Annotated in this window: 62 protein-coding genes and 11 pseudogenes (2 of these 73 cut by a window edge); 37 read left to right on the top strand and 36 right to left on the bottom strand. The window is 66.0% G+C overall.

The genetic code is table 11. From position 1 onward, the window contains the following. Positions 1–543, top strand: partial view of a dihydroxyacetone kinase subunit DhaK gene (locus K6K41_RS11200; RefSeq protein ID WP_261405104.1) — the final stretch only. Its footprint begins 1077 nt before the window's first position; only the last 543 of its 1620 coding nucleotides appear in the window; its start codon lies beyond the left edge, outside the window; the stop codon is at positions 541–543. A gap of 393 nt (positions 544–936) precedes the next feature. After that, the gene (locus K6K41_RS11195; protein WP_261405103.1) at positions 937–1809 is read left to right on the top strand and encodes a DUF3800 domain-containing protein; all 873 of its coding nucleotides are present in this window, start codon (positions 937–939) and stop codon (positions 1807–1809) included. Positions 1810–1841: 32 nt separating this feature from the next. Here K6K41_RS11195 and K6K41_RS11190 read toward each other — a convergent pair whose 3' ends face one another. The 8 genes from K6K41_RS11190 to K6K41_RS11155 all read right to left on the bottom strand — a co-directional run bounded on the left by K6K41_RS11190 (position 1842) and on the right by K6K41_RS11155 (position 7881). Next, positions 1842–3197, bottom strand: a complete 1356-nt coding sequence (locus K6K41_RS11190; protein WP_261405102.1) for a restriction endonuclease PLD domain-containing protein — start codon at positions 3195–3197, stop codon at positions 1842–1844. A gap of 664 nt (positions 3198–3861) precedes the next feature. After that, positions 3862–5145: a HesA/MoeB/ThiF family protein gene (locus K6K41_RS11185; protein ID WP_261405101.1), complete on the bottom strand. Its 1284-nt coding sequence runs from the start codon at positions 5143–5145 to the stop codon at positions 3862–3864. After that, positions 5051–5698, bottom strand: coding sequence for an E2/UBC family protein (locus K6K41_RS11180; RefSeq protein ID WP_261405100.1), 648 nt, complete (start codon positions 5696–5698; stop codon positions 5051–5053). The genes K6K41_RS11185 and K6K41_RS11180 overlap by 95 nt, the downstream gene beginning before the upstream one ends. Further along, positions 5691–6101: a hypothetical protein gene (locus K6K41_RS11175; RefSeq protein WP_261405099.1), complete on the bottom strand. Its 411-nt coding sequence runs from the start codon at positions 6099–6101 to the stop codon at positions 5691–5693. Before K6K41_RS11175 ends, K6K41_RS11180 begins: the two co-directional genes overlap by 8 nt. A 37-nt stretch (positions 6102–6138) precedes the next feature. Continuing rightward, a complete protein-coding gene (locus K6K41_RS11170) occupies positions 6139–6735 on the bottom strand; it encodes a cyclic GMP-AMP synthase DncV-like nucleotidyltransferase (protein WP_261405098.1) in 597 nt (198 codons plus the stop codon). After that, positions 6735–7040: a hypothetical protein gene (locus tag K6K41_RS11165; RefSeq protein ID WP_261405097.1), complete on the bottom strand. Its 306-nt coding sequence runs from the start codon at positions 7038–7040 to the stop codon at positions 6735–6737. The genes K6K41_RS11170 and K6K41_RS11165 overlap by 1 nt, the downstream gene beginning before the upstream one ends. Next, entirely contained in the window at positions 7025–7504 is a 480-nt protein-coding gene (locus K6K41_RS11160) for a patatin-like phospholipase domain-containing protein (protein ID WP_261405096.1), read from the bottom strand. The genes K6K41_RS11165 and K6K41_RS11160 overlap by 16 nt, the downstream gene beginning before the upstream one ends. Further along, entirely contained in the window at positions 7489–7881 is a 393-nt protein-coding gene (locus K6K41_RS11155; protein WP_261405095.1) for a patatin-like phospholipase family protein, read from the bottom strand. The genes K6K41_RS11160 and K6K41_RS11155 overlap by 16 nt, the downstream gene beginning before the upstream one ends. 137 nt (positions 7882–8018) lie before the next feature. Between K6K41_RS11155 and K6K41_RS11150 the strand changes: the two genes are divergently transcribed. The 8 genes and pseudogenes from K6K41_RS11150 (at position 8019) to K6K41_RS11115 (ending at position 16094) form a co-directional block, all read left to right on the top strand. Next, positions 8019–8936: a WYL domain-containing protein gene (locus K6K41_RS11150; protein ID WP_261405094.1), complete on the top strand. Its 918-nt coding sequence runs from the start codon at positions 8019–8021 to the stop codon at positions 8934–8936. A gap of 127 nt (positions 8937–9063) precedes the next feature. Beyond that, positions 9064–9666, top strand: a complete 603-nt coding sequence (locus K6K41_RS11145) for a hypothetical protein (protein WP_261405093.1) — start codon at positions 9064–9066, stop codon at positions 9664–9666. A gap of 490 nt (positions 9667–10156) precedes the next feature. Then, a complete protein-coding gene (locus tag K6K41_RS11140) occupies positions 10157–11773 on the top strand; it encodes a sensor histidine kinase (RefSeq protein ID WP_315855180.1) in 1617 nt (538 codons plus the stop codon). 83 nt (positions 11774–11856) lie between these two features. Next, entirely contained in the window at positions 11857–12165 is a 309-nt protein-coding gene (locus K6K41_RS11135; RefSeq protein WP_315855219.1) for a response regulator, read from the top strand. Positions 12166–12238: 73 nt separating this feature from the next. After that, on the top strand, positions 12239–13093 hold the full coding sequence (locus K6K41_RS11130; RefSeq protein ID WP_261405091.1) for a transglutaminase-like domain-containing protein: 855 nt from the start codon (positions 12239–12241) through the stop codon (positions 13091–13093). A gap of 49 nt (positions 13094–13142) precedes the next feature. Beyond that, positions 13143–14007 (top strand): annotated as a pseudogene (locus K6K41_RS11125) (transglutaminase family protein). A gap of 89 nt (positions 14008–14096) precedes the next feature. Next, positions 14097–14881: pseudogene (locus tag K6K41_RS11120) on the top strand (alpha/beta fold hydrolase). Between the two features lie 16 nt (positions 14882–14897). Further along, positions 14898–16094 carry a PAS domain-containing sensor histidine kinase gene (locus K6K41_RS11115; RefSeq protein WP_261405090.1) on the top strand — a complete coding sequence of 399 codons (1197 nt, stop codon included), beginning with the start codon at positions 14898–14900 and terminating at the stop codon, positions 16092–16094. Positions 16095–16209: 115 nt separating this feature from the next. On the opposite strand, the gene K6K41_RS11110 is transcribed toward K6K41_RS11115, so the two are convergent. Together K6K41_RS11110 and K6K41_RS11105 are read right to left on the bottom strand one after the other, a co-directional pair. Continuing rightward, positions 16210–17130: a PhnA-like protein gene (locus K6K41_RS11110; protein ID WP_378147044.1), complete on the bottom strand. Its 921-nt coding sequence runs from the start codon at positions 17128–17130 to the stop codon at positions 16210–16212. A 207-nt stretch (positions 17131–17337) separates the two neighbouring features. After that, positions 17338–17409: pseudogene (locus tag K6K41_RS11105) on the bottom strand (CsbD family protein); the annotation flags it as partial. Between the two features lie 242 nt (positions 17410–17651). Between K6K41_RS11105 and K6K41_RS11100 the strand changes: the two are divergent. After that, positions 17652–17876 carry a hypothetical protein gene (locus K6K41_RS11100; RefSeq protein WP_261405089.1) on the top strand — a complete coding sequence of 75 codons (225 nt, stop codon included), beginning with the start codon at positions 17652–17654 and terminating at the stop codon, positions 17874–17876. Positions 17877–17939: 63 nt separating this feature from the next. On the opposite strand, the gene K6K41_RS11095 is transcribed toward K6K41_RS11100, so the two are convergent. The 7 genes and pseudogenes from K6K41_RS11095 to K6K41_RS11060 form a co-directional block, all read right to left on the bottom strand. Then, positions 17940–18341, bottom strand: a complete 402-nt coding sequence (locus K6K41_RS11095; protein WP_261405088.1) for a PRC-barrel domain-containing protein — start codon at positions 18339–18341, stop codon at positions 17940–17942. A gap of 133 nt (positions 18342–18474) precedes the next feature. Then, a pseudogene (locus K6K41_RS11090) lies at positions 18475–19983 on the bottom strand (helix-turn-helix transcriptional regulator). A 182-nt stretch (positions 19984–20165) separates the two neighbouring features. Beyond that, a complete protein-coding gene (locus K6K41_RS11085) occupies positions 20166–20810 on the bottom strand; it encodes a uracil-DNA glycosylase family protein (RefSeq protein WP_261405087.1) in 645 nt (214 codons plus the stop codon). Continuing rightward, a pseudogene (locus K6K41_RS11075) lies at positions 20807–21691 on the bottom strand (LysR family transcriptional regulator). The gene K6K41_RS11085 and the pseudogene K6K41_RS11075 overlap by 4 nt, the downstream one beginning before the upstream one ends. Before the next feature lie 19 nt (positions 21692–21710). After that, complete coding sequence (locus K6K41_RS11070; RefSeq protein WP_315855179.1) at positions 21711–22244, bottom strand: anti-sigma factor family protein; 534 nt, start codon at positions 22242–22244, stop codon at positions 21711–21713. A gap of 243 nt (positions 22245–22487) precedes the next feature. Next, the gene (locus K6K41_RS11065; RefSeq protein ID WP_261405085.1) at positions 22488–22928 is read right to left on the bottom strand and encodes an RNA polymerase sigma factor; all 441 of its coding nucleotides are present in this window, start codon (positions 22926–22928) and stop codon (positions 22488–22490) included. Positions 22929–23141: 213 nt separating this feature from the next. Further along, positions 23142–23417 carry a nuclear transport factor 2-like protein gene (locus K6K41_RS11060; RefSeq protein WP_261405084.1) on the bottom strand — a complete coding sequence of 92 codons (276 nt, stop codon included), beginning with the start codon at positions 23415–23417 and terminating at the stop codon, positions 23142–23144. A gap of 173 nt (positions 23418–23590) precedes the next feature. Between K6K41_RS11060 and K6K41_RS11055 the strand changes: the two genes are divergently transcribed. From K6K41_RS11055 to dps, 8 genes are all read left to right on the top strand, one after another. Next, on the top strand, positions 23591–24013 hold the full coding sequence (locus tag K6K41_RS11055) for a DUF305 domain-containing protein (protein WP_261405083.1): 423 nt from the start codon (positions 23591–23593) through the stop codon (positions 24011–24013). Further along, positions 24010–24210, top strand: a complete 201-nt coding sequence (locus tag K6K41_RS11050; RefSeq protein ID WP_261405082.1) for a hypothetical protein — start codon at positions 24010–24012, stop codon at positions 24208–24210. Before K6K41_RS11055 ends, K6K41_RS11050 begins: the two co-directional genes overlap by 4 nt. Continuing rightward, positions 24204–24953 (top strand): YncE family protein, encoded by a 750-nt coding sequence (locus tag K6K41_RS11045; RefSeq protein WP_261405081.1) that lies wholly within the window; start codon positions 24204–24206, stop codon positions 24951–24953. The genes K6K41_RS11050 and K6K41_RS11045 overlap by 7 nt, the downstream gene beginning before the upstream one ends. A gap of 165 nt (positions 24954–25118) precedes the next feature. Then, the gene (locus K6K41_RS11040) at positions 25119–25406 is read left to right on the top strand and encodes a hypothetical protein (RefSeq protein WP_261405080.1); all 288 of its coding nucleotides are present in this window, start codon (positions 25119–25121) and stop codon (positions 25404–25406) included. Positions 25407–25545: 139 nt separating this feature from the next. Continuing rightward, the gene (locus tag K6K41_RS11035; RefSeq protein WP_261405079.1) at positions 25546–25791 is read left to right on the top strand and encodes a hypothetical protein; all 246 of its coding nucleotides are present in this window, start codon (positions 25546–25548) and stop codon (positions 25789–25791) included. Further along, on the top strand, positions 25785–26039 hold the full coding sequence (locus K6K41_RS11030; protein ID WP_261405078.1) for a hypothetical protein: 255 nt from the start codon (positions 25785–25787) through the stop codon (positions 26037–26039). Before K6K41_RS11035 ends, K6K41_RS11030 begins: the two co-directional genes overlap by 7 nt. Before the next feature lie 24 nt (positions 26040–26063). Further along, entirely contained in the window at positions 26064–27215 is a 1152-nt protein-coding gene (locus K6K41_RS11025; protein ID WP_261405077.1) for a TDT family transporter, read from the top strand. Between the two features lie 112 nt (positions 27216–27327). After that, positions 27328–27882 (top strand): DNA starvation/stationary phase protection protein Dps, encoded by a 555-nt coding sequence (dps, locus tag K6K41_RS11020; protein ID WP_261405076.1) that lies wholly within the window; start codon positions 27328–27330, stop codon positions 27880–27882. Between the two features lie 24 nt (positions 27883–27906). On the opposite strand, the gene K6K41_RS11015 is transcribed toward dps, so the two are convergent. The 5 genes from K6K41_RS11015 to K6K41_RS10995 all read right to left on the bottom strand — a co-directional run bounded on the left by K6K41_RS11015 (position 27907) and on the right by K6K41_RS10995 (position 31057). Beyond that, positions 27907–28044: a hypothetical protein gene (locus tag K6K41_RS11015; RefSeq protein WP_261405075.1), complete on the bottom strand. Its 138-nt coding sequence runs from the start codon at positions 28042–28044 to the stop codon at positions 27907–27909. 74 nt (positions 28045–28118) lie between these two features. After that, positions 28119–28421 carry a SorB family sulfite dehydrogenase c-type cytochrome subunit gene (sorB, locus tag K6K41_RS11010; protein ID WP_261405074.1) on the bottom strand — a complete coding sequence of 101 codons (303 nt, stop codon included), beginning with the start codon at positions 28419–28421 and terminating at the stop codon, positions 28119–28121. A gap of 11 nt (positions 28422–28432) precedes the next feature. Beyond that, positions 28433–29647: a SorA family sulfite dehydrogenase catalytic subunit gene (gene sorA, locus K6K41_RS11005; protein WP_261405073.1), complete on the bottom strand. Its 1215-nt coding sequence runs from the start codon at positions 29645–29647 to the stop codon at positions 28433–28435. A gap of 73 nt (positions 29648–29720) precedes the next feature. Continuing rightward, the gene (locus tag K6K41_RS11000; RefSeq protein WP_261405072.1) at positions 29721–30497 is read right to left on the bottom strand and encodes an anti-sigma factor; all 777 of its coding nucleotides are present in this window, start codon (positions 30495–30497) and stop codon (positions 29721–29723) included. Next, complete coding sequence (locus K6K41_RS10995) at positions 30494–31057, bottom strand: RNA polymerase sigma factor (RefSeq protein WP_261405071.1); 564 nt, start codon at positions 31055–31057, stop codon at positions 30494–30496. Before K6K41_RS10995 ends, K6K41_RS11000 begins: the two co-directional genes overlap by 4 nt. An 85-nt stretch (positions 31058–31142) precedes the next feature. On the opposite strand from K6K41_RS10995, the gene K6K41_RS10990 reads away from it, so the two are divergent. After that, on the top strand, positions 31143–32234 hold the full coding sequence (locus K6K41_RS10990) for a molybdopterin-dependent oxidoreductase (RefSeq protein WP_261405070.1): 1092 nt from the start codon (positions 31143–31145) through the stop codon (positions 32232–32234). 3 nt (positions 32235–32237) lie between these two features. Here the strand turns inward: K6K41_RS10990 and K6K41_RS10985 are convergent, their stop codons facing one another. From K6K41_RS10985 to K6K41_RS10970, 5 genes are all read right to left on the bottom strand, one after another. Continuing rightward, complete coding sequence (locus K6K41_RS10985; RefSeq protein WP_261405069.1) at positions 32238–32570, bottom strand: DUF202 domain-containing protein; 333 nt, start codon at positions 32568–32570, stop codon at positions 32238–32240. A 90-nt stretch (positions 32571–32660) separates the two neighbouring features. After that, positions 32661–32840 (bottom strand): hypothetical protein, encoded by a 180-nt coding sequence (locus K6K41_RS29425; protein ID WP_315855178.1) that lies wholly within the window; start codon positions 32838–32840, stop codon positions 32661–32663. Then, positions 32837–33052, bottom strand: coding sequence for a response regulator (locus K6K41_RS29420; protein WP_315855177.1), 216 nt, complete (start codon positions 33050–33052; stop codon positions 32837–32839). Before K6K41_RS29420 ends, K6K41_RS29425 begins: the two co-directional genes overlap by 4 nt. A gap of 85 nt (positions 33053–33137) precedes the next feature. Continuing rightward, positions 33138–33686, bottom strand: coding sequence for an HWE histidine kinase domain-containing protein (locus K6K41_RS10975; RefSeq protein ID WP_261405068.1), 549 nt, complete (start codon positions 33684–33686; stop codon positions 33138–33140). 189 nt (positions 33687–33875) lie between these two features. Next, positions 33876–34322, bottom strand: a complete 447-nt coding sequence (locus K6K41_RS10970) for a hypothetical protein (RefSeq protein ID WP_261405067.1) — start codon at positions 34320–34322, stop codon at positions 33876–33878. A gap of 236 nt (positions 34323–34558) precedes the next feature. Between K6K41_RS10970 and K6K41_RS10965 the strand changes: the two genes are divergently transcribed. The 4 genes from K6K41_RS10965 (at position 34559) to K6K41_RS10950 (ending at position 37946) form a co-directional block, all read left to right on the top strand. After that, complete coding sequence (locus K6K41_RS10965) at positions 34559–35374, top strand: alpha/beta fold hydrolase (RefSeq protein ID WP_261405066.1); 816 nt, start codon at positions 34559–34561, stop codon at positions 35372–35374. A gap of 148 nt (positions 35375–35522) precedes the next feature. Beyond that, a complete protein-coding gene (locus tag K6K41_RS10960; RefSeq protein ID WP_261405065.1) occupies positions 35523–36206 on the top strand; it encodes a metal ABC transporter permease in 684 nt (227 codons plus the stop codon). A gap of 82 nt (positions 36207–36288) precedes the next feature. Then, the gene (locus K6K41_RS10955) at positions 36289–37170 is read left to right on the top strand and encodes a cytochrome b/b6 domain-containing protein (RefSeq protein ID WP_261405064.1); all 882 of its coding nucleotides are present in this window, start codon (positions 36289–36291) and stop codon (positions 37168–37170) included. After that, positions 37167–37946 carry a molybdopterin-binding protein gene (locus tag K6K41_RS10950; protein ID WP_261405063.1) on the top strand — a complete coding sequence of 260 codons (780 nt, stop codon included), beginning with the start codon at positions 37167–37169 and terminating at the stop codon, positions 37944–37946. The genes K6K41_RS10955 and K6K41_RS10950 overlap by 4 nt, the downstream gene beginning before the upstream one ends. A gap of 99 nt (positions 37947–38045) precedes the next feature. Here the strand turns inward: K6K41_RS10950 and K6K41_RS10945 are convergent, their stop codons facing one another. The 5 genes and pseudogenes from K6K41_RS10945 to K6K41_RS10925 all read right to left on the bottom strand — a co-directional run bounded on the left by K6K41_RS10945 (position 38046) and on the right by K6K41_RS10925 (position 41030). Further along, positions 38046–38405 (bottom strand): hypothetical protein, encoded by a 360-nt coding sequence (locus K6K41_RS10945; RefSeq protein ID WP_261405062.1) that lies wholly within the window; start codon positions 38403–38405, stop codon positions 38046–38048. 497 nt (positions 38406–38902) lie between these two features. Further along, positions 38903–40038 (bottom strand): annotated as a pseudogene (locus K6K41_RS10940) (DUF2252 family protein). Positions 40039–40276: 238 nt separating this feature from the next. Next, positions 40277–40480, bottom strand: a complete 204-nt coding sequence (locus K6K41_RS10935; RefSeq protein ID WP_261405061.1) for a hypothetical protein — start codon at positions 40478–40480, stop codon at positions 40277–40279. Positions 40481–40601: 121 nt separating this feature from the next. Beyond that, a complete protein-coding gene (locus K6K41_RS10930; protein WP_261405060.1) occupies positions 40602–40808 on the bottom strand; it encodes a hotdog family protein in 207 nt (68 codons plus the stop codon). 36 nt (positions 40809–40844) lie between these two features. After that, the gene (locus K6K41_RS10925) at positions 40845–41030 is read right to left on the bottom strand and encodes a hotdog family protein (RefSeq protein WP_261405059.1); all 186 of its coding nucleotides are present in this window, start codon (positions 41028–41030) and stop codon (positions 40845–40847) included. 138 nt (positions 41031–41168) lie between these two features. On the opposite strand from K6K41_RS10925, the gene K6K41_RS10920 reads away from it, so the two are divergent. From K6K41_RS10920 to K6K41_RS10900, 5 genes and pseudogenes are all read left to right on the top strand, one after another. Continuing rightward, positions 41169–41804 carry a TetR/AcrR family transcriptional regulator gene (locus tag K6K41_RS10920; RefSeq protein ID WP_261405058.1) on the top strand — a complete coding sequence of 212 codons (636 nt, stop codon included), beginning with the start codon at positions 41169–41171 and terminating at the stop codon, positions 41802–41804. A gap of 59 nt (positions 41805–41863) precedes the next feature. After that, positions 41864–41989 (top strand): annotated as a pseudogene (locus K6K41_RS29415) (hypothetical protein); the annotation flags it as partial. Positions 41990–42051: 62 nt separating this feature from the next. Next, positions 42052–42456 carry an MATE family efflux transporter gene (locus tag K6K41_RS10910; RefSeq protein WP_261405057.1) on the top strand — a complete coding sequence of 135 codons (405 nt, stop codon included), beginning with the start codon at positions 42052–42054 and terminating at the stop codon, positions 42454–42456. Positions 42457–42643: 187 nt separating this feature from the next. Continuing rightward, positions 42644–42901 (top strand): annotated as a pseudogene (locus tag K6K41_RS30370) (MATE family efflux transporter); the annotation flags it as partial. Positions 42902–42965: 64 nt separating this feature from the next. Beyond that, positions 42966–43184 carry a hypothetical protein gene (locus K6K41_RS10900; protein ID WP_261405055.1) on the top strand — a complete coding sequence of 73 codons (219 nt, stop codon included), beginning with the start codon at positions 42966–42968 and terminating at the stop codon, positions 43182–43184. Between the two features lie 15 nt (positions 43185–43199). Here K6K41_RS10900 and fabF read toward each other — a convergent pair. Beyond that, positions 43200–44473, bottom strand: a pseudogene (gene fabF, locus K6K41_RS10895) (beta-ketoacyl-ACP synthase II). A gap of 301 nt (positions 44474–44774) precedes the next feature. Between fabF and K6K41_RS10890 the strand changes: the two are divergent. From K6K41_RS10890 to K6K41_RS10870, 5 genes and pseudogenes are all read left to right on the top strand, one after another. After that, the gene (locus K6K41_RS10890; RefSeq protein ID WP_261405054.1) at positions 44775–45803 is read left to right on the top strand and encodes an efflux RND transporter periplasmic adaptor subunit; all 1029 of its coding nucleotides are present in this window, start codon (positions 44775–44777) and stop codon (positions 45801–45803) included. Continuing rightward, positions 45800–48909 (top strand): annotated as a pseudogene (locus tag K6K41_RS10885) (efflux RND transporter permease subunit). Before K6K41_RS10890 ends, K6K41_RS10885 begins: the two are co-directional and overlap by 4 nt. A gap of 37 nt (positions 48910–48946) precedes the next feature. Beyond that, positions 48947–49786 carry an SDR family NAD(P)-dependent oxidoreductase gene (locus K6K41_RS10880; protein ID WP_261405053.1) on the top strand — a complete coding sequence of 280 codons (840 nt, stop codon included), beginning with the start codon at positions 48947–48949 and terminating at the stop codon, positions 49784–49786. Between the two features lie 40 nt (positions 49787–49826). Next, a complete protein-coding gene (locus K6K41_RS10875) occupies positions 49827–50924 on the top strand; it encodes an SMP-30/gluconolactonase/LRE family protein (protein WP_261405052.1) in 1098 nt (365 codons plus the stop codon). Between the two features lie 225 nt (positions 50925–51149). Continuing rightward, complete coding sequence (locus K6K41_RS10870) at positions 51150–51341, top strand: nuclear transport factor 2-like protein (RefSeq protein WP_261405051.1); 192 nt, start codon at positions 51150–51152, stop codon at positions 51339–51341. A gap of 15 nt (positions 51342–51356) precedes the next feature. On the opposite strand, the pseudogene K6K41_RS10865 reads toward K6K41_RS10870, so the two are convergent. From K6K41_RS10865 to K6K41_RS10855, 3 genes and pseudogenes are all read right to left on the bottom strand, one after another. After that, positions 51357–52415: pseudogene (locus K6K41_RS10865) on the bottom strand (SDR family oxidoreductase). Positions 52416–52482: 67 nt separating this feature from the next. Next, complete coding sequence (locus K6K41_RS10860; protein WP_261405050.1) at positions 52483–52887, bottom strand: DUF2177 family protein; 405 nt, start codon at positions 52885–52887, stop codon at positions 52483–52485. Beyond that, on the bottom strand, positions 52884–53096 hold the full coding sequence (locus tag K6K41_RS10855; RefSeq protein ID WP_261405049.1) for a hypothetical protein: 213 nt from the start codon (positions 53094–53096) through the stop codon (positions 52884–52886). The genes K6K41_RS10860 and K6K41_RS10855 overlap by 4 nt, the downstream gene beginning before the upstream one ends. Before the next feature lie 185 nt (positions 53097–53281). On the opposite strand from K6K41_RS10855, the gene K6K41_RS10850 reads away from it, so the two are divergent. The 3 genes in view from K6K41_RS10850 to K6K41_RS10840 are tightly spaced (at most 47 nt apart) and all read left to right on the top strand, a layout consistent with a single transcriptional unit that may run on beyond the window. Next, positions 53282–53473 carry a hypothetical protein gene (locus tag K6K41_RS10850; protein WP_261405048.1) on the top strand — a complete coding sequence of 64 codons (192 nt, stop codon included), beginning with the start codon at positions 53282–53284 and terminating at the stop codon, positions 53471–53473. A 47-nt stretch (positions 53474–53520) separates the two neighbouring features. Continuing rightward, on the top strand, positions 53521–53904 hold the full coding sequence (locus tag K6K41_RS10845) for a LexA family protein (protein ID WP_261405703.1): 384 nt from the start codon (positions 53521–53523) through the stop codon (positions 53902–53904). After that, positions 53901–54034, top strand: partial view of a Y-family DNA polymerase gene (locus K6K41_RS10840; protein WP_261405047.1) — the beginning only. Its footprint extends 1144 nt past the window's final position; only the first 134 of its 1278 coding nucleotides appear in the window; the start codon lies at positions 53901–53903; its stop codon lies off the right edge, out of view. Before K6K41_RS10845 ends, K6K41_RS10840 begins: the two co-directional genes overlap by 4 nt.

The following is a 54034-nucleotide window of genomic DNA, read 5'->3' as shown; positions in this document are numbered from 1 at the left end:
GCGCTTCTGAAGCGCTGCGGGCCGGAGCTCGACGCGCTCGACGCAAAGGTCGGCGACGGCGACGCGGGCTCGACCTTCGCCAACATCGCGACCGCGGTCGAGAACCGGCTCGACGCGCTGCCGCTCGCCGATCATCCGGCGCTGCTCGCCGAGATCGGCCATATCCTCTCGCGCGTCGGCGGCGGAAGCAGCGGCGTGCTGCTCGCGACCTTCTTCACCGCGGCCGCGGCCGCGCTCGGCGAGGACCCGGTGCCGGCGAAGGCGTTGAAGGCGGGCCTCAAGCGCATGCAGGACTACGGCGGCGCGAAGCGCGGCGACCGCACCATGATCGACGCCATGGAGCCGGCGATCGACATGCTCGTCGCGGGCGCCGGCCTCGCTGAGGCTGCCGAAGCTGCCCGCCGCGGGGCAGACGAGACCCGCTCGATGGCGACCGCGCGCGCTGGCCGATCGTCCTATGTTCCGTCAGGGGCGCTGAGCGGAGTTCCCGACCCCGGCGCAGAGGCTATTGCACGGATACTCGAAGCACTCGCTTCTGCATGACGAGAGCTTTTGACCCATTGCTGCCACTCGGAGCGTCCGGTTTCGGACGTGATCTGAGGCTGAAGCCAACGTAGAGATGGGCTGACGGTGAGTCCCTATGCCGTGCTGAAGTAGCGCGCCAGGCGACCGTCATCGTGGCGATGACGCGAACAGCTGGAAAATCGGGGCCACCCACCCACAGACTATGGTATGTCGACAGGGCTTGAACGGCTGCCGCAACCAACGGCTTCGCGGAAGGATCCCTCTTGATTTTTCGTGCCGCTAGCTGTAGATAAGCTCCATAAGCTGAGAGCGCTGATACGTCGGTGCGTTGAACGATTGCTTCACTCGGCTTACCAGTTTTTATTTTTTTATACGGGCCCGTTTGGGCCCTTTTTTTGTTTTGAGGGGCCTGTGTACCTGCTTTACCTAGATGAGTCTGGTCACGCTTATGATCCAAGCACGGATTTTTTCGTGCTGGCTGGCTTCAGCATTTTCGAGCGGCAAACTCACTGGCTTGAAGGCCAGATAGATCCAGTAGCCGAGCGCTTCAGCGCCACTAATCCGCGTGAAATTGAGTTCCACGGCAGTCCGATGCGTTCCGGAAAGGACGAATGGAAGGGCGTTCCTCCAGCGGATCGCGTTCAAGCTGTCGTTGATATTTTGTCTCTCCTATCCGATCGCCAGCTAAAACTCAAAGTTTACGCTTGCGTGATCGAAAAGAAGCTGCTCAAGCCTGAAGATATTTTGGCGACGACCTTCGAGGAAGTGGCTTGCTGCTTCGACGACTACCTCAAGTCGCTTTACTACAAGAAGGATCCCCAGCGCGGCTTGGTTATCCTCGACAAGAGCAACTACGAACAAACCATCCAAACACTATCTCACGTTTTCAAACACGTAGGCCACGCTTCAGGCAAGTTGCGGAATTTTGCCGAGGTCCCGCTCTTTCTTGACTCAAAAGCCTCTCGCCTGATCCAGATGGCGGACCTGATAGCCTATTGGATATTCCGGCATTTCGAGTCGGGCGACTCACGTGGGTTCAATATGATCAGCCCTTACTTCGCGCGCTTCGGCACCCGCACAGCACCAATGTATGGCTTGAAGCAGCACGTCACGGCAGAGACCACCGAACGCCTGGCTGCGCTCGCTCCGCATGCGCACCCGTTCCCTGGTCCGACCCCAAAGCCCGCTCTCGCAGCCGTTGGTTCCGCCACACCTCTAGTTGCGGCAGCGACTAAGCCGGAAGACGCGCTTGATCCTGCCGCAGGGCGACGGGCGCCGAGATGAATTCGCTCCGCGCATGTTCGACGCGCGATTTCCTACGGCAGCCAGCTGTTTTCGCCCCATCCCGCCTCGTCCAGGCTTTCCTCCAACTCTAAACGGACGTCGCCTGGCGCATGGGCTCCGAGGAAGCCCAACCGTTCGACGAACGACCTTATGATCCGGCTGGCACCGCCGGTTGTGACGCTCGCCCGGTAGGTCAGGTCTTCGAAGAACGAGGTCTCGAACTCCCTGACCGCGTGTGCGTCCTCCCATATATCGGGCATGTCGGCCAACGTAAGGGTGCGGGCGAGGCGCCTGCAGGCATCCTCGTCCGACAATGTCGTCGTCCTCGACCGTAGAAAACGCTCGAACAAGGCTTGGCGGTTCGGGACCGGCTGAACCTCGATTTGGTGCCTGTCGAGCAGGCCCTGCAAGGATGTCACGTGCGCAACGAAGGCGACACGAACCTTTTCCTGCCCCGGGCCGGTGTTCAACTCGTCGGCTATTCCCGTCAACTTCCTGAAACGATCCGCCTCATCGTTAGCAATGCGCAGCCTGAGCTCCCTGGCATACCTCCTCGGCATCCATAGCCCGAGCACGGTGTCGATACTCGACCGGCGGTACTGGGTACGCTTGGCGACAGCCTCCTCACCGTCCAAGGCTGCCAGGTCGTCGAAGCCTAGGGCGCTGCGAAGGCTGAAGCCGAACCCTTCCGTGCGAGGGCGGGCATGCTCGACCCCAGCCTCACCGGCGAGGACCGCTCCGATCTGCTCACGGTTTTCCGGCGTGAAGCGGAAGGCATCGAAGGTGAAGAGGCGGGGCGTGGGCGGCTTGTGGCAGAGCTTCCCGGCCAGGAAGAAATCCCGCAGCGTACGGATATCAACCGCGGGCTGAGGCTCCGCGACCGACCGCGCCTCCTCGAACACAGCATCCATGTACGCCATCAGCGCATCGTGCCGCCCCGTCAGTCGCAGCATCAACTCGTGGCGCTTGCTGCCCGGATTGGCTGACCCGACGTACCAGACCGGATGCGTGGTCCTCAGGATGCGAAACAGCTTCGTGTGAAAGTGGACCGGCGAGTTCATGACGACCTTGACTGTGACGTCCCTGAACCCGGAGCTCCGAAGCTTCCTTTCCACCTCACGCATGTCGGTCCACGTCCGCGGGATTAGGGCCGTGGCCTCCAGCCCGACGGCGATCCTAATCGTGCAGTCGCGCCTGGCATCGCGAGGCACCTTCCGGCAGACGTTCACCAGGGCGTCGACGGCGTAGTAGCCTCCAAGGATGGCGATCTCCGTGGCGCCCCTGGCATCGCCGTGGATGGCTTCAATCAGTTCCTCGAAATGGATCTCCCTGTCGGCCAGGCCGATCAGGTCCTCACGATGCACATAAATGGCGTCGTCGACGTTCATCGCCCCAGCGCCCCGCCCCGGTACACAGGCGCGCCCCACCGACCCAGACGAATGCTTTAGCTACGCCAAAGGGCCCGGCACGGTCCGCGCTAAAGCACGACAGCTACGCGGATTAATGTAGCGCACCCCCCCTGAGGTTGCGACTGCTCTGGGGAGGTCCGCTTCTTCGTAGACGCGGGCCCGCCTGGCGGCGGCCTTTTCGAAGCGCTGCTCGTAATCGACCGCCAGTCCGAGGACTGAAGGCCGAGCCGGCTTCGGAGTTGACGACTCCGCCCGTTAGGCTCGGCTCACCGCAAGTATAAGCAGGATCATTGAGTTCGACGTCACGTTCTGATGGCGATCAAGCGGGAGGGCTCGATACCAAGTAGCGGTGTCAGCCATTCGCTCGCGTCGACATGTTTGGTTCTAGCGCGTCTCTGCCGGCAGATCTCGTCCCGGGATGGCCCACAGCGGACTTTCGGTATGTCTGCTGGTTGCCCGCAAATGGACCCTGCCGCATCGTTCGCAGGCGGGACGCGTATGGGTCGAAGCGCAAGGTCGCCGCTGCGCGAAGTCGCTCAGGCGGGCACGGAGGTCGACGGCACGGATCTAATCCCCTTCGTCGACACCTAGGCGGCTGCTCGCTATCTAGCGCTTAGTCCGCACTCCCGAATTGAAGTGCCGATCAAGCAGCTTCATCGGAACGCTTGGCTCCGCAAGCTGCGCAAGCAGTAGACGTCCAGGCTCGATCGACCGTCCGAACCCCCTGGGCAACTGTGCCAAAAGCGGAGCGCCAGCCTTCAGTCAGGCGTCCGCCAAGCGCAGCCACACGGCGCGGCGAAGCCACAAATACGCGATTAAAAGATTGCGCAGGTGGATCGAGGAGGCAATCCATTGCCGCATCTGCGATCATCGCCGTCACATAGGCTAGCTCCACCGGCCCGTAGGGCTGATAGTGCGCGCCACACGCCGGTTCCTCCAAGCTTGCATCGCCTCCTTCCGGCCAATCGATCACGGTTAGATCCGGCACACCGGTTCGTCCAATATGGCATTGCAGACAACCGCCGTCCGCGCCGACCGCGACGGCATGGCCGGCGCAGGCATGGGCCTCGGTCCAGCCATAGAGAATTGGCCTCGGCCGTCCTTGCGCGACGTGCCACCGATTGAGAGCGCTTTCGGCAACCCAGTTGCCCGTCGCGGCGACGATGAGATCGGTCGCGGCGAGTAGATCCTCGTCTTGCGCGATAAGCTGGTGGAGGTCGCACGGGCGATGTTCCACCGTGAGATGCGGATAGTCGATCTGAAGCCGCTGCGCCAAAGCCTCTGCCTTATTACGGCCGACATCAGCCGCACCGAGCGGATGACGACTAACGTTCGGCCAGCCCAGCGTTTCTGGATCGACCATAACGATCCGCCCGACCCCCGCCTGGGCCAGCGCGCAAGCGACGGGCGCACCGACCGAACCACATCCGATGATGACGACGGTCGCGCCCAGCAGACAGCGCGTGCGAGGATCCTGGCCTCGCCCGTGCACCCAATCGGCGTCCGCGCGATGCACGTGAGTCCGCATGACCGGGAGCGCGCCAAAGAAGCGCCTAAGAAGGAGCGGCTGTGGCGTATGGTGCGGTCGGAATCCGACCGATAGAGGTTCGTCGGGCGCGCGCGGCCGGCCGTTGCGTCGCTTCGGGTTGGGTGCCTTCACGCCAATCAGCGCCGCGCCGCCGCGCCCGATCGCGCCCAATAGCGTCAACACCTCGTCGGGCTCGTGGCCTGCCACCTCTTCGAGGACGGCCTTGGCGTCTTTGCCAATCCGCTCGGCTAGCAGATGGAGATCGGCCGCGGTCTCCGGATAGTCGCAGGGCAAGGGCGGCGTCTCAAGCCAGAGGAAGGCCGCCGCCTCGGTCTTGACCGGAGTCTTGTCGCCGAAGCGATGGCGGATCCAGGCGACGAGCGACTCCTGATCCCCCAACTAACTCGAGGCCCTTGCCGCGCCAGACCTGCACTTGCCGCGATGGAGGCGCGGGCGCGACCAAGCTGAACAGGGCCTCACCCTTAGAATGCACCTTGTAGCCCCAATAAGTCACGAACTCCTCGCGGAAGTCGCGCTCAATGATGCTTCCCTCCAGCAGTTCCTCGATCAAGCTGATCGAGCGATGAAGGAGCCCCAGGGCGACCGCCGACGGATCGTCGGGATCCCACTCGGCCATGTTGGGTAGCAGGCAAAGGATACCGTCGCCCTCGACATGCGGCCAGGTCATCGCCACGGGGTGATCTACCAGCGCCGTTCGCACCGGCGTCGTCGGAAAGTGCGCGCCGGCCAGCAGATCGACGCGCCGGGTCACCCCGTCGGAGAACGCGACGCTGATCCGCCAGCCGGCCGCGATCCAGTCGCGGGTCGGATAGTCGGAGCCGATCGTTGTCGCATCAAGACGTTCGGGCGCCTGCCCCGCACGCTCGCGCAAGCCCGCTTCGAGACGAAGCGCTGCCTGTCGCCAACCGAGCGGGAGGGCCTCTTTAGGCATGGCGGCCGCCGCCGGCACTGCTGACCGCGCTCGCCGCCGCCGCAGTCGCGCCCAACAAGGCGGCCGAGCCGATGATCGCCGGGGCGGCCACGTGCGCGCGCTGCTCCTCCTCCAGGCGCTCGCTGAAGAAGGTGGTCGCGAACACCTTGTCCCAGCACTTGAGCGCCTTCTCGCGCGTGCAGTCGGCGGCAAACAGCGGCGCCAGCGTGTCGATCGCCTCGGTCAGCTTCTCGCGGAAGCGGCGCGCCTTGGCATCGTCGGAGCCGCTTGTGATGGTGTCCCCCGGCGTCACGGGGTGGGTGACGACGAGGTCCCAGTTCAACCGGTCCCGGATCGCGACCATGGTGTCGTACAGCGCCCGGTCCTCGCGGTCATTGACCCGAAACCTCTCGGTGGTCAGCACCGAGATTCCGAAGCCGCTGAGGATCGCGCCGCGCCAGCTATACCGACTGCGCGTACTTCTTAAGATCGCGGTTGATGCGGCGCAGCTGGATGCCGTCGGCACAGGCGGCGCGCTCGTCCTCGTACCACTCCGACACATCGCGGGCGTCCGAGCGCTTCCAGCCGCTGCTCGCCGCGAGTTCATAATGCACCTCCTCACCGAAGACGGTGTCGGTGACGACGCGCCGATAGACGGGCAGATCGACGTGATAGCCCTTCTCATAGAAGACACGGACGCAGCTAGAGCGCACCTCCGGCGCGCGCTTGAACTTCCCGTCGTCAACCGCGTCGCGCACCATCTGACGCGCCTGCAGCGACGTCATCTCGGCACCGCGATCGCTGACCAGATCATCCTTCTCGAAATAGACGCCGTCGTCGATGTCGTAGTCGTTGTCGACGTCGCGGCACATCGTCTTCATGGCGTAGCTGCCCTGCTTGACGAACTCAATCGGCTTAGGCTTGCCGGCCTTCTCCAGCCCCTTGCGCAGGCGCGTCCGGTTGGAGTCGCGCCGGTCGCGCATGGCGTCCTGTTCGCTCTTGGGCAGGGTCACGTCCTGATCGTGATATGCACGCACATCTTTGGAGCAGTCGAACATCACCTATCCTTTCTGGTTGTCGTGGGGGCGGGCCGCCAGACCGCCCCGGTCGCCGGCATCGGCGGCAAATCGTTCATGAGGCGGCGGATCATGCGGCCGTCGTCACTGTTGAGGTCGTCGCAGGCGCTCTTGGTCAGGTCGGCGTCGGTGTGGGCCTGACCGACCAGCCGATCCATCGCCTCGGGCCGCGTGTCGTCGAGGGCGAGATACGGCATCATGCTCGCCGGCACGGGCTTGTTGGGGAAGCGCACACGCCGGATCGATCTACCGCAACTGCTGATAGCGTTCGTCAGGAGCCGCGCCATATGGTCGAAGGCGAACTCCTGTGCCGAAATGCTGAGCGGCGCGACGTCTGCGCCCAACGACCAGTCGAGCATCGAGCGGTGCGCACTCTCGGCGTCGAGGTGATCGCCCTCGGGACGCGGGCAAGTGCCGAGGGAGTAGATCTCGATCGGCTGCTCGGCGGAGCCACCGTAAGCGCGTCTACCAGGCCGACCATCGGATTGTTGGCCCATAGGCCGCCGTCGGCGAACACCTGCTTGGGACCGTCGGGCGCGTTGGGATCATCGATGGCGGCGAGCGAGCGGTAGATCGGCGCGGCGCTCGTCGCCATGCACACGTCGACCAGCGGGTAACGATCGTCGCGCACCCCACTTTTGGGTGTCTTCTTGAACACCCAGGCCCGGTGCTCGCTCATCAGCACGGTAGGGATCGCGAGCGAGATGCCGCGACCCTCGAAGACCTCAAGCATCGTCACGTCGTCGAGCACGCCCTTAGCGCCGCGCGCAACGCCGCGTCGCCCTCGCGCACGAACCGGCTGCCCTGACTTGCGCGGTAGATCGCGCTGCGCTTGCCCGCGATCCGGTGCGGAAAGATTTTGGGACCGTGTTCGCGATAGAGGCCGACCACCTCGGTCATCGGCCGGCCGATCGCCAGCGCGCACCCGACGATCGCGCCGGTGCTGGTCCCGGTGATTAGGTCGAAGCCGCGGCCGAGGTCGAGCGCCGGTTCGCCCCGGATGCGGGCGAATTGATCGGTGAGCCGAGCCAAAAAGGCCGCGGTGTAGATGCCGCGCATCCCCCCGCCGTCGAGACTGAGCACACGATAAGGCAGCCCATCAGGTTGGTTCTGCTCGTTCTCCGCCATCTGCCCGCCTCCCTCTATCAGACGACCGATTGCCTCATTGGCCGGTCATGTCCATAAGATGTGGGGACGCTGCAATTTCACGTCAAGTAACTAGACGCGATCGAGTCGATAGAATCGTGTTTGTAGAGGAGATTGGCATGGATGACGGCGGCGAACACTTACGCTGGGGAGTCCGTCGGCGTCTCGAGTTCATCGACTTTCGGCTGTTCTGGGATGGCCGGTTCAATCGCAGCGACCTCTCCGCCACCTTCGCCATTTCGGCCCAGCAAGCCTCCGCCGACATCGCGCAGTACGAGAGGATTGCGTCGGCCAACCTTCGCTACGATCGCGCCGAGAAGGCCTACGTCCGCACGGAAGCCTTCGCGCCCACGCTTATCGGCGAGACGATCGAGCGCTATCTGTTGCAGTTGGTCGCCATCGAGAACCGCTGGATGCGGCCGGAAGATACCTGGTTCGACGCCATCCCCCCCGTCGAGGTGATCACCCTCGGCCGTCGTCCCACCAATCCGGCCGTGCTGCTGGGGGTGTTGGACGCCATTAGCAAGCGGCAGGAAATCGACATCGGCTACGCCTCGCTGACGGGTTCGGTGCAGCCGTCGCGTACGATCGCCCCCCACGCCCTCGCGCATAGCGCCGGCCGCTGGTACGTCCGATCCTGGTCGAAGGACCATGATGACTTCCGGGACTACAACCTCAATCGGATCGCGGCCGTCAGCGATCATCGCCCTGCCACGATTGACCCGGCCCTCGACTTCGAGTGGGGCCACAAAATCAATCTCGACATCCGGCCAAACCCTGAACTTTCAGCCGAACGGCAAGCCGCTGTGGCGGCCGAGCACGGCATGACAGAGGGGCGGCTGTTGCGGCCCTGTCGCCTGAGCCTCAGCTTCTATCTGATGAGCGAGTACAACCTCGACGTTGAGCCGGGAGTGCTGAAGCCGGAGAAACAGCAGATCGTGCTGCAGAACCGGGATGAGGTGACGCAGGCGCGGGCCTTGTCGCGTCAGATGTCGATCGAGGCGCTGGCGCGGGCAGCGAGCGCGGCCCCATCATGATCCTTCGCCATCGCGCGCCAGCTTCCCGACCCCACCCCCGTCGCCACCCATGGCGATAGCAGCTACCCTCATATTCGGAAGCCTAGCGCGAGCCGACCATACGGCAGGATCCGACACCGACCTGTTGATGATCAATCTCGACGAGGAGTCCCGCCATGTATCGGTTGGGCACCTCTCGCTGTTCATCTATCCTTGGCGCAAGCTCGAAGAGGATGCGCGGTCGGGAGACTTGTTCACCTGTCATCTGGTCGAAGAAGCCAAGCCGCTCGTTGACCCGGACGATTATCTGCCCCGCCTTCAGAACGCGTTTCAGTTTCGCCCGAGTTACCAGGACGACATCAAGCGGGCCTCCGACCTCGGCTGGTATCTAGTCCGTTTCGGCGACGAGCTGAATTCGGCCCTGCTCGCCAAGCGCGCACTATGGTGCATCCGAACGATTTTGATCGCTCGCAGCGCCGAACGCCGGGCACCGGTCTTCGCTCCACGACAGCTCGCCCGGCAAACGTCTTCGAATCCAGCACGGGAGCTTCTATATGCCCGACATCACCAGCGCGACGGCGACAGTGTTCGCAAAGCATTGCGCGCGTTCCTGGAAACTGAAACGGAGTCGGCAACGTCGCTCGCCGAAGCGGATGAAAGTTTTTTTCTAAGCCGTTTCGCCGCGACGTCGAACAAAGTCGCAATGCAGACCTTGAAGCAGGAGAATGATAGCCGCGCTATTTACATCTAGTATGCCTAGATTGCAGAGAGGCGATGATCTATCCTAGGCGTTGACTGCTGGAATCTACGGGCGACTTCGTCGGACCGGCCAAATCTCCTCTTCGCTCCAATCACCGGCTTCGCCATTGATCTGTGCAGTTCCTCGTGGACCTGGGGAAACTCGGTGCTGTGGCGAAACCCCTGGCTTTCGCGACACCACAACCTGTTCCTGCAGCGACCGATGTCCGCTCGTTAGCATGCGTCCAATGTCTGCTCCTGGCGCCAGGCGGCCGTGCTTCATTGGCCGCGGATGACCCCAAGCAGACGCGCGGCACGCCCGCTTTCTGCGATAGCGGCAGACCAGGCGTCGGTGCTGTCTCCGCAGATGGCCTTCGACCCGCGTCACCCGCATCGACACGGAGGCGTTCTCATCTCTCCGATCGCCGCGGAACCAAATTGCGTTTCCATGGTGGCGGTCCCATGGTGCCGGCATCTTACAGTCGAGAGCCTGAGTTTCGTTCGTGATCCCGCCGACATCTGTGACCGACGAAGGTCGCCTCGCCGAACTTGAAGCCTACGACATTCTAGACACCCCGCCGGAGCCGGGGTTCGACGAGGTGGTGCACATCGCCCGCGTGCTGTGCGACGCGCCGGTCGCGTTGGTCAGCTTCGTCGCCGGGAACCGACAGTGGTTCAAGGCGCGCGAGGGTTTTGAGCCCTGCGAGACCGACCTCGACAGCTCGGTTTGCGCCCACGCGCTGGTCGAGCCGGACTTGCTGATTATCCCCGACCTCACGAAAGACCCGCGCACCCAAGCAAACCCGCTTGTGACGGGAGACCCGCACATCCGGTTCTACGCGGGCGCGCCGCTTCGGACCCGTAATGGGCAGACGCTCGGGAGCCTGTGCGTCATCGATGGGGCGCCGCGTCCAGAAGGCCTTTCGGACAAGCAGGCGAGCGCGCTGCGCAACTTGGCGGCCCAGGTGATGGCGCAGATGGACCTGCGCCGAGCGCTGGCCGAGCGGGATGCGCTGATCGCCGGAAGAGCCGACGCCGATAGGCGACGCCATGCGCTGCTCCAACTCGGTGACCGCCTTCGCGATCACTCCACTCCCGACGCGATGATCCACGCGGCCTCCGAGATCGTTGGCGTGGCGCTCAACGCGTCGCGCGTCGGGTTCGGCCACCTCGACGCCGATTCCCGACACATCGACATTGCCTCGGACTGGACCAAGGAGGGCGTCGCGAGCGTCGCCGGCCGCCACCGCTTCGAGGACTACGGCGACTTGCTGCCAGATATCCTGCAGGGCGAGGCGCTGATCATCCACGACGTCCGAAGCGACCCCCGCACGGCCGCTGATCCCAAACCGATGGAGCGGCTCAGCATCCGGTCGCTGGTCAACGTGCCCGTGCGTGAGCGAGGGCGGACCGTCGCAATGTTCATCGTCCATGATGACGAGCCGCGGAAATGGGAGCCAGAGGTGCTGGCGTTTCTCCGCAACGTCGCGGACCGCCTCGAGGTTGGCGTCGGGCGCCTTCGCGCGGAGTCTGACCAGCGGGTGCTGAACCAAGAGCTCAGCCACCGTATGAAGAACATGATGTCGATGGTGCAGGCCATCGTCACGCAGACCATCAAGTCGGAGACCAGCCGGGAGACGATGGACGCGGTGCTCAGCCGCCTGATGGCGCTCGCGACGGCTCATGACGTCCTCCTACAGGAGGAGTGGTCCGCAGCGTCGATCGGAACGGTGGTGAAGTCGACGCTCAAGACCTTGTGCCCGGTCAGCCGCTTTGACGTCGCCGGCGAGGATCTGGCGCTTGGCCCGCGGGCCACGCTGTCGCTCGGGTTGCTGCTGCACGAGCTGACCACCAACGCGATGAAGCACGGCGCGCTCTCCGTCGAGGGGGGCCGGGTGTCGCTGTCGTGGAAGCTCGAGCCCGGTGACGATCAGCCCGAGTTGACGATGCTTTGGAGCGAGAGCGGCGGTCCGGAAGCACGCCAGCCGACGACCCGAGGGTTCGGCTCCCGCCTCATCAGGATGGGCCTCGTCGGAACGGGCGGCGTCGAGCTCCGTTATCTCCCATCGGGTCTCAAGGCGGAGTTCAGGGCGCCGCTCAACCAGGTTCAGCAGTCATGACCGATCAAGGCCCTCGGGATCGAGGGCCAATTTCATCCCGTCAGGTGGTGCTCGTCGTCGAAGACGAGCCCCTGCTGAGGATGATGGCTGTGGACCTTGTCGAGGACGCGGGGTTTGAGGCTGTCGAGGCGGCGGACGCCACCGAGGCGGTCCGCATCCTCGAGGCGCGGACCGACATCCGGATCATGTTCACCGACATCGACATGCCGCGCGGCATCGACGGCCTGATGCTGGCGGCTCTCGTTCGCAGACGCTGGCCGCCGATTGAGATCATCGTGACGTCCGGGTTCAGGACCTTCAACGACATCGACCTTCCGGTGCGCAGCGAGTTCTTCTCGAAACCCTACGACCGCGCCAAGGTCACGGCCGCGATGAAGCGCATGGCCCACTAAACCTCGCCTCGGCGCGTCGCGTCGCGTCGCGCCATTCCGCCCGGCAAGCGCCGAGCCTGCCAGGAGACGGATCTTGAAGTTCAAGCTTGGCTGCGCACTGCAATACAAAATCGTCGACGAGACGCTGTTCATCTTCAACGTCGAGGTCGCCCAGCTCGGGCGACACATCGACCTCGTCGACAACCTCGTGTGCAAGCCGGACGTCGAGCTGCTCCGCTACGTCGCGCCTGGCAACCACAACCGTTACGTCCGTGCGCTCGCAGAGCCCGGCGAGTTCACGCTGTCCTACACGGCCGAGGTCGATCTCGAGGTCCACCGCGCAGATCCCGCGACCGTGCAGGAGATGAACGTCCGCGACCTGCCGCTCGACATCCTTCCCTATCTGCTCCCGAGCCGCTTCGTGCCGTCCGACCGCCTCGCGGACTACGCCTATCGCGAGTTCGGGCGACTGCCGCGGGGCCACGCGCGGGTGAGCGCGATCTGCTCGTGGATCTACCAGAACATCGACTACAAGCGCGGCTCGAGCGACAGCGAGACAACCGCAACCGAGATCCTGATCCAGCGCGCTGGCGTATGCCGGGACTTCGCCCATCTCGGGATAGCGTTCTGCCGGGCGCTCGGCATCCCAGCGCGGCTAGTAAGCTGCTACGCGTTCGGGCTCGACCCCAACGACTTCCACGCGGTGTTCGAGGCGTACCTCGACGGGCGCTGGTGGCTGTTCGACGGCACAAGGCAGGCCTCGCTTGACGGCCTTGTTCGCATCGGCGTGGGCCGTGACGCGGCCGAGATCGCTTTCTCGACCCCGTTCGGGAACATGGAGCCGGGACCGATCAGGATCTGGATCGACCGCTCCGACGGCCAGCCCGAGCCGCAGCCGCGGACGACGGACGCGATCAGCACCGACACTCCCGTGCTGGTCGCGGCCTGAAGCTGTCCATCGGCCAGACGGTTCGCGCCCACCAGTTCGAGGAGCTTGCTTGGCCCCGGTCACCATCCGCCACCGAACCTCCTATCGCTACAGGGCGCCGGTGCGCCTTCAGGCTCATAGGCTCGTCCTGCGCCCTCGCGAGAGCCGGGAGCTGAAACTCGAGCGGATCGACCTGACGATCACGCCGAACGCGGCCGTCGCATGGTCCCAGGACGTGTTCGGCAACGGCGTGGCGACCGTCACGTTCCAGGCGATGACCGCGGAGCTCGTGATCGAGAGCGTCGCCGAGATCGACCTCGACGCCCCTGCGTGGCCGATCTTCCCTATTGCGGCCTCCGCGATCGAGTACCCGTTCCCTATTCCGACGACGAGCGGACCGACCTCGGGTCGCTGACGCTGAACCAGCACCTCGATCGGGGCGGACGGCTTCGGGTCTGGGCCGGTGGCTTCGTCTACTCCCGGCCCACCGACACCTCTCGCTGCTCAAGGACCTCCACCGGAGTGGCGAACCAGATCGCCTACGAGGTCCGCGAGGATGAGGGCACGCAGTCGCCGCTCGAAACCCTCGATCGCGCCGCGGCTCCTGCCGCGATCTCGCGACTCTGTTCGCCGAGGCCGCCCGCAGCTTAGGATTCGGCGCCCGGCTCGTGTCCGGCTACTTGCACGATCCGGCACGGGATCTCATCGGTTCGAGCGGCCTCGGGTCCACCCACGCCAGGGCGGAGGTCTATCTGCCGGGCGCGGGCTGGGTGACGTTCGATCCGACGAACCGCAGTGTCGGCGGGGCCAACCTGATCCCGGTCGCGGTGGCGCGCGACATACGGCAGATCATGCCGGTGTCGGGGAGCTATGTCGGCGCCGCAGACGCGTTCGACGATATGGCGGTCGAGGTCAGCGTGGTTGGGACCGTCTGAAGCGACCGGCGCCGCGTGCGACCCTTTCGAACCACGTCATGGACCGGGCCTTCGAGCCCGCCTAATCTCCGGAAAACTTGAGGCTCGATTTGTCTTCGGCAACGCGCAACAACGTAATCAGCGGCGTTGGAACGACGACGATGATGTTCGCCCACGGGTTCGGGTGCGATCAGAACATGTGGCGTTTCGTGGCCCCCGCTTTCGAGGACCGCTACGCCACAGTGCTGTTCGACCATGTCGGAGCGGGTCGCTCCGACCTGTCGGCTTACGACCCGGCGAAATACGCCGACCTGTCGGGCTATGCCGACGACGTTGTGGAGATCGCGCGTGACCTCGGGCTCCGGGGGGCGATCTTCGTCGGCCATTCGGTGAGCGCGATGATCGGGGCGATCGCCGCGATCCGTGCGCCCGAAATCTTCGAAGCGCTCGTCATGGTCAGCCCATCTCCACGCTACATCGACGACGACGGCTATGTCGGGGGTTTTCAGCGGACCAGATCGACGAACTGCTCGACCTCCTCGAGGAAAATCCTTTGGGGTGGTCCGCCGCCATGGCGCCGGTGATCATGGCCAATCCCGATCGGCCAGAACTTGGCGAGGAGCTGAACAACAGCTTTTGCCGAACCGACCCTGAGATCGCCAAGGCCTTCGCTCGCGTGACCTTCACGTCGGACAACCGCGCCGACCTCCCGAGGGTCTCTACACGCACCCTCGTGCTCCAGTGCAGCGAGGACGTCATCGCGCCGGCGCAGGTGGGCGCTTACGTCCACGACCATCTGCCGAACAGCGAGCTGGTCATCCTGAACGCAACCGGCCACTGTCCGAACCTGAGCGCGCCCGACGAGGTCATCGATGCGATCCGCGCCTTTGTCTGAGTTGGCGCAAGACGTAATGGACGGACCCTCCGAAGATCTCGCGGACCTCTACGAGAACGCCCCCTGCGGATATCTGTCGCTCTCGCCGGCTGGCCGTATCGTCAAGGCCAACGCAACGCTCGCCGTGTGGCTTGGCCGTCGAGCGGAAGATCTGCTCGGGAGCCGGCTGCACGACCTCATGAGCGTGCCCTCCAAGATCTTCTTTGAGACACATGTGAGCCCGCTTCTTCGGATGCAGGGATATCTCCACGAGGTCGCACTGGACCTCATCGCCGAAGGCGATCGCCTGCCGATTTTGGCGAACGCTTCCGAGCGCCGCGACAAAGACGGAAAGCTGCTCTTCACCCGGATCACCATTTTCCAGGCGACCGAGCGCCGTCGCCATGAGCGCGAACTTCTTGCGCAACGTGGGGCGGCCGAAGACGCCAAGGCCGCCCTTCAGAAACTCAACCTTGAGCTAGAAGCGAGAATCGACGAAGCGGTCTCCGCGCGACTGAGCAGCGAGAAGGGGCTGCTCGCCGAGCGTGAACTCGGAGACCTTCGAGAGCAGTTCATCGCAGTGCTCGGCCACGATCTTCGCAATCCGCTCTCCTCGATCGACAGCGGCGCGTTGCTGCTGCTGCGCGAAGAGCAGTCCGACAAGGCGAAACACGTCCTCGGGCTTATGCAGGGAAGCGTCGTCCGGATGGCGGGTCTGATCGACAACTTGATGGACTTCGCCCGTGGCCGCCTTGGCGGCGGCATCACGCTGAACAGGAACGCCGCGGCGCCCCTCGAACCAGTTCTGCTGCAAGTCGTCGAAGAACTGCGCGTCGGCAAACCCGACAGGCTCATCGAAACAAGGATCGATCTGACAGCGCCAGTGGATTGCGACCGCTCGCGCATCGGGCAGATGGCTTCGAACCTGCTGGGCAACGCGTTGACCCACGGTTCTGCGGAGGTCCCCGTCCGGCTCGTTGCGCGCACAGTCGACGACGGTTTCGAATTGTCGGTGGCGAACGGCGGCGCACCGATCCCGGAGGATGCGATGGCGAAGCTGTTCGAGCCGTTCTTCCGCGGGGAAGTCCGAGGAAGCCTGCAGGGGCTGGGACTTGGCCTCCACATCGCGTCCGAAATCGCCAAAGCTCATGGCGGGACGCTGGACGTGGCGTCAGGACCTCTGGAAACCCGCTTCACGTTCAGAATGCCGCTCGCGACGCCCAAAGCCGCTTGAGCCGCGACATTCCATCAACGCCCGCATAACGGGTTGGGTCGTGATAAGGGCGGGACCCCCGATCTCACGGAGATCCCGCCCACCGCAGAGGCCGGGGGAAACGCCCTGCGGCCGCTCAGGCGCGGGGACGCGCCGTGGCGGATGAGGAGACCAACGCGGCGGTCGCACGGCTCGTGCCGGCGGCTCCGCCGAACCATGCGGCGACGGCGCCGAGCAGCAGGGCGACGAAGCCCAGCAGCGCTCCGCGCGACACTACCTTGGTGGCCGTCACCGCGGCCTCGGTCGCCTTCTGCTTGGCCTGCGCCACCGTCTGGCGGTACTTGGCCTCGTAGTCGTCAACCTGAATGCGAGCCTGTTCGACCGGGATGTTGCGCGCCTTGGCGAGCGCGACGGCGGCGCGATCCTTGGCCTCGGCCATCTTCGACGGGTCGCCGCTCACGACGGCCTGCATCGCCGCGACGGCTCCGGCCTGAAGCGCCGCCGGGTCGCTGCCGCTTGTCTCGCGAACTTGGCGGTCGAGGTCGGCCATCGGGTTCATGTTGGCGAGCGAGGGAGCCGCCGCCTGAGCCGCGGTCGAAGCCGCTCTGCCGACGCCGCCGATCGCGCCCGACAGACCGCTGAACGCGCCGCCCACAAGCGCGCCGACCGAGGTCGTGAGCAGATAGAGGACCACCAGCGCGGTGACCGCCCAGGTCACGAGGCCGTGGAACGAGCCGGTAGACGTGGAGGGTCGGCCTGACAGGCGGCTCGAGACATAGCCGCCGGCGAAAGCGCCGATTAGTCCGGCCACGACATACCAGAGGCCGCCGAAGATCGAGGCTGCGCCGGCGCCGGGATTGTCGGACGCGCCCGGATCGATTGCCGCCGCGCCGATTCCGACGCCGAGCAGGTTCAGCAGGAACTGGACGGTCAGCGCCAGCACGACGCCCGCGAACACCGCCCCCCAAGATATCTGGTTGAAAGCCGCGGTTCGTTCGACGCTCGCGCTATGGGCGATCGGTCCGGTCGCCGTCCCGGCCATGGGAATGTCAGTCATCGTTTCGCTCCTCGCAGTCCGAACGGCCGCGCACGCGGGCGCGCCGTCCTGCGGGACGCCGCCATCGACGTCTCGCCCAGCGCGTTGGCTCAGATGGTCATTTCTTGACGGCGTCGCGGACTGTGTCCTTTGCCTTGCCGACAGCGCCCTGCGCTTGCCTTCGACCTTGTCGGCCTTGCCTTCGGCTTCGGTCGCTTCGTTGCCCGTGAGCTTGCCGATCGCTTCCTTCACGGAGCCCTTGGCTTCCTTGGCGGCGCCTTCGATGCGGTTCTTGTCCATGGTCGTCTCCCACGTTTCTGACGAAACCGCCGGGATGGCGGGATCGTCCGTCGCTGAGGGGAGTTAAGGACTTGAGCGGCGTCGTTACAGAAACGGCAGGACCAGTCCTATTGGTCCTGAAGGACCTTTCTCGGAAGATCCGACGCGGCCGGCTCAGGAGCCGATAATGATCGCTCGGCCGGCGGCGCGCGGACAGCGATCAGCCGCGATAATCGCGTCTGGCGAGATTGGGAGAGCGCTGAATGTCCGCGGAAAACATCGGCTTGTACGCAAGTGAAAACGGAGACCGCTGGTCGCTGGTCAAAGACGACGCGACGGGCCAGCCCTTCGTCCGCCATCAGGCGAACATACCGTCGGGCGGCGCCTCGACCGAGGTGACCTTGCCGCTGTTTCTTCTCGCAGGGAACGGGCCGGAACAGCAGGCGCTGTGGGCGTTGATCAATGGCCTGCTGACGAAGCCGGCCTGAACCCACGACAGATCGCCCGCACCCATAGGATGCGGACGATTTCAGGTGTCGGCGGGCGTTCGATCAGTCGTCGAACTTGCCCTCGTATTTGAACTCGGGCGCAGCCGTGAGCTGCTCCTTGGTGGCGTCGACCTTTGCGGTCCACTCCTTCTTGGCGTCGTCGTGCGAGACGACGACAGAGCTCGGATCCACGATCACGTACTTCGCGCCGAGGCCGAGGAAGCCGCCGACCGACATGACGAGGCCAGTGACCTTCATGTCGGCGCCCATCACCACGTCCTTGATCTCGCCGACGTCCTCGTTGGCGTTGTTGTAGACGTCGAGGCCGACGAGGTTTGAGGCGAACGCCTGCTTGTCGGTCTTCTCCACCGATTTGAACGCGACCGCCTTCATCGCGACGTCTTGAGCATAAGCGGTCGAGGACAGCGCTGCGGCCAGAACCGCTCCGGCGATGATCGTCTTCATGGTCGTCTCCCAATCTCATACGGCGAACCGTCAGCCGCCGGATGGCGGCCGCCGATCGCCTCTGTCCGGATTTGGAGATCTCCTCCCGTTCGCGTAATGGACGGCAGGACCAGTCCGACTAGTCCTGTAGGATCTATCTGCGCGAACGCGGGCGTTTCACGGACGCGGAAGCGAGGCCGGAAATGCCACGCTCTCGCGCCCATACGACCGCGGCCGCGCGGCGATTCACGCCGATCTTCCGGAACAGCGACGCCACATGGTTGCGGATCGTATTGGTCGACAGCCTCAGGCGTTCGCCCATCTCGGCGTTGTCCAACCCCTCCGAGATCATGCCGAGGATCTCGCGCTCGCGGTCGGTGAGGTCAGCGAGTTCGGCGGTCGAGGCGATGAACTTCGACGGACGCGACGTTTGCCTGAGGCCTGCGAGCTTCTCGACGATCCTGCGGCTGAACCAGGAGGTGTCCGCCATGACGCTTTCGATCGCGACGATCAGCTCGTCCTCGTCTTTTTGCGTTCGGTCACGTCCTGGATGACCCAGAGCACGCAGTCCTCGTCGTTAATCGCCACGGTCTCGGCCGAGACCACGCAGTCGAGCAACGAGCCGTCTTTCGCCCTGAGGCGCATGGGGTGCTGATCCACCCCGCCCGCGTCCTTGATGGCGGCCTCCAGGGCGCGGCGTTCGCCGACGTCCTCCCAGAGATGAAAGTCCGCCGCGCTGCGGCCCACGATCTCTTCGACCGGCCGCCCGACCAGCCGCACGAACGCGTCGTTGACCTCGGTGAAGACGCAGCCCTTGAGTTTCGACATCGCTTCCGCGACCGGAGAGAGGCGGAACGAAGACGCGAACCTCCGCTCGCTTTCCTTCAGCGCGCTCTCGGCCTTCCGGCGTCCCTCGAGGTCGGCGAAGGTGAACAGCATGCAGGCCACGCCTTCGACGTCGATCGGCTGGCCCGCGACGATGACCGCACGCCCTCCGCCGCCGGGAAGCGGCGCCTCGGCTTCCATCTGTGATCACGCGTCCCTCGCCCAGCCGTTCATATGCGATGTCGCGGTCCGGGGCGGTCGAGAAGATGTCGAGTTCTTTCACCGTGCGGCCAACGACGTTTCCGCGGTCGTAGCCCGTCATATCGATGAAGCCCTGGTTCACGCGGACGAAGACCTGGTCCTCAAGACGGCAGATGAGGGCGGGCGCGGGATTGGCGTTGAACGAGCTCTCGAACCGGTCCTCGGCCTCGTAGTGCTCGCTCTCGTCCTTGATGATCAGCACAAGGAGATCCGGGTCTCCCGCCTCGTTCACCACGACGAGGCTGCGGATCGTGTGAACCCATGTCCGCTCGGGGTCGCGGCCGGTGACACTTCCACGGTCACGTCCGAGAAGGTCTCGCCGGCGACCACGCGGTCGATCGGGTAACGGCCGGCGGGCAGCGGATGATTGTTTCTGAAGCGAAGCCGGAAGCGCTGGCGGTAGCCGTCAACGTCTGAGCCAAGCCCTGCGATGTCTTGGTGCCATGCATCGCAAGCGCGGCGTCGTTTGCCCAGGCGATGCGCCGTCTGGTTCGATCAGTACGATGCCGTCGGTCAATCCGGCGATCACCTGCTGAAGAGCTGCTCGGTCCGTACGGATCCCCGTAATGGGCGTCATCTCGAAAACTCCCGCGGTCGCGACCGCGGGTCAACGCCTCGCAGAAACCAATGACGAACGCCACCTTTTGAGCATCGACACCTCGATGTCCGCTTTCGGCGCCGTGTGAAATGGCAGGTGCTGGCGCCGAGCGGTTTCCCGCAGCTCGACAGATTGACCTTAACGGACGTCCTCAAGGTCAGCTACGTGGCGTCTCTGCGGAGAACGTATTCAGGTGTCTGGTCGTCTCGGATCAACGCCTTGGCCGCCTGACCGAAGCGACGCTCAAGCTCGTCACCAAATGATCGGTTCGCCGCGAGGTTCGCTGGGCTCGGGTGTGGGGCGACGATGACGACGGGATGCGCGCTCTCAACGAATGAAGACAACGCAACTTCAGAGGCTACCCTGCCCAGAAGGAGAATTGCCTCGAGCTGAGGAAGGAGCTCCAGCAGCGCCCGAAGTGACAGGCGCGCGTACCCGATATCGCGTTTTCGGGGCACGCCAAGTTGGGCTCCCCTCCGAGGCAGGATCCAGGGCACGGCGTTCCAGAGCACGGTCTCGCGACGATCTATCTCCGAGGCGTCGAACAGCCGTCGAAGCGTTCGCGCAGTGCCGGTGGGATTGTCCCGGGACGTGAAACGGATCAACGCCGTGCTCGGCCCGGGCGTCGCCAGCAGGACGAGCAGGCGGGCGCCGACCCCGCCGTCGAACGGATCGAAATGCGGAACGTTGCCGTGGCGCTGGCGCAGAAGTTCCGCGTAGGCCTCGAGCGGAGCGACGTGAGGCAAGCCCAACGCGTCGGCGCGCTCCGCGATCGCCACGGCGTTGTCGAGAAGTCCCGAGGTCACGTCTTCCCGTCTTGGAGCATGTCGAGAAAAGCCTGCGTGGCCTTCGTGACGTGGCGCTCGCGATGCCGCAGCGACAGGAAGCGGCGCGTCGGGAGCTGGAACGGCACGACGACCAACGCGCCGGTCGCGATCGAGAATTTGGCGACCAGGCGCGACAGCACCGTCGCCCCTGCGCCGGCTTCGACGGCAGAGCGCACCGCTTCGTTAGAGGCGAGCACCATGACGTCGAACTTTTCCATTGAGACTCCAGCCGTCTCGATGGCCGCCCTCGAAGATCGCGCGCGTGCCCGAGCCCGGCTCACGCAAAGTCCACTCCGAGGCGATGAGATCCTCGCCCGAACTCGGGGCTGATCCGATCCATGGATGTCCCGGCGCGACGACCAGGACCATGTCGTCCTCGGCGACCGTCTCGGAAGCGAGAAGCGGATCGTCGATTTCGCCCTCCACGATGCCGACATCGGCCTCGCCGTTGCGGATGAGCGCCGCCGCATCGTCGGTGTTGGCGATCTGGAGGCTGACCTCGACGCCTGGATAGGCGCGCCGAAAGTCGTGGATCAGCGGAGAGAGCCAGTATCCCGCGACCGTCTGGCTTGCCGCGAGCGCCAAGCGTCCGCGCTTGAGGCCAGAGAGATCTGTCAGCGCCTGCTCTGCGGTCGAGGCGCGGGCGAGCACGCTGCGCGCCTCGCCGAAAACATTCTTCCTGCTTCCGTCAGCACGATGCTGCGCCCGACGCGGTCGAAAAGTTTTGTGGCGTAGCGCGCCTCGAGCGTCGACACCGCAGCGCTGACGGCCGATTGCGTCAGGTTCAGGTCCTGCGCGGCTTTGGTCACATGCTCGCGTTCGGCGACAGCGACAAAGATGCGGAGCTGCTCGAGCGTCATTTTCTCGGGACCCGGCGCGTCACGCGCCCAGGTCCTTGTAAACGGCTTCGGCGATCGGCAGCAGTCGGTCGCGGTCGGCCTTGGCCGAGACCGCGAAACCGAAGCCGCGGTCGAGCCAGGTGAACGTGGCGACCTCGCCCTCGCGCAGAAACGTGAACGCGGTCTCGGCGCCCTTGTCGGCGCGGACATAGACGGTGAGACGCGTGCCGGCGTCATCGTCATACATCAGCATCGCAGCGGCGCCCGCGCCTGCGGGAAGGACGCGCCCGCCCATCAGGCGGAAGCCGAAGCCGGTAAGGTCGGGCGCCTTCAGCGGCTTGCCGATGCGCTTCGAAAGCCAGGTGATCAGATGCGCCTCGTCGCCGGCGCGGACCTCGACGGGATGCGCGACCTCGACCACGAAGGTTCGATAAGCGCCAACGGCGTCGGACACGAAGGCGACGGGCGAAGAGCTTGCGCCCTGGCCCGTCCCCGCGACGTCCTTGGCGACCCAGCCGCCTGCGCCGCCGAGCGCGACCAGCGCCACCGCGGCTGCGACGGCGAAGCTGACCAAGGCTGCGCGCGCGGCGAGCGGCGCGGATGTTCGCGATCCTCAGCCTCGACGGGATCGGCTCCTCGACCTTGAACGCGAGGCGCGCGCGCAGGTCATCACGCTGGCTGCGGTCCGCCTCGACACGGGCGGCGGCGTCGGGGTGTTCCGCGAGCCAGGCCTCAACCGCGGCGCGGCGTTCGGGCGTAAGGCGTCCGTCCACGAGGGCGGCGAGATCGTCGTCGCCAACAGGGGCGCCCGGCATCGTCACTTCACTCTCCTCAGGTAGCCGGAGCGGCCGGTCTCGATCAGCGCCCTGAGGCGTGTCCTTGCGCGCGACAACCGCGACATGACGGTCCCGACCGGCAGGTCCAGCACGCGCGCGGTCTCTTCGTAGGTCAGGTCTTCGACGCCAACCAGCAGAAGCACAGTGCGATGGTCTTCCGGCAGATGATCGAGCGCCTCGAGCGCGTCCCGGGCCGCGAGCCCGGCCTCCTGCGTCGCCGGGCCGCCCGGCTCGTCGGCGGCGTCGAGCGCGCTTTCCGGTCGGCGGCGTCGAGTGCGGATCGAACTCACATGGAGATTGCGCTCGATCGCGAACAACCAGGCGCGCAGATCGCCATCGCGCCGGCGCAGCGCCCAGCGCGACAGCGCGCGCTCGAGCGTGTCCTGGACGAGGTCGTCGGCGCTCTCGTGGTCCCGCGTCATCGCATAGGCGTAGCGCCTCAACTGCGGGATCAGTGGTTCGAGAAGGGCGGCTCGTCCAAGGCGATGCGCTCCGGCGGTCAGTAGGCGGCGTTCGGGTTCACCTGCCAGATTTCGTCCGCGAGCTTGCCCTCGCGCCAGACCATGACATAGCGCACCTTGACGGCGTTCTTGCCGAGAAGGTGACGTCGGCTGTGACCGTCGAACCCTTCGGGTTCATGGCCTCGGAGACGGATGCGACCTTGGCGGTCTGCTCGCCTGCGCAGTCGAAAACTTGGTCCAGACGGTCTTGAGCTTGTCCGCGCCTGTGTAAACGCCGTCGAGCGGACCGCCGACCCAGTGCAGGGTCGCGCCGTCGGCATAGGCCGACTGGACGGTCATGACGTCGCCCTTGGCGATCGCGTCGATGCGGGACTTGGACATCTCTTCCGCGGGACCCGCGAAGGCAGGGGTCGCGAGCAAGAGAGCGGTAGCGGCGAGTGCGATGCGCATGAGGGGCTCCGTCGGTTGAAGTGACTGACGAGCCGAGAGACGCCGCCTCGACGCCCGCTATTCCCAGCGCCTGAAAAGATTTCTGCGACCGCATCGTTCACGCGTCCGTGATGGAATGGTCGCGGACCCGCTGGCGTCCCTCCTCGCAACATCGATCTTGAAGAGGAGACCTCATGCGGATCGCGATCCCGCTCGCATTGTCCTTATTCGCGCTGGCGTCGCCCGCTGGCGCAGAAGGCCTGCACGACCACAGCGCCATGACGCATGCGACGCCGACGGGCGCTCAGGATCCGAAGGCAGCCGCCTACGCCGATGCGACCGCGAAGGCTATGGACCGCATGCATGCGGGGATGATGCAGGCGCCGACCAACGGCGACCCGCGCCACGACTTCCTCTCCCAGATGATCCCGCACCATCAGGGCGCGGTTGACATGGCGAAAGCCGCGTTGCTCGCGACCGACGACCCCGAGATCCGCAACCTCACCCAGTCGATCATCGTCGAGCAGCAGTACGAGATCGACCTGATGACGCGGCTCCTCGCCGCCAAGCCGCAGGCCGCAAAGGCCGAAATCCCCCAGCCCAAGGATTCGAAATGACCCGAACGCGCCTCGTCGCCGCGGCGTTTCTCGCCGCGACCGCTCTCACCTCGACGGAAGCCTTCGCGCTGCCGCAGGAGGGCGACCGCGTCTACACGGCCGACCAGAACTCCAACACCGTGACGGTGATCGATCCGGTCAAGAACGAGACGCTCGGCCAGATCAAGCTGGGGGCGACCCGCGGCCGAACGTGCTGAGCCCGCTCTACAAGGGCCAGGTCAACGTCCATGGCCTCGGCTTCTCGCCCGACCACAAGACGCTGGTCGCGGTCTCGACCGTGACCAACTCGGTCACCTTCATCGACGCGGCGACCAATAAGGTGAAGGGCACGGCCTATATCGGCCGCAACCCGCACGAGGCCTTCTTCACGCCGGACGGCAAGGAGGTGTGGGCGACGGTTCGCGGCGAGGACCATCTCGCGGTGATCGACCCGAACACCTTTGAGGAGACGGGCAAGATCAAGACGACGAGCGGCCCGGGCATGACCATCTTCGCGCCCGACGGCAAGCTCGCCTTCGTGGCCAACAGCTTCAACAGCCAGCTCGATGTAATCGACGTCGCGACCAAAAAGATTGTCAAAGAGATCAAGGTGGTCTCGCCGTTCTCGCCCTTCGTCCAGATGACGCCGGATGGGTCGGAAGCCTGGATGACGCACAAGGACGTCGGCAAGGTCACGCGGATCGACGCCAAGGCGCTCGAAGTGAAGGGCGTCATCGACTCCGGACCGATCTCCAACCATCTCGCCTTCGGCAAATCCGGAGACAAGACGCTCGCCTATGTCACGATCGGCGGGGAGAACGTCGTAAAGGTCTATACGACCGACGACGAGGCGAAGCTCATCGCCACCATCCCGGTCGGCGCGCTGCCGCACGGGATCTGGGCGAGCGGAGACCGCAGTCGTCTTTATGTCGGGCTCGAGACGGCGACGGCGTCGACGTGATCGACGCCGCCAGCAACAAGGCGGTGGCGCATATGCCGATCGGCCAGGCCCCGCAGGCGCTGATCTACGTGCCGGCGCGGCGCCGGGCGGCGGTGCGGAGAATCTGACGCCGCTGAAGAAAGCGCCCGAGAACCTGACGCTGAACCTGAAGGCCCCGAAGGCTCGATGGGCGCCGGGCAGGTCGTCTCGCGCAATCTCGGCCTGATCGACATTCTCGAGATCAGCGCCTCGAAGCTCAAGCCCGACACGCCTTACGCCCTGTTCGTCGAGGGAACGGATGAGCCGCTGGTCGCCTTCAAGACCAATGAGAAGGGCGCGGCGATGGCCTCCGCGGTGGGCCCGGTCCGCGCAGTCGGCAAGGCCGCGGCTGGCGAGGCGAAGTCGGTCAAGTTCAGGGTCGTCGAAGGTGAGAAAGCCAAGGCGGACGGTGTCCCAGCGCTCAGCGGCGGCTGATCCAACACAGCACGTTCATTCGTTTTAAGCGAATGAAACGTGCCAAACTATTCGTTGGAACGATTGGATGGCGGTTTCTACCTTTCATGCATGAGCCGGGACGCACTGAGTGCCCCGCCAGCAAACAAGGAGAGCCGCCATGACAGCCGTCGCTTTTCAGGCTCCCCCACGCGAACCCACCGCGCGGGCGATCGATCGCCGCAAGATCGTGCGGACGTCGTCCGACGTCGCCCGCCCGCTCGCGGACGCGCCGCGCCTTCCCGACACCCGCATCCATCCGCTCGCGATCTGGACGCCTCTTGCCGCCTATTCGCGCTTATCCTCGCCGCTTGCGCGACATTCGCGGGAGGCGCGACCTCGCTCGTTCTCGCCTTCGTCGTGCTGATCAGCGTGATGTTCCTCAGCGGCATGGCGCTTCCGGCCTTCATGGGCCGCAACATGGAGCCGGAGCGCGAACAGGACCGCAGCTTCCGTGCGTTCTGGAACGGCGAGGCCGACATCGCGACGGGGCGGATCAGCGGACGCGCAGCCTTTTGGCAGGTCGGATCGCTAGCCATCGCGCTCGCGATCGGCGGAACCGCAATCCTCGTCGTCGCCCATATGGCCGCGGTCGCCGCCGACCCCACCATCTGATCAGAGACCAACGAGGAGCGTCCGATGACCTTCGAACAGGCCCGCCTCGTCGCGACCGGCATCCATCCGCTGTCGCGCCTCGACAACCCCCGCGAGGTCGTGCGCCAGTTCACGCCGAACTGGTTCGCGGCCACGATGGGAACCGGCATCCTCTCGATCGCGCTGTCGCAGTTCGGCAAGGACGTTCCGGCGCTGATGGCGATCGCCGAAGGGCTCTGGCTCTTCAACATCGGCCTGTTCGCGCTGTTTACGGGCCTCTACGCTGCGCGCTGGATCTTCTTCTTCGACGGCGCGCGGCGGATCTTCGGGCATTCGGTCGTGTCGATGTTCTTCGGCTGCATCCCGATGGGCCTCGCAACCATCATCAACGGTTTCCTCATCTTCGGCGTCGCGCGCTGGGGAGACGCCGCGGTCGGGATCGCCCACGCGCTGTGGTGGATCGACGTCGCCCTGTCGATCGTCTGCGGGATCGCGATCCCCTACATGATGTTCACCCGCCAGGAGCACTCGATTGAGCAGATGACGGCGGTCTGGCTGCTGCCGGTGGTCGCCTGCGAGGTCGCAGCGGTCTCGGGCGGCCTGCTGATCCCGCATCTCACTGAGGCCTCGCTTCGGCTCGACGTGCTGGTCGTCTCCTACGTCCTGTGGTCGCTCTCCGTGCCGCTCGCCATGAGCATGCTGGTGGTGTTGCTGCTGAGAATGGTCCTGCACAACCTGCCGCATGTCTCGATGGCGACGACGAGCTGGCTCGCGCTCGGCCCGATCGGGACCGGGGCGCTCGGCATGCTCGTCCTCGGCCACGCCGCGCCGGAAATACTCGCGACGAACGGGCTCGGCCAGTTCGGCCAGATCGCGGAGGGCGTCGGGCTCGTGGCGGGACTGCTGCTGTGGGGTTACGGCCTGTGGTGGCTCGCGATGGCGCTGCTGATCACGTTCCGCTACCTGCGCGAGGGTCTGCCGTTCAACCTCGGCTGGTGGGGCTACACCTTTCCGCTCGGCGTTTACGCGGTCGCGACACTCAGGCTCGGAAGCGTCCTGCCGATCCCGGCCATCCACGGCTTCGGCGTCGTCCTGTTCGCGGCGCTCGCGTGCCTCTGGCTGATCGTCGGCGCCCGCACCGTCCGCGGCGCCTGGCGAGGCGACCTGTTCGTGGCGCCTTGCCTGAAGAGCGCCTGACGGACAGGGGAACAAGCCGTTCCTGCGCTCGTTGTGGTCGCGACATCACGAGCCTGTCATCCCATCGACCGACCGAGATCCAAGTTCAAACATTCGAAGAAGGCTGAGACACATGTCCACCAAGACCAAGACTGGCAAGGCGATCCACGACCACAAGACCCGCAATGCGACCCCCTCGAACGCGCGGAAGGTCTCGATCGAACTGCTGAACGCGCGTCTCGCAGACGGGATCGATCTAGCGCTGGCGGTGAAGCAGGCGCACTGGAACCTCAGGGGACCGGACTTTATCGGCGTCCATCTGATGCTGGACGGGTTCCGCGACGAACTCGACGACCTGAACGACAAGGTCGCCGAACGCGCCGTTCAGCTCGGCGCGACAGCGATCGGCACCGCGACCGAGGTCGCCGAGCGCTCGGCGCTCGCGCCCTATCCGACCGACGCCTACGCGATCGCCGACCACATCGCAGCGCTCATTGACCGCTATGCGGCCTACGCCAACGCCATCCGGGAGAACGTCGATCAGACCGATGAGGCGGGCGACGCGGGCACATCGGATCTCTTCACCGAGGTGTCGCGCGCCGTCGACAAACAGCTCTGGTTCCTCGAGGCCCACGTCCAGGAACCGACCGGCGAGATGCGCGACGGCGACGGCAAGGGCAAGCGCTGAGGCGTCGATTTGCGTGAAGTGCCTTCAGACGATCCAGAGCCAAATGGCGGCGACGGCCACGATCGCCAGTACGATCGAGACCAGCAACACCCAGCGCATGTGACCGCTGGTCTCGCCCTGTCGCGCTTCGTTCGTGGTCTCGGTGATCTGGGGATCGGTCATGAGGTTCCTTGCATAAGGCGCGACGTCACGCCGGCCGGAGACCAACTCCGCGCCGGCGCTTTCGTTCGGTACGTTCAGTAGGTCTTCTCGAGGTAGTCGACGATCGCCTTGGCGTCGGTCTCTTCGATCGGCGCCTTGTAGGTGTGGATCATCTTCGTGACTTCAGCCTCCCAAAACGCGCGGCCCTTCTTTGGCGGCTGGGCGTTGATGTAGTCGGCCGAATGGCAGGACATGCAGTTGTCCTGCGCCGCCTCGACGCCGGGTCCTTGCTTGAACTCTGCCGTCTCGTCCGGGAGCTGGTAGGTTTTCGGTTCGGCCGACGCCGCGCCTGCGGCGAGCACTCCGACGAGGCCGAGGGCGATTGTGAAATGTCTCATCCGATCCTCCCTCACGCCGCCGTCACGCGGGTGGCCTCGACCGCGTTGCGCATGTAGCCGGGCGGGTTCCAGCGCGCGGACGTCGGCTGCGTCTCGCCGCCGTTCGAGGTGGCGCGGACCATGATGGTCGCTTCGCCGGAGGGCAGCGTCGCCTTCGAGGTCCACTGGCGGAATGAGTATTTGCCGAGGTCCTCGCCGAGCTTCGCCGGAGCCCACGTCTTGCCGCCGTCCACGGAGGTCTCGACCGACTTGATCCCGTTCCCGCCGTCGAACGCGATCCCGCGGAGCTCGGCGTCGCCTGCCTTCACCTTCGCGCCGTCGAGCACGTTGGTGACGAAGGAGCGCACGTTAAAGCGCCCGATCGGCTTGGTCTTGTCGGGCTTGGCGCCCGCCTCGACGCAGGCGCAGTCGTTGTCGGGAATGCGGTAGGCGGATTTCATCCAGAAGCCGTCGAATGGCTGGTCCAGCACCGTGATGGTGGCGAGATGCTTGACCCAGTAGGTGCCGAAACGCCCGGGCACGACGAGGCGCACCGGAAAACCGTTCAGCCAGGGCAGGTCCTCGCCGTTCATCTGGTAGGCGAGCATCACTTCGCCGTCGCGTGCGTGGTCGATCTCGAGCGCCTTCACGAAGTCGGGCGTCGCCGGGATGACCGGCTTGTCGAGCCCGTCGAACGAGACCTGCACGGCGCCGGCCTGGACGCCCGCCTTGTCGAGCAAGGCTTTGAGCGGCACGCCCTTCCACTTGGCGTTACCCATCGCGCCGTTGGCGAGCTGACCGCCGGCGACCCGTGGGTCGACGAAGCCGCGGCTGTTGCCGGAGCACTGGTGGACCGCGACGATCTCGACCGCGTCCATCTTTTTCAGATCGTCGAGCGAGAGCGACAGCGGCGTGTCGACCTTGCCCTTCACCTCGATTTTGTAGGCCGCCGGATCGATCGACAGCGGTACGCCGGCGAGGTGATAGCGCACGAAGAACGCGTCGTTCGGCGTCAGGACGCCCTCGTCGAACACAGAGAACGGCGTCTCGAGCTGCGGCGGGCGAGCGGTAAGCTGGATCAGCGGGCGCTTGCCCGGATACTGCACGAGCTTCCGCTCGCCATTGGCGAAGGGCAGCGTGACGGTCTCTGCCGCGAAGGCCTTCAGCGGCGATCCAGCGATCGCAAGCCCTGAAAACCCAAGCGCCATGCCGCCGGCGGATTTCAGCATCCGTCGTCTGTCGAACATGGTCGTCTCCTCGCGGGGACATATTCCCCGTGAAAGAGAAGACGCAGTCGGGCTTCGAATTATTCCAGGCTGATCAGCCGGTACAGGCGCCGCCGGACGTCGAGGCCTCCTTCAGCGCGATGCGGAGCCCATCGTCCAGCGTGCGGCCGGGACTTGCGAGATCGGCAATCACGGCTGCGAAACGATCGAGCCGGAGCGGGTCCATCCCTCGGCTCATCAGCGCATAGGACGCTCCGTCCGCCGACCAGCGGCGCACGCGCACGTCGCCCACGTCTACCGCCTCGGGCGCCGAACGAGCTGCGCCCCGACCAATCCAGAGGCCCAGCCGGCAGCCATGGGGACCGACATAGCCCGCGAACAGCCCGCGGCGGCCGTCAGAGACAGGATCCGCCGCGAGATAGGCGAGCCTGAGTTCGGCCGCCGACAGGTCCGGCAGGCTGCTGCTGGCGCCGGTCTCGACGGCGACGCGCACGCCTGCGCCCGACGCCTCCGGTGTGGCGCCCGCCAGCCAGCCGCGCTCCGCCGCGACGGTCGCAGCGAGAGGATCGGCGCCCGGAGCCCGGGAGAGCCACGCGCCCGCCCCGGCGGCGAGCAGCAGCGCGATGGAGGCCGCGAGCGCGAGCGGCCGCCATGACGCAACGGGGCGCCGCCCTGCCGGGCGGGCCGGAAACGGCGGGGCTTCAGTCGGTGCGGGAAGGCCGACGGCTTCAGCCTTCAGTTTCGACAGCGTCGCCACGCGGGCGGCGAGCGACGGGTCGCGCGCGATCGCCGCCGCCACGGCGGCGGATGCGGACGCGTCGAGCTCGCGGTCCACATAGGCGTTGATCTCGTCCCAGCCTATCGTTGTCATCGCGTTCCGCGGCTCCGTTCCAGAGGCATCACCTTTCCGCCCTCAATGGCCTCGAGCAGCGCGAGCCGGGCCCGCGAGAGACGGCTCATCACCGTGCCCACCGGCACCTCCAGAATCTCGGCGGCCTCGGCGTAACGGAACCCTGCAAGATCGACCAGCTCGATGATCTCGCGCTGATAGGGCTCAAGCCGGTCGAGCCCCTGCCGCACCGTAATGGCGGCGATCCGGGCGTCTTCATAGGCCCACGGCCCCTCGGTCGGTTCGACCGGCTCGCGGTCCGCCGCCCGCACGGTCGCCCTGCGCCCCCTGTCGATCCAGTCGTTCCGCATCACCCGGAACAACCAGGCTCGCGCGGCCGCGGGTTCTCTGGGAGGAGCGTTCGTGTCGAGCGCCTTGACCGCGCTCGACTGGATGAGGTCGCGCGCCGCCTCCCGGTCGCCGCACAGGCTCACCGCATAGCCGTAGAGTCGGCTCCAGCTCTCTCTCAGGCACTGTTCGACGACGTCGCCCAGGCTGCGCTCCTCCCAAGGCGGATCTGACGTCCGCTTCCATGCCAGCATCTGGCGTCAGGGCATTACGGAGCAAGCCATGCGCCCCGGATCGTTTTGGGCTCGCCGGCCGTTGCACCTCGAATGTGAGGCGCCCATGCTCGACAAATCTCATCGAAAGCCCGGTCAGATCGTTCACAGCGAGGCGCCGTTCAATGCCGAGCCAAGGCTGGACAGGCTTCGCCGATCTTTCCTGACGCCGGAGGAGAATTTCTACGTCCGCAGCCATGGCGACATCCCCGATCTCGAGGCCGACGGTTATCGGCTGACTGTCGGAGGGATGGTCGCGACGGAACTCAGCTTCACGCTGGCCGAGCTCATGGAGCGGTTCCCCAACCGATCGGTCATCGCGACGATGCAATGCGCCGGAAACCGGCGCGCCGACCTTCATCGCCATCGCCCGGTGTCCGGCGATCCCTGGGAGCCAGGCGCGATCGGCAACGCCCGCTGGACCGGCATCGCGCTTTGCGACGTGCTGAGAGCCGCGGGCGTCGACGAGCGGCAAGAACTGCATGTCGCCTTCGAGAGCCACGACGTGGTGGAGCAGGACGGCGAACGATTTCGCTTCGGCGTCTCGATCGCGATGGAGAAGGCGCTCGATCCCGACACGCTGCTGGCGACGCACATGAACGATGCGCCTCTGCCGGCCGAGCATGGAAGGCCGCTGCGTCTGGTCGTGCCGGGATTCGCGGGCGTCCGGAGTCCGAAGTGGCTCGCCTCGATCACGATCCAGGACGCCCCCTCCTCCAATCCAATGCAGGCGGAGGACTACAAGCTATTTCCGTCTCATCTGAGCAAAGAGACGGCCGACCCGAGCGACGCTCCGGCGATCGAAGCGCTGCCGATCAACGCCGCCATCTGCGAGCCGGCGGCTGGCGCCAAGCTTCCGGCCGGCGAGACGACGGTCCGCGGCTATGCAGTCGCATGCGACCGGCTCATCCGGCGGGTCGACGTCTCGGCCGACGGCGGCGAAAGCTGGACGCAAGCCGAACTCAGCGGTGACCCCGATGCGCCCTTTGCGTGGATGTTCTGGACGACGAGGCTCGATCTGGCGCCAGGCGCGCATGAACTGGTCGTCCGCGCGTGGGACGCCGCCGGACAGACACAGCCCTCGCGCCCCGAGCATGTCTGGAACTTCAAGGGCTACCTTGGGTCATGCTGGCACCGCGTGACCGTCACGGTCACCTGACGATCAGTGCGTCGCAAGGAACGCCGCTGATACGGCCGACGAGATGATGAGGAACAGCGGGAGCCCCGCTGCGATCACGCGCGGCAAAAGGCGGACCTCGGTCCGCGCTCCCAACCGCTTTCGGACCTCCGCGTCGCGCCAGGCCGCGGAGCCGAAGCAGACGATTGCGCAAAGGATCATCGCCAGCGAGATGATCAGGAGCGGCGAGCCCGGCAGCACCTCGCGAAGGAAGCGTTGCGCCGCGAGCCCGACGACCAGGAAGGAAAGTCCCGTCCTGAGCCAGGAGGCGTAGGTCCGCTCCGCGGCCAGGATCGTCCGGTCCTCCGCCAGGCGCACCTGAGGATTCTCGGCATGGTGAGGGGGACTGACGGGGGGCTCAGGAGTCATCATCGACACGCGGACTCTGTTCAGTCCCAATCGCGGGGTTCACATCAGCGCCCCGACGACGAAGATGGCGGCCTGCCCGAACTGTTCAGGAGGCGTGGCGCGACCCGCTCCAGCGCTCGCCGGATCGTCGACGATGCATAGGGCTTCGGAAAGAACACCGTCGTCGGGCATGTCGCCCTTCTCAATCCTGATGTGTCCGGAAGCGATGATGATCGTCATGTGAGGCCATCGCTGACGGCATGGGCCAGGGCGAGCCCGTCCATCGTTCCCGGCATGTCGATGTCTGTGAACAGCACTGAAATTTCGGGATGAGCTTCGAGCATCCGCAACGCCTGATCAGCGTTCCGCGCTTCGTAGGCGACGAAGTCGGCGTCTTCGACGATGTCGACGGCGCTCATCCGCACCAGCGGATCATCCTCGACGACCAGCACGACGCGGGTCGCGGAGGGGGGTGTGCCTGTCATGGTTACGCAACGACCCCCGGTGGCATTAAGTTGCGCTGATCATGGCTGACCATCAGTTAAGGGACTCGTCGAGTTCGCCGGTGAGTTCAAACAGAACGCCGTCGGGCTCATAGGCGAGACGAGCGTCTCCCGCGAAATAGCCCGCCACGATCCGCTCGGTCAGCCGCGATCCGAACCCCCGACGCGTCGGCGGGGAAACGGCCGGGCCGCCGTGTTCCTTCCAACGGAAAGTGAACGAGCGATCCGGACGACTGTCCCAGACGATCTCCACGGAGCCCTCGCCGTTCGAGAGCGCGCCGTACTTTGCGGCGTTGGTCGCGAGTTCGTGGAGGGCAAGCGAAAGTCCGAGCGACTGCTGGGCGGAGAGCTCGCACTTCGGCCCCTGGAAGCGAATTCTCGATCCGTCCGCGTGGGGCGAGATCGCTCGGCCGACCACAAGCTCCACCGCCGCGCTCGTCCAGCTCGTTTCGGTCAGAATGTCCTGGGCGCGGGACAAGGCCGAAAGCCGTTCGGCGATGATGTCGCCGGCGATCTTCGGGTCGTCGGAGTTCCTCAGCGTCTGGCTGACGATGGCCTGCACCATCGCGAGCGTGTTCTTCATGCGGTGGACGAGTTCGCGTTGCAGAAGGCGCTGGCGGCGCTCGGCGCGTGACTGCTCTCTTCGATGTGGCGACGTCGAGGCCATGAGCGAGATCTACATTAGCCTTCTCGAGCGCGACGCTCGTGCCGTAGGAACTCGTTGTCTCTGTGACAATGTTCAGGACGCCGCGGACTTGATCGTTCTCGTCCGTCAGAGGGCTGTAGGTGAAGCTCCAGTGGGTAGTTCCTCGATCCCGTTGCGGGTAGTCTTGAGCGGAAGGTTTTCCACCCGCCGCGAGCGCCCCGACAAGGCGTCGTCGATCAACGTCTGTACATCGGACCAGACCTCCTTCCAGACGACTGGACCTGGACGGCCGAGCGTGCGGTCGGCCTTGCCGCCGAGCATTGGCACGTAGGCGTCGTTGTGAAAGCTCAAGAGATCCTCGCCCCACCAGAAGCACATCGGCTGCTCTGACCGCAGGACGAGGCGCAGGATCATCTTGAGAGAAGCGGGCCAGGTCGAGATGGGGCCGAGCGACGTTCGGGCCCAATCGAACGCGTTGATCTCGCGCGACATTCGGCTGCCGTCCGACAGGAAGCCAGGCACGACAAACGGCTCAGACTGGGTCGACCCATCCAGGTCATGGGCGAGGGTCACATCCGCACCGGTCGTAGCAATGAATGAAGATCGAGGCCGAAACCTCAAACCTCATCTATCATTGCGCACGAGGCAATTGAAGGCGCTGCGCGCATGGCGGCGATGACCGGCCAGCTAGGTCGACGTGACGAGCGCACCGACCTGCGCGAGCAAACCCCGAAGAACGTTCGCCATCCCCTGACGTTGTGATCCGAAGCCGGGATCTGCCTGGCGCAGGACTGCACCAGGGAGAACGCATGCACATCGAAACGCGAGACGGCGCGCATCTGCACGTCAAGGAAGCCGGAGCGGGCAAGCCCGTGGTCCTGATCCACGGCTGGCCGCTGACGGGCGACATGTTCGAGTACCAGACGCTGGCGCTGCTCGAGGCAGGCTACCGGGTCATCACCTACGACCGCCGCGGCTTCGGCCAGTCGGCGCATCCCGCGACAGGATACGACTACGACACCTTCGCCGACGACCTGGCGGCCGTGCTCGACAAGCTCGACGTCCGCGAGGCAAATCTCGTCGGGTTCTCGATGGGCGGTGGCGAGATCGCCCGCTACCTTACTCGACACGGCTCTGACAGGGTCGCCAAGACCGTGCTGGTGTCCTCGGTCGTCCCTTACTTGCTGAAGGACGACAGCAACCCCGACGGCGTTGACGCGAGCGTGTTCGAGGACATGAAGAGCGAGATCCGCAAGGATCGCTTCGCCTTCCTCCAGACGTTCGCCAAGCAGTTTTATGGCGTCGGCGTGATCTCGCGCCCGGTGAGCTCGGCGCTGCTCGACTGGACCTTCACGCTCGCGCTCATGGCGAGCCCCAAGGCGACGCTCGACTGCGTGGACGCCTTCGGTCGAACGGACTTCCGCCCGGACCTGAAGTCCTTCACCAAGCCGACGCTTGTCATCCACGGCACATCGGACGCGACCGTCCCGATCGCCCCGAGCGGCAAGGCGGCGGCCGCGGGCATTCCAGGCTCGACATACATCGAGTACGACGGCGAGCCCCATGGGCTGTTCGCGACCGACCCCGAGCGACTGAACCGCGATTTGATCCAGTTCATCGGCTGAACTCAGCTGAGATGCGTCAGGGTCCGGCCGCTACGCGACAGCGCCGGACCCTGATGGCCGAGCGCTCTTCCAATAAATATTGCGCGCGATTTAATCGCATTCTTTTTTCGGAGCGCCATCTACTGCGGCAACCATAGGGAGACTGATCATGATCCGACTGCCAATGATCGCCGCGGCGGCGCTGCTGACCCTTTCGGCCTCAGCCTATTCGGCGCCCGAGCTCGTCCGTGTTCGTGGGACCATCGAAAGCGCGACCGACACCTCTCTGACGGTCAAGACCCGCGACGGAACCATGCAGGAGATCGCTCTGAAGCCTGAAACCGCGTTCGTGAACGTGGTGAAATCAAGCCTCGACAATGTCGACGAAGGCAAGTTCATCGGCACGGCGACCAAGGGCGACAATCCACCGACGGCGCTTGAGGTGGTCATCTTCCCGGAGGAGATGCGGGGAACGGGCGAAGGCCACTACGCCTGGGACGAGATCGCGGACACAACGGCCGGCGGCGCGACGTCGATGACCAAGAGTTCGATGACGAACGGCTCGGTGAAAACGCCGAAGTCCGGAGCGACCGTCAAAAGCTCGATGACCAACGGCTCGGTAAAGTCCGGCTCGGCCAGCGGCGGCGGCAAGACCTTCGAAGTCACATATGACGGCGGCCAGTCGAAGACGGTGCTGGTGCCGCAGGGCGCGCCGATCGTGGCGTTTGAAAAGGCCGACAAGGCGATCGCGATGAAGGGCGCGCCGGTTTTCGTCGTCACGACGCGAGACGGCGCGACGCTCGGCGGCAAGATGGTCGCGGTCGGTAAGGACGGCGTCGTCCCGCCCATGTGAGGCGCAACTGGCGCGATGCGTAACACATGGCTGCGTCTGGTCGAACAGACTGGATGCAGCCTTCGTCCATCGAGGAGCGAACGTGGCTTCAAGCGAGACCCAAGATGGACTGGTTCAGGCGCGTGCTGCGGAAGGGCGGCGCTGGGTGTTCCGTCACCCCGCGGTCATCCGGGCAGCCCACTGGATCAACGTCGTGTGTCTGACGGTGCTTCTGGCGAGCGGTCTCCAGATCTTCAACGCGCATCCGGCGCTCTACTGGGGCGAGGTCTCGACATTCGACACACCGCTCGTGTCGATGACCGCCACCGAAACGGATCCGCCGCGCGGCGTCACCACGCTCCTCGGCCGGACCTTCGATACGACCGGCGTCCTCGGGCTGTCGAAAGACAGCGCCGGCGAGCCGGCCGAACGAGGTTTTCCCGGCTGGTCCACTCTTCCGACCGAGCAAAATCTCGCGGGCGGCCGTCGCTGGCACTTTCTGTTCGCCTGGATCTTCCTGCTGAACGGTCTCGTCTATCTGGCGTATGGCGTCGCGACCGGGCAACTCGGCCGCCGATTGATTCCAAGCCGCGACCAGCTTCGGCATTTCGGCACGACGCTGCGGGAGCATCTGGCGTTCCGCTTTCCGAAGGGTGAGGAGGCGACCCGCTACAACGCGTTGCAGAAGCTGACCTACCTCATCGTGGTGCTCGGCCTGCTGCCCGCCCAGATCCTCGCGGGACTTGCGCTCTCGCCCGGCTTCAACGCGGCGGCCCCTTGGATCCTCGACCTGTTCGGCGGACGCCGGTCGGCCCGGACGATCCATTTCGTCATCGCCAACCTGCTCGTGCTGTTCGTCTTCGTTCACGTCGCGATGGTTCTGGTCTCAGGCGTCTGGAACAATCTGCGAGGCATGGTGACGGGCTGGTTTTCGATCGAAACCGGCGCAGAATCTCCCCGCGCCCAGACCGGAGGCGAGGCATGACCGGCGGTCTCAATCGACGCGCGCTGCTGCTCGGTGCGACCGCGGCGGTCGGCGCGGCGAGCCTAGGAGGGTGCGACCAGCTCGCGGATACGCCGTGGTTCAGCCGGGCGCTCAAGGCCGGCGACGACGCCAATCTGTTCGTCCAGCGCCTGATGTTGAGCAAGACGACGCTGGCGCGTGAATATGCGGAAGCCGACATATCGCCGTGGTTCAAGCCGAACGGCACGATCGACCCGGTCGACGCGCCATACAAGGCGCTCGCCGCGAACGGGTTCGCGGACTTCAGGCTCGAAGTTACGGGACTAGTGGAAACGCCCCTGCGCCTGTCGCTCGACGACCTTAGAGGTCTGCCGGCTCGGACTCAGATCACGCGGCATGACTGCGTGGAAGGCTGGAGCTGCATCGGCAAATGGACGGGCGCGCCGCTCTCCGCGCTGCTCGATCGCGCGGGCCTCAAGCCCGAGGCGCGCTATGTCGTATTCCGATGCGCCGACACAATGGAGGAAGCCAATGACGGCTCGCCGGTGCGCTATTACGAGAGCGTCGATCTCGTCGACGCCGTCCACCCTCAGACGATCCTCGCCTATGAGATGAACGGGGCGCCGCTGAGCGTGCAGCACGGCGCGCCGCTGCGCCTGAGGGTCGAGCGGCAACTGGGCTACAAGATGGCCAAGTACGTCATGGTGGTGGAGGTCGTCGCGAGCCTGGATGGCGTCGGCGGCGGAAACGGCGGCTACTGGGAAGACAACGGCTACGCGTGGTACGCGGGCATTTGACGGCCTGGCCGCGACCGAGCATGACGGCCTTTCAACCCACGACCGCAAATCGCGCCCCCGCGCCGGACGTATCCGGCCGCGGGGGCATGACTGACGAGATTACTTCTGCATTGACGAGTTCGGCGTCGACTTCATCTGGTCGTCCTTCATCTGGCCGGTCGGCTTCATGTCTGACGAGGACTTGTCCTTCATCTCCATGGAGCCCGACGAAGAACCCTTCATCTCGGAATTTTTCATGTCTGAGCCGGAGCCTTTCATGTCGGACCCCTTCATGGATCCAGAGGTCGCGTTGTTTTCGGTGCCGGTGGCCTGAGCGGACGCGACGCCAGTGGCGGCGACGAGCCCAAGCGCCGCGGTGATCGCGATAATCGGAAGCTGACGAAACATAGTGTCCTCACCTATAATGCTGCGTACCGCCTGATTTTTATTCTGCGTGACGGGACTGAGCTTTGAGCGCAATTCGAATGCATCGATATAGACATTACGAAGAAGCCAAGGGTTTTGTTTCCGTAATCTGATTTTTATTTAATCGCTTGGTCTGCAACGACGATGGAACGAAGTCGTAAAAGGCAAAACTTCTGCCTTGGTCGACCTGCTCCCCTACGCTTCAACGTGCGGATGGTGGCCATGCTGCGGTCTGTAGACGAAGTGCAGAGCGACCATCGGACCGAGCACAGCGGCCGTACGAGCGCGCCAGCTAGAACGGACGCCGGCCACTTGCAGGGAGATCGCCGTTTAAGCTGGCTTTTTGGGATAGCGACCAATCGCTGGGATTTGCTCGCGCGAACGTCCGGTTCGGGGCAAAGGAGCAACTTCCGCTGTTGGCGCATCTGAGCCGGATGGCCTTGTCCCGGGCTGCCCCTAAGCGGACGCTGGTAGCGTCTGCTCTTGAGCCCGATGCTGGCGACTCGCTTCTTGAGGCACTATTTCTACGTAGAGGTCGTAGAGGCTCGAGGTCATGCGTCCGCCAGAGCGTACGCGCGGCAGTGCTCTAGATAGCCCGCCTCATGCGCGCCCGAGAGTTCGACGACGCTCCGCCAGAGCCATGACGGCGCCTCTAGATCGACGCCGTGCCGGTCGAGGAGGGTTCGACGCCAGGCGTGGCGGGATCTTGCGTCCATCTGCCGGGCGTGGGCATGTCCGACAACCCAGGCAAGATAGCGTGCTGCCGCGAGGGCCTCGCTGCGGGAGAACTGCTCCACTTCGAGCTTTAAGTCCTGCGGAAGTAGCTCACGGACAAAGACAGGGCGGCCGAGCACCTTCGTGGCGATCATGCGCTCGCCCAAGTGGGGCGAGAGAGTCCGCGCGCCGGCCACCACGCGCTCGGCGGGGTCCTCGGGCATGACGGCGTAAGGCACGGACGAAGGTGCCGGCGCGACCGCCTCCTTCACGTCCACGAGCGCGAACCGTTCCCGCTTGCCGCCGCTCCGCATGCCGATCACCGCCGCATAGCGAAGCTGTCCGAGCGAGCTGCATCCTTTCATCCAGAAGGCGGCGTCGACCATGCGGGTTTTGACGTCGTGGTCTTCCAGCGACAGCACCGTTTCGGCGATTCTTGGATCAGCGAGCGCGTCCGTCAGGCTTGCGCGTTCGTCCGTGGCGAGCTCCCAGAACTTGCGGCCGAGCGGAATTCTCGGATCGGCATCCTTGAAGCGCTCCCGGGCGAGATGGCGCCACTGTCGGCCGAGAGCGCGGCGCCTGACCGTCCGGACGGCGTCGGGCTCGGGCCCGGCGTCCTTGATCGAGGCGTCGGGATCGGCCAGCGCCGCCTCGTAGCCCCCGATGATCTCCTCGATCATGCGTGCGGTGACGACGCCCGGCAGATCCGAACCGCGGGTCGCGCTTGCGAGCGACACGGCTAAGCGGATGATGTCGAGCGCCGGATTGCCAATCACAGTCTGGTCGAGATCGCGGATCTGGACCTCGATGCCGCCGTCGCCGTCGCCAAGGGCCCGAGGTTGCCGAGATGGCAGTCGCCGCAGATCCAGACCGGCGGGCCTGTGGGAACCTCTGCCGCACTAGGCGAGGACGCAAGCCACTCATAGAACTTGATTGTGTTGCCGCGAACGTAGGCATGCGCCGAACGGGCCATCTTGAGGGCGCGCGCGGCGTCGAGAAGACGAGCTCTTTCATTAGGGCTTGGCAAATCTGCTCATCTTGCTCACGACATCGTGAGTAATGATCGTTCCGCGAACGCTATCGTTCCGGACGACGTGCGGTCGCCGGTCCGGCGAGCCCTTGCCCGATCGCTTCAGTCTGCGCGCCATCGGCTCGGTCTGTTGGAAGCTTGGGTCAACTCGACGCCGCCGTGACACTACGGTTGCGCCGGGTCATCCCGCGGCGACGACGCCTTCCGACCCTGGCGCCGAGTTCTGCTGTTCCGGCGAGCCGTCCGCAAAGCCCTCGATCTGATCCAGCCGTCCTTCGAGATCGCGCAGCCTCTTCTCGATGCGAGAGAACCTCTCGCCATGCGGATCGTCCAGTCCGGCGAGCGCTTCTTCCAGCGTCCGCAATCCGTTCCAAAACCTATTCATCGTCAGCTCCTCAATTCGATAACTCGCTGGACTTCCGAGCCGGAACTCAAGTCACCTGCCCGCGCCGCCTGGGATCAGTTCGGCGCGGTCTTTGGCCGGGCCTGGACAAGCAGCCTTGCGGTCATCTCTTGGACTGCCTCTCCCGCTGGTTCAGGGTGCGGCTTTTCATGGTGACGACGCCGGAGCTCCGCCCTGTGCGCTCGATGGCTGCGACGTGGCCGTCCACATGGAGCACGTCCCCGGGGCGGGTCTGAGCTGGCCACGACACCTCGACGCCCAGCCCCACGACGCCGCACGCAAATGGCAGCGTGTCGACGAGCAGGCTCATCGAGAGCGAGGCGGTGTGCCATCCACTGGCGGCGAGTCATTTGAAGATCGTGGACCGCGCGCGTTCGTCGTCGAGATGGAAAGGCTGCGGGTCGTACCGTTCAGCGAACTCAACAAGCTCGTCTCGATCGACTCTGGTCTCGACGCTGGTGAAGCGCTGCCCGACCTGCAGATCGTCGATGAACAGCACCCTTGGGGTAGAGGCGCCTGCGTTGTCGGTCATGCTTCGGGCTCCGTTGTCTGAACGAAGGAGGATCAGATCGCCTTGGGGAGACCGAGGTCCCTCTGGTCACAGCGGCTCATTCTGCCGTAGGCTTTAAGATGACATCCGTAACATGATATTATATACGACATACAAAGAGTGAAACGTCGATCCCCTCGAGCGGACGGCGGAGCAGACGAGGAGACACGCACATGCCGCTTAGCAAGGAGCACAAGCCGCACCCGCGAGCGCATCCTGTCGCAGGCCGCCGCGCTGTTCCGGCGCGACGGCGTCGACAGCGTCAGCGTGCCGGCGCTCATGAAGGAGGCCGGGCTGACCCATGGCGGCTTCTACGCCCATTTCAGCTCGAAGGACGCGCTGGTCGCGGAGGCCGTGACCCGTTCCCTGCAGGGAACGACCGACCATTTGGTGCGAGCCGCAGAGCGATCGAAAGGGCCGCGGAAGGATCGCGCGGCGGCGGCGATCGACGAGTATGTGAGCCGTGGTCATCGCGATCATCCAGAAGCCGGCTGCGCAATCGCGGCGCTGGGGGCGGAGACCTCCCGCGGCGACACGGTGGTGCAACGTGCGGCGGCGGACGGCGCGCGGGAGGCTGCGACGCGCATCAGCAAGACGCTCGGCCTCGGCGACGACGCAAGCGACGACGTGCTCGCGCTCTACGCCGGGATGATCGGCGCGATCGTGCTGGCGCGCGCGTGCCGGGACGATAAGGCCCTGTCCGACCGCGTGCTCGATGTCTGCCGCGAGCGCCTGAAGACGAACTTCCCGGCGTGACCGCCGCGGCGGTTGCGTTTCCGCTGGATACGTCGGCCCTCGACCCCCGCACGCGCGCAATGCTCGAGGCGCCGGTCGCGCCGCTGATCCTCAAGATGGCGTGGCCGAACCTCGTCGTGATGCTGCTGCAGGCGGCGACTGGCCTGATCGAGACCTACTGGGTCGGCAGGCTGGGGTCGGACGCGCTCGCGGGCATGGCGCTGGTGTTTCCGCCCTTTATGCTGATGCAGATGCTTTCGGTAGGGCCATGGGCGGCGGGGTTTCGTCCGCGGTGGCGCGGGCGCTCGGCGCCGGCCGCCGCGACGACGCAGACCGCGTCGCGTTCCACGGCGTCGTGCTGCTCGGCGCGATCGGCGCGGCGTTCGCGGTTCTCGCGCTCGCCTACGGACGCCCGTTCTACGCCATGCTCGGCGCGGAGGGCGGCGCGCTCGAGGCGGCGGTCGCCTACTCGAACGTGGTGTTCGCGGGCAACGTGCTGCTCTGGGTCATGAACGCGCTCGCGAGCGCGCTCCGGGGCACGGGCGACATGCTGGTTCCGGCCGGCGTCGTGTGTTTCGGCGTAATCCTGATCATTCCCCTCTCGCCGCTTCTAATCTACGGCTACAGGCCGCTGCCGGGGCTCGGCGTGCCCGGCGGCGGCCGGCGATCATGATCTTCAACGCGCTCGGTGCTTCTATCTCGCCTGGCACGTCCTGTCGGGCCGAAGCCTCATCCGGCTGAAGCCCCAGCGCCTCGAATGGCGGTTCTTCGCCGACATCCTCAAGGTCGGCGCGCTCGCCTCGCTGACGTCCGTCCAGACCAACCTGATCTTCATCGTGGTCACCGCGGTCGTCGGGCACATGGCGGGGTCCGGCGCGCTGGCGGGCTACGGGACGGGCGCCCGGCTCGAATACCTGCTGATCCCGCTGTCGTTCGGCTTCGGCGCGCCGCTGGTGCCGCTCGTCGGCACGAATATCGGAGCGGGCGACGTCGTGCGCGCAAAGCGGATCGCGTTTACGGGCGCGGCCTTCGCGTTCGTCGCCGCCGAAGCCATCGGGCTCGCGGCCGCCGCGGCGCCGGCCGCCTGGCTCGGGCTCTTCGGCTCCGATCCGCAGATGATCGCCGCGGGGTCGAGCTACCTCAGGATCGCGGGACCCGCTTACGGCTTCTTTCGCCTTCGGCATGTCGCTCTACTTCGCGGCCCAGGGCGCGGGCCGGCTCGGCAAGCCGCTCGCCGTCACGCTCGGCCGCACCGTGATCGCGATCGGCGGAGCGGCGCTCGCGGCGACGCTGGGCGTGTCGCTCTGGATCGTGTTCGCCGCGGTCGCCGTCGGCCTGGTGTTCTACGGCGTCGCCATGGGCGCGCTGACGGCGACGGCCGATTGGAGCCGCCGCGCTTGACGGAGGTCGACAGCGTCAGGACAGGCGCCGGAAAATCGCGCTCGCATTCACGCCGCCGAAGCCGAAGCCGTTGGTCATGGCTACCTCGATCGGCGCCCGGCCACTCGTCAGCGCCACGAGGTCGAGTCCGGCGGCCGCCGGATCGGGGTCGGTGAGGTTGAGGGTCGGCGGCACGATCCCGTCCCGCATCGCGAGGATCGCGAAGACGGCCTCAACGCCCCCCGCCGCCCCGAGCAGGTGCCCGGTCGCCGATTTCGTCGAAGTGATTGCCGGACCTGCCCGGGTCCCGAACACCGAACGGATCGCGGCGAGTTCGCCGAGGTCGCCCACCGGTCGAGGTCGCGTGCGCGTTGATGTGGTCCACCTCAGAAGGGGCGAGCCTTGCCTGCTTCAACGCCAGCAGCATCGCGCGCCGGGCGCCGTCACCGTCTTCGGGGCCGGCCGTCAGATGGTGGGCGTCTGCGCTCGTGCCGTAGCCGACGAGCTCGGCGATCGGCCTCGCGCCGCGCGCCAGCGCATGCTCGAGCGCCTCAATCACGAGGATTCCAGCGCCTTCGCCCATGACGAAGCCGTCGCGCGCGGCGTCGAACGGACGGGAGGCGAGCGCCGGATCGTCGTTGTGGGCGCTCGAGAGCGCGCGCGCCGCCCCGAAGCCGCCGAGGCTGACGCGGTCGATGCAGGCCTCCGCGCCGCCGCAGACCGCAACGTCGATCTCGTCGGCCCGGATCATGCGCGCGGCGTCGCCGATCGCCTGGACGCCGGCGGCGCAAGCGGTGACGGGCGCCCCGAGCGGGCCCTTCAGGCCATGCCGGATCGACACCCATCCGGCTGCGAGATTGGCGAGGAACGAAGGCACGGTGAACGGCGACAGCCGCCTCACCCCCTTGTCGTGCGTCGTGCGGACCGCCTCAACGATCTGCGGAAAGCCGCCGATGCCTGACCCGATGATCGTCGCGGTCCGCTCTCGCTCCTCGGCCGTCGACGGGCGCAAGCCCGCCTGCGCAATCGCCTCGTCGGCAGCCGCGATCGCGAAAGTCATGAAGCGGTCCATTTTTCCGTTGGTCCTTGGGCGAGACCACGGAGTCGACGTCGAATCCCGCCTCCGGATCCTCGGTGATCGACGGAACGACCCCGCCGACCTTCGCGGCGACGTCCAGAACCATCGCGTCCGGCAGGCGGCGGATCCCCGACCGCCCGGAGACGAGACGCCGCCAGACCGGCGCCACGCCGACGCCGAGCGGCGTCACGAGACCCATTCCGGTGACCACGACGCGTCGCGGATGGCTCATGGCGAATGCTCCTGCCGTTCTCTGTTCCGCCCGCGCCGGGATCGACGCGGTTTTCGGGTCGCTGCGGCCGACCACGACCAAATCCGGTGGGTCGCAAGACGGGCCAGGCCGAAAGCCGGCCGCAGCGGCGAAGCAGCGAGCGTCCCCCGACCCTCCGAGGGAAGCGGCCGAAGAATCCGCTTGCAAGCGACGCCAGATCTTTTTATATGATGGCTGTAATATGTAAAGACCTGTTGGGAGAGATCGATGACCGGCGTCCGCACTGCCTGCCTCATGGGCGTCGCGACCGCGGCGCTTGCACTTGGCGCTGCAAGCCGGAGGCGCAGGCCGACCCGCGCCAGGCGGCGCGCATCGTCCAGACCGCGAAGGTCGAGCCGGCCGCGGCCCAGCGCAGATCCTTCACGGGCGTCGTCGCGGCGAGGTCCAGAGCAATCTCGGCTTCCGCGTGCCGGGCAAGATCGTCGAGCGCTTCGTGGACACGGGCGCGAGCGTGAAGGCCGGCCAATCCCTGATGCGCATCGACCGGACCGACCTGGATCTGACGATCACGTCCCGCGAGCGGGCGGTGGCCTCCGCCGACGCGGTCCAGAAGCAGGCCGCCGCCGACGAAATCCGCTACCGCGAGCTCCGCAAGGCGGGCTGGTCGACGCAGCAGCGCTACGAGCAGGCCAAGGCCGCGCTCGACACCGCGAACGCCCAGCTCGAGGCCGCGAAGGCGCAGGCCCAGATGTCGCGCAACGAGAGCGCCTATTCGCTGCTGAAGGCCGACGAGGACGGCGTCGTGGTCGAGACCCTGGGCGAGCCCGGGCAGGTGGTTTCAGCGGGCCAGGTCGTCCTGCGCATCGCCCGCAGCGGATCGCGCGAGGCGTCCATCAGCCTGCCCGAAAGCGTGCGCCCGCAACTCGGCGCGGAAGCGCAGGCGTCGCTTTACGGCGGCGAGTTGAAGGGCACGGCGACGCTTCGCCAGCTGTCCGACGCCGCGGACCCGCGCACCCGGACCTACGAGGCGCGTTACGTGCTGGGCGGCGACGCCGCCAGCGCGCCGCTCGGCGCGACGGTGACGGTGAGCGTTCCAATCGGCGGCGCGGCGACCGGCACGCGGGTGCCGCTCGCCGCGCTGAACGACGACGGGTCCGGCGCTTTCGTCTGGACCGTGGCCGACGGGCCCAAGCTCGAGCGGCGCCCGGTCAGGGTCGCGCGCCTCGGCGCGGACTTCGCCACGCTCGATGAGGGCCTCGCGACCGGCGAGACGGTGGTCGCGACCGGCGGACGCTTCCTGCGCGAGGGCGAGGAGATCCGCGTCGCCGAGAACAAGGCGGCGATGCAGTGAGCGGCTGGAACCTCTCGGCGCTCGCCGTCCGCGAACGCGGGATCACGCTGTTCCTCATCATCGCGATCATCGTCGCGGGCGCGGTCGCCTACCTCAAGCTCGGCCGCGGCGAGGATCCACTGTTCACCGTCAAGGTCATGACCGTGACGGCGGTCTGGCCCGGCGCCACCGCGCAGGAGATGCAGGACCTCGTCGCCGACCCGATCGAGAAGAAGCTCCAGGAGCTTCAGTATTACGACAGGGTCGAGACCTTGGCGCGGCCGGGCCTTGCGCTGCTCACCCTCAACCTCAGCGACTCGACGCCGCCCCAGGTAGTGGCCGGGCAGTTCTACGAGGCGCGCAAGAAGCTTGAGCTCGGCGACCTCAAGACCCGGCTCCCGCAGGGCGCGCTCGGGCCCTTCGTCAATGACGAGTATTCCGACGTCGCCTTCGCGGTCTACGCGCTCAAAGGCCATGGCCTGCCCGAGCGGCAGCTCGTGCGCCACGCCGAGACCCTCCGCCAGCGCCTTCTGCAGGTGCCGGGCGTGAAGAAGGTCGACATCATGGGCGAGCGCCCGGAGCGGATCTTCGTCAACTTCTCCTATGCGCGGCTCTCGACGCTCGGGGTCAGCCCCAACGACGTCTTCGGCGCGCTGCAGCGCCAGAACGCCGTCACCCCCGCCGGTTCGGTCGAGACATCGGGGCCGGAAGTGTTCGTGCGCCTCGACGGCGCGCTCGACAGCCTCGACCGCATCCGCGACACGCCGATCGTCGCCAACGGCCGCACGCTCAAGCTCTCCGACATCGCGAGCGTCGAGCGCGGCTACGAGGACCCGCCGACGCTGCTCGTGCGCAACGGCGGCGAGGACGCGCTGCTCCTCAACGTCGTCATGAAGGAACGGTGGAACGGTCTCGATCTCGGCAAGGCTCTCGAAAGGGCCGAGGCCACGCTCGGCGCGGATCTGCCCGTCGGCGTGACGATCTCGAAGGTGTCCGACCAGGCGGTGAACATCGACGAGGCGGTCGGCGAGTTCATGCTGAAATTCTACGCCGCGCTCGCGGTCGTCATGGTCGTGTGCCTCATCAGCCTCGGCTGGCGCGTCGGCGTCGTGGTGGCGGCGGCCGTGCCGCTGACGCTCGCGATCGTGCTGGTGGTCATGATGATCACGGGCCGGATGTTCGACCGCATCACGCTCGGCGCGCTCATTCTTTCGCTCGGCCTGCTGGTCGACGACGCCATCATCGCCATCGAGATCATGGTGGTGAAGCTTGAGGAGGGCCTGAGCCGGGTCGAGGCCGCGACCTACGCCTGGTCGCACACCGCCGCGCCCATGCTGGCCGGCACCGTGGTCACGGTGTTCGGCTTCCTGCCCGTGGGCTTTGCGGCGTCGAGCGCGGGCGAGTACGCGGGCAACATCTTCTGGGTGACGGGCTTCGCGCTGCTCGCCTCGTGGGTCGTCGCGGTGGCCTTCACCCCCTATCTCGGCGTGAAGCTGCTGCCCGACATCAAGAAGCTCCCGGGCGACGCGCACGGACAGATCTACTCGACGCCGATGTTCGAACGCTTCCGGCGCCTCGTACGCTGGTCGATCCGGCGGAAGTTTGTGGTCGCGGGCGCCGTGGCCCTGATGTTCGGCGCGTCCGTCGTCGGCATGGGCGCGGTCAAGCAGCAGTTCTTTCCGACCTCCGACCGTCCGGAAGTGCTGCTCGAGGTCCAGATGCCGGAAGGCACCGGGATTAACGTCACCAGCCGCACCACCAGACGCGTCGAGGACTGGCTGCTCAAGCAGCCGGAAGCCAAGATCGTCACGGCCTATGTCGGGGCCGGCGCGCCGCGCTTCTTCTTCTCCTACAACCCCGAACTGCCCGACCCGTCCTTCGCCAAAATCGTCGTGCTGACGGGAAGCGAGGAACAGCGCGAGGCGCTGAAGCTGAAGGCGCGGCAAGAGATCGCGAACGGCCTCACGCCCGAAGCGCAGGTGCGCGTCTCCCAGCTCGTGTTCGGCCCCTACTCGCGTTATCCCGTCGCGTTCCGCGTCATGGGACCGGACCCGCAGGTCCTGCGCGGGATCGCCGACACGGTCCAGGCCGTGATGACGGCGAACCCCAACACGCGCACGGTCAATCAGGACTGGGGCGAGCGGGCCCCGACGGCGCGCTTCGTGCTCGACCAGGACCGCCTGCAGGCCATCGGCTCACCACTGCGGACGTCTCCGACCAGCTCCAGGTCCTGCTTCGCGGCGTGACCGTCGCCCAGGTCCGCGAGGACATCCGCGCCGTCGCCCTCGTCGTGCGGAGCGACCTCGGCGCGGCGCCCGACCTCGGCCGGCTCGGCGACCTCACCATCGTCAATCGCGAGGGCGCTCCCGTGCCGCTCAGCCAGATCGGCCATGTCGAGTCTCCGGAAGACCCGGCCCTGCGCCGACGCAACCGCATCCCGACCATCACGGTGCAGAGCGACATCGACGAAAGCCTGCAGCCGCCGCAGGTCACGGCGGAAGTGTTCAAGGCGCTTGAGCCGACGATCGCGGCGCTCCCTCCCGGCTACCGCATCGAGATCGGCGGCAACGCCGAGGATTCCGCCAAGGCCAACGCCGCGCTGGTCCCGATCTTCCCCGTGATGGTCGGCTTCATCCTGCTGACGCTCATCCTGCAGGTCCGTAGTTTCTCGGCGATGTTCATGGTGTTCCTGACGGCGCCGCTCGGCCTCGTCGGGGTCATGCCCACGCTGTTCCTGTTCAACGTGCCGTTCGGCTTCAACGGCATCCTCGGGATGATCGGCCTGTCCGGCATCCTGATGCGCAACACGCTGATCCTCATCGGGCAGATCCACACCAACGAGGAGGAGGGCATGAGCCCCTACGAGGCGGTGGTGGAAGCAACCGTCCAGCGCGCGCGTCCCGTGGTGCTGACCGCGCTTGCCGCCGTCTTCGCCTTCATGCCGCTGACGCTGTCCGTGTTCTGGGGCTCGCTCGCCTACACGCTGATCGGCGGCACAGCGGCCGGCACGGTCCTCATCCTGCTCTTCCTGCCGGCGCTCTACGCGATCTGGTTCCGCATCCGTCCGGAGACGGGCGCGAAGCCGGCGCCGATCGCGGCGGCTCCGAACGCGCCCGTCCACGCCTAAGCCATCCCATCAACGACCGAAACACAGGAAAACCGACATGAGCCTGCAAGCATCCGACCGGGCCGGGAACCCAAGCCCGAACCTGCGCCGCTACGGTCCCTGGGCGCTCGTGACGGGCGCCTCCGATGGGATCGGGCGCGCCATCGCCGAGCAGCTCGCTCAGGACGGCTTTAACCTCGTGCTGGTCGCCCGGCGGCAGGAGGCGCTCGAAGCGCTCGCGGCCGATCTCGGCAGGAACGGCGTCGAGACGCGCGTCGTGGCGAGCGATCTCGGGCCCCGCGGCGGGGCGGCGCAGCTCGACAAGGCGACGGCTGAACTCGACATCGGCCTTGTCGTTGCGGCCGCCGGGTTCGGCACTTCAGGCGCGTTGCTCGACGCCTCGCTCGAAACAGAGCTCGACATGGTCGACCTCAATTGCCGCTCGGTCGTCGAAATCTCCACCGTGTTCGGCCGCCGTCTGGCCGCCCGCGGCCGCGGTGGGCTCGTCTTGTTCAGCTCCGTCCTCGCCTTCCAGGGAGCGGCCGGCGCAGCCAACTACGCCGCAACGAAGGCGTTCGTGCAGAGCCTTGCCGATGGGCTCTCGCGCGAGCTGAAGCCACGCGGCGTCGATGTGCTGGCCACCGCTCCGGGGCCGACGCACAGCGGCTTCGCGAGCCGCGCGAACATGAATATGGGCTTCGCCGCGACCACGAAAGACGTGGCGCGCGCCACGATCGCGGCGCTCGGCCGATCCGGAACTGTGCGACCCGGCTTCGTCGCCAAGTTCCTGGGTTGGTCGCTCGCACCCCTCCCGCGCGGGGCCCGGACCACGATCATGGGACATGCAATGGCCAGCATGCGCCCGAAGAAGACCGTTGCCAAGGCTGAGGTCGCTTGAGCGCGGCGCCGAACAAGACCCCGATCAGGAGGACCGAACGATGAAAAGAACACGGAGCTGGAAAGCGCTCGCCACCGCAGGCCTCGTCTTCGGCGCCGCGTCCGCCGCGACGGCTGATCCGGCGACGATCGCAGTTCCGGCCGGCTCGCCGTTCCCCGAAAGCGTGACGGCAACGGCGGACGGCACGCTCTACGCCGGAAGCCTCACCCATGGCGGCATAGTGCGCGCCAAGCCAGGGTCGGCCGAAGCTGAGGTCTGGATCAAGCCAGGGGCCTTCGGAACGCGCTCGACCTTCGGCGTGCTGGCCGACGAGGCCAACGGGCTGCTCTGGGTCTGCTCCAACGACGCCTCCCAACTCGGAGCCAAGGGCCCGACCGAGATCGAGGGCTCGTTCGTGAAGGGCTTCGACCTCACGACCGGCGAAGGCCGGATCAGCGTCGAGCTGCCGTCGAGGCCCGCGATCTGCAACGACATGGCGATTGGCCCCGACAAGGCGCTCTACGTCTCGAACACGGCCCAGCCGCAGATCCTGCGCCTCGCCTTCGGCGAAACGAAGATGCAGGTGTGGGCGCAGGACGACCGGCTCAAGGGCGGCCTCGACGGCCTCGCGTTTGGGGCCGACGGCTTCCTCTACGCCAACACCTTCATCAGCGGCGAGCTGTTCCGCATGGAGGTTGATTCCGGCGCGGTCGGCAAGATTGAGAAGATAGAGACGGCGCGGCCGCTGAAGTTCCCGGACGGCCTTAACGGACGGCGCCGGTTTCCTGATGGTCGAGGGCGGCGGGCCGCTGTCGCAGGTCACGATCGCCGACGGCAAGGCGACGCTGACGATGATCAAGGAGTTCGCGGGACCGACGGGCCTAACCCGCGTCGGGGACGTCATCTGGGTCGCCGAAGGCCAGATCGTCAATCTCGTCGATCCGTCGCTCAAGGGGCAGATGCCGAAGAGCTTCCAGTTCCGCTCGATCAAGGCCGATCGGTAGCGGCCCGGTCCGCCAAGGACGCTGCCTCTCCACCGAAGACTGTCCGCCAAGGTCTCATGGCGCCGTCGGCCCGCCCGGCCGGCGGCAGGCGGCGCAACAGCGAAGGAAACGCTCCATGGTCTACGCCTACATCGTCGAGAAGAAGATCCGCCTGAGCTTCGACGACGTGAACGTCCGCCGATGGGACGCTGTGGTCAAGGACATGGCCCAGACGTCCATCACCGCGTGTCCGGAACGCACGCGCTCGGAGGCGAGCGACGCGGTAAGTAGGCCGTCCGCAAGTGGGTCGAGCGCATGGGGCGCGTCTTCCCCACGCTCCGCATAACGCTGGACGAAGTTTGGATGACTGGCGGACCTTGGAACACGACCGTGTTCGCGCGATGGAGGGCGACCGAGGCCTTCGCGACGGTCGCAGTCGGTACGAGAACCGCGGCCTGCACGTCTTCACCCTGAAGTGGGGCAAGGTCCGCACCCTCGGGGAGTACTTCGACTCGCAGGCCGCAGATCGCGCGCTCGCGGTCCAGGCCGGGACCGGTCTCGACGAAGCCGCGGCCGAACCGATCGGGAGCTAACAGAATCGCGGAATCCTACGGGATCAGCCGCTCCTGCCGAAGCCGCTCGAACAGCGAGAAGAACGCGTCGTCGGTCGCGACATAGCCCGTGAAGCCGAGCTTCCGGCATCGGCTCATGTCGGTCACGACCTCGATCGGCCTGCCGAGGTCGGCGTCGGTGTGCCAAGGGGAAGCGAGACGGCCGAGCTCTCGCTCCGCGAGACCATGTGTCACGGCGATCTTGCGCCAGGTCTCGTCGTCTTTGGCCATCTGCTCTTCGAGCGGCCGGACAACCCCGTCGAACTCGACGTATGGGAGCTCGAACTACTCGGCGATCCGGCCCCACATCCACGACCATCGGTAGACGTCGCCGTTGACGATGTTGAACGCGGTGTCGGCGGCCTCCGGCGTCGTGGCGGCCCACAGCATCTGCGCCGCGAGCTGATGGGCGTCCGTCATGTCAGTCAGGCTCTCCCACTGCGCCAGGGAGCCCGGGAACAGGAAAGGTCGTCCCGTCTCCTTGCAGATCGTCGCGTGGACCGCGAGCGTCGTCCCCATGTTCATCGCGTTCCCAACGGCCTTGCCGATCACCGTGTGGGCGCGGTGGACCGACCGGGTGAAGCCGTCCCGCTTCGCCGCAGCGAACAGCTCGTCCTCCTGCGCGTAGTAAAAATTAGCGACGTCGAGCCGACCCTGGTTCTCGCGGAACGGCGTCTTGGGCAGGTCGCCTTTCCCATAGGCCTCGAAGGGTCCGAGGTAGTGCTTCAGGCCCGTGACCAACGCAACGTGCCGGACCGACCCCCGCCGGCCCGACGGCCGTGAGGATGTTGCGGACCATCGCGCCGTTGACACGGATGCTCTCGGCCTCTGTGTCCTGTCGCAGCCAGCTCGTGATGAACACGTGCATCGGCTTTGCGCCTGACAGCTTCCCCGGAGCGCGGCCTCGTCCAGCAGGTCGGCTGCGATCGGCTTCACCCCCTCCTGTCTCTCGGGGTTGCGTGCGAGACCAAGGACCTTCCATCCGTCGGCGACGAGGGACTCGGCGAGCGCGCTTCCGGCGATCCCGGTCACGCCGACGATGAGGGCGGTGTTCATGGACAGTCCTTCAGTTGAGGTTGAGCGGCCGCGGGGCTACAGGACCAGCCTTCACGGCCGGAGCGCGTCAGCCTGAGACCGCCGGCGTTGCGACGAAGCCGACTGTTGCGGCGACCGCGGACAGGACCGTTCCCCAAGCCAGGTCGACCATCGCCAGCATCGGCGGGAAGCCGCGCACCACGGCGAGGTTCGTGAGGTCGTAGGTCGCGTAGCCGACGAGACCGAGGACCGCTCCGTTGACCAACGCTGTCGTCCACGATCCCGACGCAAGCGCCGGCGAGACCGCGAACCACACCAGCCCGAACACGAAGATCAGGTAGAAAGCGGCCGCCGCGGCGATGCTGGGACTGGGCGACATCAGGTCGCCCATCTGGCTCCTGTAAAAGCCACGGGCAACGAGACCGAGCCAGATCCCGTCGATGACAAGGAAAGCGACGGCCGTGAAGCCGTAGGCGATGAGGTTCGTCTTCATGCCTTCGCCTGCTGGACGGCCTTGCCTTGCTCGAGTTGGTAACGAGCAGCGTCCGCGCTCGGAATGGTGTGCTCGTCGACGATGCTGGTCTTGGAAGGTGCGGTCTTCGTGAAGATCTCCATCGCCGCCTCCTTGCTGTCGGCCTGCACCGCCCAGCGGCCGCCGTCCTTGTCGTCGAAGACCCATCCGACCACGTCGTTGTCGCTCATGCCCGTCTCCTGAAAGAATTCGGCGGCGCGTCTGCGCCACCCTCAGACAGGCAACGTCCTGCGGACATGGACGTTCGGAGACAGCGTCCGGTGCCCCGAGGCGGACTGACGCGTCGCTCCGATCAGGAACGGACTTGTTCCCTAAATGTTCTCATGCATCCTTGCGCTCCTTTTGGGAGAGTTGGATGCCGGACGTCGCGGACAAGCTGCTGGAAGACGAGGGCTCGGACGTCGAGCGCGCCGTCGACGACGCGATTCGGCAGGCTGGAAGCGAGCGCGCCGCGATCAGGTCCCTGATCGCCCTTCTGGAGAACGCCGAGCGTAACGTGTCCCTCGGCTATCGGCGCGGACTGCAGCCGCCGAGGCCCGCCCCGTGAGCCGCTTCGTCCGTGCGGTCGCGCTCGGCCCCGAGCTTCGGGTGCCGATGTTCGAGCACGGCCTCTGCGCGGGCTTCCCGTCTCCGGCCGACGACTTCCTCGAGGACGCGGTCGACGTGGCGCGGCTGCTCATCACCAACCCGCCGGCGACGTTCCTGTGGCGGGTGGACGGCGACAGCATGCAGGACGCGGGGATCTTCGACCGGGACATCCTGGTGGTCGACCGAAGCCTCGAGCCGCGCGACCGCGACGTGGTCGTCGCCATCGTGAACGGCGAGCGGTCGCTGAAGCGGCTCTCGCTGGCGGGCCGTCCGCGGCTCGCCTTCGCCAACAGGCGGCTCCCGGACTTCGAGGCGCCGGAGCTGGCCGAGATCGAGCTCTGGGGCGTCGTCACGTGGAACCTGCACCGCCTACGGGCGGTGCGCCCGTGACCGAGCGTTCCTTCGCCCTCATCGACGGCAACAGCTTCTACTGCTCCTGCGAGCGCGTGTTCGATCCCAAGCTCGCGACCCGTCCCGTGATCGTGCTGTCGAACAACGACGGCTGCGCGATCGCAAGGAC

The sequence above is a fragment of the Chenggangzhangella methanolivorans genome, assembly GCF_019797865.1.
Classification (GTDB): Bacteria; Pseudomonadota; Alphaproteobacteria; order Rhizobiales; family Methylopilaceae; genus Methylopila; species Methylopila methanolivorans.
This window is presented reverse-complemented; position numbering and strand designations above follow the sequence as displayed.

Bases quoted from the DNA above. Each gene is read 5' to 3' on its own strand.
- K6K41_RS29425 (WP_315855178.1), bottom strand. From the start codon at position 32,840: ATGACGATCATCATCGCTTCCGGACACATCAGGATTGAGAAGGGCGAC.
- K6K41_RS11055 (WP_261405083.1), top strand. From the start codon at position 23,591: ATGCGGATCGCGATCCCGCTCGCATTGTCCTTATTCGCGCTGGCGTCG.
- K6K41_RS10900 (WP_261405055.1), top strand. From the start codon at position 42,966: ATGTCGCTCTACTTCGCGGCCCAGGGCGCGGGCCGGCTCGGCAAGCCG.
- K6K41_RS11115 (WP_261405090.1), top strand. From the start codon at position 14,898: ATGGACGGACCCTCCGAAGATCTCGCGGACCTCTACGAGAACGCCCCC.
- K6K41_RS10875 (WP_261405052.1), top strand. From the start codon at position 49,827: ATGAAAAGAACACGGAGCTGGAAAGCGCTCGCCACCGCAGGCCTCGTC.
- K6K41_RS10965 (WP_261405066.1), top strand. From the start codon at position 34,559: ATGCACATCGAAACGCGAGACGGCGCGCATCTGCACGTCAAGGAAGCC.
- K6K41_RS11000 (WP_261405072.1), bottom strand. From the start codon at position 30,497: ATGACAACGATAGGCTGGGACGAGATCAACGCCTATGTGGACCGCGAG.
- K6K41_RS11095 (WP_261405088.1), bottom strand. From the start codon at position 18,341: ATGAAGACGATCATCGCCGGAGCGGTTCTGGCCGCAGCGCTGTCCTCG.
- K6K41_RS11025 (WP_261405077.1), top strand. From the start codon at position 26,064: ATGACCTTCGAACAGGCCCGCCTCGTCGCGACCGGCATCCATCCGCTG.
- K6K41_RS10845 (WP_261405703.1), top strand. From the start codon at position 53,521: ATGTTCGAGCACGGCCTCTGCGCGGGCTTCCCGTCTCCGGCCGACGAC.
- K6K41_RS10935 (WP_261405061.1), bottom strand. From the start codon at position 40,480: ATGAATAGGTTTTGGAACGGATTGCGGACGCTGGAAGAAGCGCTCGCC.
- K6K41_RS10860 (WP_261405050.1), bottom strand. From the start codon at position 52,887: ATGAAGACGAACCTCATCGCCTACGGCTTCACGGCCGTCGCTTTCCTT.
- K6K41_RS10870 (WP_261405051.1), top strand. From the start codon at position 51,150: ATGGAGGGCGACCGAGGCCTTCGCGACGGTCGCAGTCGGTACGAGAAC.
- K6K41_RS11035 (WP_261405079.1), top strand. From the start codon at position 25,546: ATGACAGCCGTCGCTTTTCAGGCTCCCCCACGCGAACCCACCGCGCGG.
- K6K41_RS11190 (WP_261405102.1), bottom strand. From the start codon at position 3,197: ATGAACGTCGACGACGCCATTTATGTGCATCGTGAGGACCTGATCGGC.
- K6K41_RS11150 (WP_261405094.1), top strand. From the start codon at position 8,019: ATGGATGACGGCGGCGAACACTTACGCTGGGGAGTCCGTCGGCGTCTC.
- sorB (WP_261405074.1), bottom strand. From the start codon at position 28,421: ATGAGACATTTCACAATCGCCCTCGGCCTCGTCGGAGTGCTCGCCGCA.
- K6K41_RS10910 (WP_261405057.1), top strand. From the start codon at position 42,052: ATGGGCGGCGGGGTTTCGTCCGCGGTGGCGCGGGCGCTCGGCGCCGGC.
- K6K41_RS11050 (WP_261405082.1), top strand. From the start codon at position 24,010: ATGACCCGAACGCGCCTCGTCGCCGCGGCGTTTCTCGCCGCGACCGCT.
- K6K41_RS11155 (WP_261405095.1), bottom strand. From the start codon at position 7,881: ATGGCGGAGAACGAGCAGAACCAACCTGATGGGCTGCCTTATCGTGTG.
- K6K41_RS11110 (WP_378147044.1), bottom strand. From the start codon at position 17,130: ATGACTGACATTCCCATGGCCGGGACGGCGACCGGACCGATCGCCCAT.
- K6K41_RS11170 (WP_261405098.1), bottom strand. From the start codon at position 6,735: ATGTTCGACTGCTCCAAAGATGTGCGTGCATATCACGATCAGGACGTG.
- K6K41_RS11060 (WP_261405084.1), bottom strand. From the start codon at position 23,417: ATGCGCATCGCACTCGCCGCTACCGCTCTCTTGCTCGCGACCCCTGCC.
- K6K41_RS10950 (WP_261405063.1), top strand. From the start codon at position 37,167: ATGACCGGCGGTCTCAATCGACGCGCGCTGCTGCTCGGTGCGACCGCG.
- K6K41_RS10975 (WP_261405068.1), bottom strand. From the start codon at position 33,686: ATGAAGAACACGCTCGCGATGGTGCAGGCCATCGTCAGCCAGACGCTG.
- K6K41_RS10995 (WP_261405071.1), bottom strand. From the start codon at position 31,057: ATGCTGGCATGGAAGCGGACGTCAGATCCGCCTTGGGAGGAGCGCAGC.
- K6K41_RS10930 (WP_261405060.1), bottom strand. From the start codon at position 40,808: ATGAGCCTGCTCGTCGACACGCTGCCATTTGCGTGCGGCGTCGTGGGG.
- sorA (WP_261405073.1), bottom strand. From the start codon at position 29,647: ATGTTCGACAGACGACGGATGCTGAAATCCGCCGGCGGCATGGCGCTT.
- K6K41_RS11015 (WP_261405075.1), bottom strand. From the start codon at position 28,044: ATGACCGATCCCCAGATCACCGAGACCACGAACGAAGCGCGACAGGGC.
- K6K41_RS11165 (WP_261405097.1), bottom strand. From the start codon at position 7,040: ATGGCGCGGCTCCTGACGAACGCTATCAGCAGTTGCGGTAGATCGATC.
- K6K41_RS10880 (WP_261405053.1), top strand. From the start codon at position 48,947: ATGAGCCTGCAAGCATCCGACCGGGCCGGGAACCCAAGCCCGAACCTG.
- K6K41_RS11065 (WP_261405085.1), bottom strand. From the start codon at position 22,928: ATGACGCGGGACCACGAGAGCGCCGACGACCTCGTCCAGGACACGCTC.
- dps (WP_261405076.1), top strand. From the start codon at position 27,328: ATGTCCACCAAGACCAAGACTGGCAAGGCGATCCACGACCACAAGACC.
- K6K41_RS10850 (WP_261405048.1), top strand. From the start codon at position 53,282: ATGCCGGACGTCGCGGACAAGCTGCTGGAAGACGAGGGCTCGGACGTC.
- K6K41_RS10855 (WP_261405049.1), bottom strand. From the start codon at position 53,096: ATGAGCGACAACGACGTGGTCGGATGGGTCTTCGACGACAAGGACGGC.
- K6K41_RS11180 (WP_261405100.1), bottom strand. From the start codon at position 5,698: ATGCCTAAAGAGGCCCTCCCGCTCGGTTGGCGACAGGCAGCGCTTCGT.
- K6K41_RS11040 (WP_261405080.1), top strand. From the start codon at position 25,119: ATGGGCGCCGGGCAGGTCGTCTCGCGCAATCTCGGCCTGATCGACATT.
- K6K41_RS11100 (WP_261405089.1), top strand. From the start codon at position 17,652: ATGTCCGCGGAAAACATCGGCTTGTACGCAAGTGAAAACGGAGACCGC.
- K6K41_RS11145 (WP_261405093.1), top strand. From the start codon at position 9,064: ATGATCAATCTCGACGAGGAGTCCCGCCATGTATCGGTTGGGCACCTC.
- K6K41_RS10990 (WP_261405070.1), top strand. From the start codon at position 31,143: ATGCTCGACAAATCTCATCGAAAGCCCGGTCAGATCGTTCACAGCGAG.
- K6K41_RS11135 (WP_315855219.1), top strand. From the start codon at position 11,857: ATGGCTGTGGACCTTGTCGAGGACGCGGGGTTTGAGGCTGTCGAGGCG.
- K6K41_RS10925 (WP_261405059.1), bottom strand. From the start codon at position 41,030: ATGACCGACAACGCAGGCGCCTCTACCCCAAGGGTGCTGTTCATCGAC.
- K6K41_RS10960 (WP_261405065.1), top strand. From the start codon at position 35,523: ATGATCCGACTGCCAATGATCGCCGCGGCGGCGCTGCTGACCCTTTCG.